55 protein-coding genes, 2 pseudogenes and 1 riboswitch (1 of these 58 only partly in view) are annotated in these 56,127 nt (G+C 74.7%); of the genes and pseudogenes, 25 read left to right on the forward strand and 32 right to left on the reverse strand.

Going from position 1 to position 56,127, the window contains the following annotated elements; genetic code table 11:
• Positions 1–230 (forward strand): annotated as a pseudogene (locus TEK04_RS15325) (hypothetical protein); the annotation flags it as partial.
• A gap of 16 nt (positions 231–246) precedes the next feature.
• On the opposite strand, the gene TEK04_RS15330 reads toward TEK04_RS15325, so the two are convergent.
• The 7 genes and pseudogenes from TEK04_RS15330 to TEK04_RS15360 form a co-directional block, all read right to left on the reverse strand.
• A complete protein-coding gene (locus TEK04_RS15330) occupies positions 247–522 on the reverse strand; it encodes a hypothetical protein (RefSeq protein ID WP_336405312.1) in 276 nt (91 codons plus the stop codon).
• Positions 523–586: 64 nt separating this feature from the next.
• Positions 587–943, reverse strand: a pseudogene (locus TEK04_RS15335) (tetratricopeptide repeat protein); the annotation flags it as partial.
• Between the two features lie 120 nt (positions 944–1,063).
• Positions 1,064–2,308 (reverse strand): guanine deaminase, encoded by a 1,245-nt coding sequence (locus tag TEK04_RS15340; RefSeq protein ID WP_336405222.1) that lies wholly within the window; start codon positions 2,306–2,308, stop codon positions 1,064–1,066.
• The gene (xdhC, locus tag TEK04_RS15345) at positions 2,305–3,102 is read right to left on the reverse strand and encodes a xanthine dehydrogenase accessory protein XdhC (protein ID WP_336405223.1); all 798 of its coding nucleotides are present in this window, start codon (positions 3,100–3,102) and stop codon (positions 2,305–2,307) included. Before xdhC ends, TEK04_RS15340 begins: the two co-directional genes overlap by 4 nt.
• Before the next feature lie 16 nt (positions 3,103–3,118).
• Positions 3,119–5,533, reverse strand: coding sequence for a xanthine dehydrogenase molybdopterin binding subunit (xdhB, locus tag TEK04_RS15350; protein ID WP_336405224.1), 2,415 nt, complete (start codon positions 5,531–5,533; stop codon positions 3,119–3,121).
• Positions 5,530–6,936 (reverse strand): xanthine dehydrogenase small subunit, encoded by a 1,407-nt coding sequence (locus TEK04_RS15355; protein ID WP_336405225.1) that lies wholly within the window; start codon positions 6,934–6,936, stop codon positions 5,530–5,532. Before TEK04_RS15355 ends, xdhB begins: the two co-directional genes overlap by 4 nt.
• Positions 6,937–6,943: 7 nt before the next feature.
• Positions 6,944–7,969 carry a TerC family protein gene (locus tag TEK04_RS15360; RefSeq protein ID WP_336405226.1) on the reverse strand — a complete coding sequence of 342 codons (1,026 nt, stop codon included), beginning with the start codon at positions 7,967–7,969 and terminating at the stop codon, positions 6,944–6,946.
• Positions 7,970–8,234: 265 nt separating this feature from the next.
• On the opposite strand from TEK04_RS15360, the gene TEK04_RS15365 reads away from it, so the two are divergent.
• Positions 8,235–10,586 carry a penicillin-binding protein gene (locus tag TEK04_RS15365; RefSeq protein ID WP_336405227.1) on the forward strand — a complete coding sequence of 784 codons (2,352 nt, stop codon included), beginning with the start codon at positions 8,235–8,237 and terminating at the stop codon, positions 10,584–10,586.
• A gap of 91 nt (positions 10,587–10,677) precedes the next feature.
• Here the strand turns inward: TEK04_RS15365 and TEK04_RS15370 are convergent, their stop codons facing one another.
• Complete coding sequence (locus tag TEK04_RS15370) at positions 10,678–12,492, reverse strand: NAD(P)-binding domain-containing protein (protein ID WP_336405228.1); 1,815 nt, start codon at positions 12,490–12,492, stop codon at positions 10,678–10,680.
• Positions 12,493–12,617: 125 nt separating this feature from the next.
• On the opposite strand from TEK04_RS15370, the gene TEK04_RS15375 reads away from it, so the two are divergent.
• The 3 genes from TEK04_RS15375 to TEK04_RS15385 are packed head-to-tail and all read left to right on the forward strand — an operon-like array spanning position 12,618 to position 16,371.
• Entirely contained in the window at positions 12,618–13,871 is a 1,254-nt protein-coding gene (locus TEK04_RS15375; protein ID WP_336405229.1) for a GAF domain-containing protein, read from the forward strand.
• Positions 13,868–15,583 (forward strand): AMP-binding protein, encoded by a 1,716-nt coding sequence (locus TEK04_RS15380; protein WP_336405230.1) that lies wholly within the window; start codon positions 13,868–13,870, stop codon positions 15,581–15,583. The genes TEK04_RS15375 and TEK04_RS15380 overlap by 4 nt, the downstream gene beginning before the upstream one ends.
• A 5-nt stretch (positions 15,584–15,588) precedes the next feature.
• On the forward strand, positions 15,589–16,371 hold the full coding sequence (locus TEK04_RS15385; RefSeq protein ID WP_336405231.1) for a helix-turn-helix transcriptional regulator: 783 nt from the start codon (positions 15,589–15,591) through the stop codon (positions 16,369–16,371).
• Here the strand turns inward: TEK04_RS15385 and TEK04_RS15390 are convergent.
• The 3 genes from TEK04_RS15390 to TEK04_RS15400 form a co-directional block, all read right to left on the reverse strand.
• Positions 16,354–17,181 carry a YhjD/YihY/BrkB family envelope integrity protein gene (locus TEK04_RS15390; RefSeq protein ID WP_336405232.1) on the reverse strand — a complete coding sequence of 276 codons (828 nt, stop codon included), beginning with the start codon at positions 17,179–17,181 and terminating at the stop codon, positions 16,354–16,356. The genes TEK04_RS15385 and TEK04_RS15390 overlap by 18 nt on opposite strands.
• Positions 17,182–17,443: 262 nt before the next feature.
• Positions 17,444–18,559: an NDMA-dependent alcohol dehydrogenase gene (locus TEK04_RS15395; RefSeq protein ID WP_336405233.1), complete on the reverse strand. Its 1,116-nt coding sequence runs from the start codon at positions 18,557–18,559 to the stop codon at positions 17,444–17,446.
• Between the two features lie 4 nt (positions 18,560–18,563).
• Positions 18,564–20,087 carry a phytoene desaturase family protein gene (locus TEK04_RS15400; RefSeq protein WP_336405234.1) on the reverse strand — a complete coding sequence of 508 codons (1,524 nt, stop codon included), beginning with the start codon at positions 20,085–20,087 and terminating at the stop codon, positions 18,564–18,566.
• Positions 20,088–20,324: 237 nt separating this feature from the next.
• Positions 20,325–20,461, forward strand: a riboswitch (cyclic di-AMP (ydaO/yuaA leader).
• Positions 20,462–20,475: 14 nt separating this feature from the next.
• Between TEK04_RS15400 and TEK04_RS15405 the strand changes: the two genes are divergently transcribed.
• The 3 genes from TEK04_RS15405 (at position 20,476) to TEK04_RS15415 (ending at position 23,395) form a co-directional block, all read left to right on the forward strand.
• Entirely contained in the window at positions 20,476–21,612 is a 1,137-nt protein-coding gene (locus TEK04_RS15405) for a C40 family peptidase (protein ID WP_336405235.1), read from the forward strand.
• A gap of 114 nt (positions 21,613–21,726) precedes the next feature.
• Positions 21,727–22,065: a DUF3817 domain-containing protein gene (locus TEK04_RS15410; RefSeq protein WP_336405236.1), complete on the forward strand. Its 339-nt coding sequence runs from the start codon at positions 21,727–21,729 to the stop codon at positions 22,063–22,065.
• A 10-nt stretch (positions 22,066–22,075) separates the two neighbouring features.
• Positions 22,076–23,395: a serine hydrolase domain-containing protein gene (locus tag TEK04_RS15415; protein WP_336405237.1), complete on the forward strand. Its 1,320-nt coding sequence runs from the start codon at positions 22,076–22,078 to the stop codon at positions 23,393–23,395.
• 18 nt (positions 23,396–23,413) lie between these two features.
• On the opposite strand, the gene TEK04_RS15420 is transcribed toward TEK04_RS15415, so the two are convergent.
• The 3 genes from TEK04_RS15420 to TEK04_RS15430 are packed head-to-tail and all read right to left on the reverse strand — an operon-like array spanning position 23,414 to position 25,967.
• Complete coding sequence (locus tag TEK04_RS15420; protein ID WP_336405238.1) at positions 23,414–23,932, reverse strand: hypothetical protein; 519 nt, start codon at positions 23,930–23,932, stop codon at positions 23,414–23,416.
• Positions 23,933–23,971: 39 nt separating this feature from the next.
• Positions 23,972–25,477 carry an alpha/beta fold hydrolase gene (locus TEK04_RS15425; protein ID WP_336405239.1) on the reverse strand — a complete coding sequence of 502 codons (1,506 nt, stop codon included), beginning with the start codon at positions 25,475–25,477 and terminating at the stop codon, positions 23,972–23,974.
• Between the two features lie 19 nt (positions 25,478–25,496).
• The gene (locus TEK04_RS15430; protein WP_336405240.1) at positions 25,497–25,967 is read right to left on the reverse strand and encodes an Lrp/AsnC family transcriptional regulator; all 471 of its coding nucleotides are present in this window, start codon (positions 25,965–25,967) and stop codon (positions 25,497–25,499) included.
• Between the two features lie 152 nt (positions 25,968–26,119).
• Here TEK04_RS15430 and pdhA point away from each other — a divergent pair, with 152 nt between their 5' ends.
• From pdhA to TEK04_RS15445, 3 genes are read left to right on the forward strand one after another with little or no spacing between them, the layout of a single operon-like run.
• Positions 26,120–27,250, forward strand: a complete 1,131-nt coding sequence (pdhA, locus tag TEK04_RS15435; protein ID WP_336405241.1) for a pyruvate dehydrogenase (acetyl-transferring) E1 component subunit alpha — start codon at positions 26,120–26,122, stop codon at positions 27,248–27,250.
• Positions 27,247–28,221 carry an alpha-ketoacid dehydrogenase subunit beta gene (locus TEK04_RS15440; protein ID WP_336405242.1) on the forward strand — a complete coding sequence of 325 codons (975 nt, stop codon included), beginning with the start codon at positions 27,247–27,249 and terminating at the stop codon, positions 28,219–28,221. Before pdhA ends, TEK04_RS15440 begins: the two co-directional genes overlap by 4 nt.
• Before the next feature lies 1 nt (position 28,222).
• Positions 28,223–29,794, forward strand: coding sequence for a dihydrolipoamide acetyltransferase family protein (locus tag TEK04_RS15445; RefSeq protein ID WP_336405243.1), 1,572 nt, complete (start codon positions 28,223–28,225; stop codon positions 29,792–29,794).
• 81 nt (positions 29,795–29,875) lie between these two features.
• Here the strand turns inward: TEK04_RS15445 and TEK04_RS15450 are convergent, their stop codons facing one another.
• From TEK04_RS15450 to TEK04_RS15465, 4 genes are all read right to left on the reverse strand, one after another.
• On the reverse strand, positions 29,876–30,136 hold the full coding sequence (locus TEK04_RS15450) for an HPr family phosphocarrier protein (RefSeq protein ID WP_253010086.1): 261 nt from the start codon (positions 30,134–30,136) through the stop codon (positions 29,876–29,878).
• Between the two features lie 81 nt (positions 30,137–30,217).
• Complete coding sequence (locus TEK04_RS15455) at positions 30,218–32,335, reverse strand: PTS fructose transporter subunit IIABC (RefSeq protein WP_336405244.1); 2,118 nt, start codon at positions 32,333–32,335, stop codon at positions 30,218–30,220.
• Positions 32,336–32,403: 68 nt separating this feature from the next.
• The gene (locus TEK04_RS15460) at positions 32,404–33,378 is read right to left on the reverse strand and encodes a 1-phosphofructokinase family hexose kinase (protein WP_336405245.1); all 975 of its coding nucleotides are present in this window, start codon (positions 33,376–33,378) and stop codon (positions 32,404–32,406) included.
• Positions 33,375–34,148, reverse strand: a complete 774-nt coding sequence (locus TEK04_RS15465; protein WP_336405246.1) for a DeoR/GlpR family DNA-binding transcription regulator — start codon at positions 34,146–34,148, stop codon at positions 33,375–33,377. The genes TEK04_RS15460 and TEK04_RS15465 overlap by 4 nt, the downstream gene beginning before the upstream one ends.
• A gap of 172 nt (positions 34,149–34,320) precedes the next feature.
• Here TEK04_RS15465 and TEK04_RS15470 point away from each other — a divergent pair, with 172 nt between their 5' ends.
• Positions 34,321–36,033 carry a phosphoenolpyruvate--protein phosphotransferase gene (locus TEK04_RS15470; protein WP_336405247.1) on the forward strand — a complete coding sequence of 571 codons (1,713 nt, stop codon included), beginning with the start codon at positions 34,321–34,323 and terminating at the stop codon, positions 36,031–36,033.
• 218 nt (positions 36,034–36,251) lie between these two features.
• Positions 36,252–36,398, forward strand: coding sequence for a hypothetical protein (locus TEK04_RS15475; RefSeq protein ID WP_336405248.1), 147 nt, complete (start codon positions 36,252–36,254; stop codon positions 36,396–36,398).
• Positions 36,399–36,410: 12 nt separating this feature from the next.
• Here the strand turns inward: TEK04_RS15475 and TEK04_RS15480 are convergent, their stop codons facing one another.
• Positions 36,411–37,235, reverse strand: coding sequence for a tyrosine-protein phosphatase (locus TEK04_RS15480; RefSeq protein ID WP_336405249.1), 825 nt, complete (start codon positions 37,233–37,235; stop codon positions 36,411–36,413).
• A gap of 95 nt (positions 37,236–37,330) precedes the next feature.
• Between TEK04_RS15480 and TEK04_RS15485 the strand changes: the two genes are divergently transcribed.
• The 8 genes from TEK04_RS15485 to TEK04_RS15520 all read left to right on the forward strand — a co-directional run bounded on the left by TEK04_RS15485 (position 37,331) and on the right by TEK04_RS15520 (position 43,557).
• Positions 37,331–37,849: a hypothetical protein gene (locus tag TEK04_RS15485; RefSeq protein WP_336405250.1), complete on the forward strand. Its 519-nt coding sequence runs from the start codon at positions 37,331–37,333 to the stop codon at positions 37,847–37,849.
• 153 nt (positions 37,850–38,002) lie between these two features.
• Positions 38,003–38,956: an ABC transporter ATP-binding protein gene (locus TEK04_RS15490; protein WP_336405251.1), complete on the forward strand. Its 954-nt coding sequence runs from the start codon at positions 38,003–38,005 to the stop codon at positions 38,954–38,956.
• Entirely contained in the window at positions 38,953–39,762 is an 810-nt protein-coding gene (locus tag TEK04_RS15495; RefSeq protein WP_336405252.1) for an ABC transporter permease, read from the forward strand. The genes TEK04_RS15490 and TEK04_RS15495 overlap by 4 nt, the downstream gene beginning before the upstream one ends.
• Before the next feature lie 41 nt (positions 39,763–39,803).
• Positions 39,804–40,985, forward strand: a complete 1,182-nt coding sequence (locus tag TEK04_RS15500) for a sensor histidine kinase (RefSeq protein WP_336405253.1) — start codon at positions 39,804–39,806, stop codon at positions 40,983–40,985.
• Entirely contained in the window at positions 40,982–41,587 is a 606-nt protein-coding gene (locus TEK04_RS15505) for a response regulator (RefSeq protein ID WP_336405254.1), read from the forward strand. The genes TEK04_RS15500 and TEK04_RS15505 overlap by 4 nt, the downstream gene beginning before the upstream one ends.
• Positions 41,588–41,675: 88 nt before the next feature.
• A complete protein-coding gene (locus tag TEK04_RS15510; protein ID WP_336405255.1) occupies positions 41,676–42,185 on the forward strand; it encodes a SigE family RNA polymerase sigma factor in 510 nt (169 codons plus the stop codon).
• Positions 42,185–43,141 carry a hypothetical protein gene (locus TEK04_RS15515; protein ID WP_336405256.1) on the forward strand — a complete coding sequence of 319 codons (957 nt, stop codon included), beginning with the start codon at positions 42,185–42,187 and terminating at the stop codon, positions 43,139–43,141. The genes TEK04_RS15510 and TEK04_RS15515 overlap by 1 nt, the downstream gene beginning before the upstream one ends.
• On the forward strand, positions 43,138–43,557 hold the full coding sequence (locus TEK04_RS15520) for a hypothetical protein (protein WP_336405257.1): 420 nt from the start codon (positions 43,138–43,140) through the stop codon (positions 43,555–43,557). Before TEK04_RS15515 ends, TEK04_RS15520 begins: the two co-directional genes overlap by 4 nt.
• A 99-nt stretch (positions 43,558–43,656) precedes the next feature.
• On the opposite strand, the gene TEK04_RS15525 is transcribed toward TEK04_RS15520, so the two are convergent.
• The 10 genes from TEK04_RS15525 to TEK04_RS15570 form a co-directional block, all read right to left on the reverse strand.
• Positions 43,657–43,821, reverse strand: a complete 165-nt coding sequence (locus TEK04_RS15525) for a hypothetical protein (protein WP_336405258.1) — start codon at positions 43,819–43,821, stop codon at positions 43,657–43,659.
• A 113-nt stretch (positions 43,822–43,934) separates the two neighbouring features.
• Positions 43,935–45,779, reverse strand: a complete 1,845-nt coding sequence (locus tag TEK04_RS15530; RefSeq protein WP_336405259.1) for an acyl-CoA dehydrogenase family protein — start codon at positions 45,777–45,779, stop codon at positions 43,935–43,937.
• Positions 45,780–45,890: 111 nt separating this feature from the next.
• On the reverse strand, positions 45,891–46,175 hold the full coding sequence (locus TEK04_RS15535; RefSeq protein ID WP_336405260.1) for a lipopolysaccharide assembly protein LapA domain-containing protein: 285 nt from the start codon (positions 46,173–46,175) through the stop codon (positions 45,891–45,893).
• Between the two features lie 36 nt (positions 46,176–46,211).
• Positions 46,212–46,646 carry a hypothetical protein gene (locus TEK04_RS15540; RefSeq protein WP_336405261.1) on the reverse strand — a complete coding sequence of 145 codons (435 nt, stop codon included), beginning with the start codon at positions 46,644–46,646 and terminating at the stop codon, positions 46,212–46,214.
• Between the two features lie 43 nt (positions 46,647–46,689).
• Positions 46,690–47,343 (reverse strand): TetR/AcrR family transcriptional regulator, encoded by a 654-nt coding sequence (locus tag TEK04_RS15545; protein WP_336405262.1) that lies wholly within the window; start codon positions 47,341–47,343, stop codon positions 46,690–46,692.
• Positions 47,344–47,512: 169 nt separating this feature from the next.
• Positions 47,513–47,662, reverse strand: a complete 150-nt coding sequence (locus TEK04_RS15550) for a hypothetical protein (protein WP_336405263.1) — start codon at positions 47,660–47,662, stop codon at positions 47,513–47,515.
• Between the two features lie 66 nt (positions 47,663–47,728).
• Positions 47,729–48,613: a metal ABC transporter permease gene (locus tag TEK04_RS15555; RefSeq protein WP_336405264.1), complete on the reverse strand. Its 885-nt coding sequence runs from the start codon at positions 48,611–48,613 to the stop codon at positions 47,729–47,731.
• A gap of 10 nt (positions 48,614–48,623) precedes the next feature.
• The gene (locus TEK04_RS15560) at positions 48,624–49,409 is read right to left on the reverse strand and encodes a metal ABC transporter ATP-binding protein (RefSeq protein ID WP_336405265.1); all 786 of its coding nucleotides are present in this window, start codon (positions 49,407–49,409) and stop codon (positions 48,624–48,626) included.
• Complete coding sequence (locus TEK04_RS15565) at positions 49,406–50,434, reverse strand: metal ABC transporter solute-binding protein, Zn/Mn family (protein WP_336405266.1); 1,029 nt, start codon at positions 50,432–50,434, stop codon at positions 49,406–49,408. Before TEK04_RS15565 ends, TEK04_RS15560 begins: the two co-directional genes overlap by 4 nt.
• Before the next feature lie 79 nt (positions 50,435–50,513).
• The gene (locus TEK04_RS15570) at positions 50,514–51,524 is read right to left on the reverse strand and encodes a TIGR03617 family F420-dependent LLM class oxidoreductase (protein ID WP_336405267.1); all 1,011 of its coding nucleotides are present in this window, start codon (positions 51,522–51,524) and stop codon (positions 50,514–50,516) included.
• A gap of 205 nt (positions 51,525–51,729) precedes the next feature.
• On the opposite strand from TEK04_RS15570, the gene TEK04_RS15575 reads away from it, so the two are divergent.
• Together TEK04_RS15575 and TEK04_RS15580 are read left to right on the forward strand one after the other, a co-directional pair.
• Entirely contained in the window at positions 51,730–52,518 is a 789-nt protein-coding gene (locus tag TEK04_RS15575; RefSeq protein ID WP_336405268.1) for a TIGR03084 family metal-binding protein, read from the forward strand.
• The gene (locus TEK04_RS15580) at positions 52,515–53,672 is read left to right on the forward strand and encodes an acyl-CoA dehydrogenase family protein (RefSeq protein ID WP_336405269.1); all 1,158 of its coding nucleotides are present in this window, start codon (positions 52,515–52,517) and stop codon (positions 53,670–53,672) included. The genes TEK04_RS15575 and TEK04_RS15580 overlap by 4 nt, the downstream gene beginning before the upstream one ends.
• A 38-nt stretch (positions 53,673–53,710) precedes the next feature.
• On the opposite strand, the gene TEK04_RS15585 is transcribed toward TEK04_RS15580, so the two are convergent.
• From TEK04_RS15585 to TEK04_RS15595, 3 genes are all read right to left on the reverse strand, one after another.
• Positions 53,711–53,923, reverse strand: coding sequence for a hypothetical protein (locus TEK04_RS15585; protein WP_336405270.1), 213 nt, complete (start codon positions 53,921–53,923; stop codon positions 53,711–53,713).
• A gap of 172 nt (positions 53,924–54,095) precedes the next feature.
• Positions 54,096–55,019 carry a ribokinase gene (locus tag TEK04_RS15590; protein ID WP_336405271.1) on the reverse strand — a complete coding sequence of 308 codons (924 nt, stop codon included), beginning with the start codon at positions 55,017–55,019 and terminating at the stop codon, positions 54,096–54,098.
• Positions 55,010–55,507 carry a DUF6328 family protein gene (locus tag TEK04_RS15595; RefSeq protein ID WP_336405272.1) on the reverse strand — a complete coding sequence of 166 codons (498 nt, stop codon included), beginning with the start codon at positions 55,505–55,507 and terminating at the stop codon, positions 55,010–55,012. The genes TEK04_RS15590 and TEK04_RS15595 overlap by 10 nt, the downstream gene beginning before the upstream one ends.
• A gap of 48 nt (positions 55,508–55,555) precedes the next feature.
• Here TEK04_RS15595 and TEK04_RS15600 point away from each other — a divergent pair, with 48 nt between their 5' ends.
• Together TEK04_RS15600 and TEK04_RS15605 are read left to right on the forward strand one after the other, a co-directional pair.
• The gene (locus TEK04_RS15600) at positions 55,556–55,897 is read left to right on the forward strand and encodes a DUF3140 domain-containing protein (protein ID WP_336405273.1); all 342 of its coding nucleotides are present in this window, start codon (positions 55,556–55,558) and stop codon (positions 55,895–55,897) included.
• Between the two features lie 10 nt (positions 55,898–55,907).
• Positions 55,908–56,127 carry the 5' portion of a methyltransferase domain-containing protein gene (locus TEK04_RS15605; RefSeq protein ID WP_336405274.1) on the forward strand. Its footprint extends 479 nt past the window's final position, so 220 of the gene's 699 nt are visible here — the first part of the coding sequence; it begins with the start codon at positions 55,908–55,910; its stop codon lies off the right edge, out of view.

Consider the following 56,127-nt stretch of genomic DNA (forward strand, 5'->3'; position numbering starts at 1 on the left):
ACTGGATCGACGGCGGCGCCACCAGCCTCGAGAACACCGCGTTGCTGTGCGAACGCCACCACACCCAGGTCCACCACGGCTACGCACTGCGATGGGACCCCGACGAGAAGCACTGGCGCACGTTCCGGCCCGGCGGCCGGGAGATCATCACCGGCGTCCTCACCGACACCCGCGGCCACCCACTCCCCGACCTGCACACCGCAGACCCACCCCTGTTCGACCGCAGCTGAGCGTCCGTCGGCTCGGTCAGCCTCCCCAGTGCTTGCTGAGCAGCTGGTCCGCCAGCGCGTCGCCGTCGGCGGACGCGCGCCTGAGCTCTACCTCGGCGCCGACGCGGTCGTCGCGTTCCTCGAGGAGGAGCAACCCGAGGTTCGTACGGCAGTTCATGTCACCCGCCGCGACGCCTGCTCGGTAGGCGAGCTCGGCGGCGTCGACGTCGCCGAACGCTTCCCACTGCAGGTTGCCCAGCGGAAGCATGCACACGACCTCGCCGAGTTCGAGGCCGCGCTGCAGCACGTCCAACGCCTCGTCGAGGCGGTTCGTCCGGACGAGCAGGCCGGAGGACCGCTGTCCCGCCTGCGACGTCTCCGAGCTCGACCAGCACGAGGCCCAGGTTCAGCCGTGCGTCGTCCTCCCCGCCCGCCACGGCGCGCTCGTAGGCGTCGACCGCCAGGTGCGGTCGGCCGAGGTCCGGCAACGTGTTGCCCAGATTGAACGCCCCGATCGCTGACCCGAGCTGTTCGGCCTGTGCGAAGCAGGCCGCCGCCTCCTCCGGGAACCCGGCCTCGGCGAGGTCGCAGCCCCGGTCCAGGAGGTCGTCGGCATCCACGATCGAGAGGATCCCAGTTGATCGCACCTCCCGGTGAACCCATCGCGTCGTGTGTGCAGAGAGCAGCAGTGAGGGCGGACGGGGTGGCCGACGAGGGTGCGAGCAAGCAGGCATAGGAGATCGACGACGTCGTCCAGCAGTGGTCGACCGCACCCGCGGGTGCTCGGCGGGCCGCAGTACGGACCTGCTGCTGCGCGTCCTCGTGCCAACCTCGACGCGAACGGCCCCGCCTGATCAGCCGCGGATGCGGTCGCCGTCGACCCAGACGCCGGCCAGGTCGGGCGGGCCGGCCAGGGCGAAGACCTTGGCGAGGGCGGCGTCGGGGTCGGCGGCGGTGCGCAGGGCGACGTCCAGCGTGCAGCCGGGTTCGGGTCGGACCCACACGGCGTCGAAGCGCATGCCGACCGACAGGTGGCCCACCTCGGGCAGCCCCAGGGCATCCGCACCCGCCGCGGTGGCCAGGTGCAGCAGGTCCGCCGGCGTCAGCGGCTCACCGGCGCCGCCGAGCAGCCGCTGGCCGAAGTAGGCCTGCAACCCCTCCTTGAGCAGGCAGAACCCGGTGCCGGCGCCGACGTCCGAGCCCAGCGCAACCCGCACCCCGGCCGCCCGGTGCCGGCGGAGCGGGAACAGGCCGCTGCCCAGCGCCGCGTTCGAGGTCGGGCAGTGCGCCACCGCCGTCCCGCGCGACCCCAGGACGGCGAGCTCCGCGTCGGTCGGGTGCACGTCGTGGGCCAGCACCGACCCAGGTCCGAGCAGGCCGAACCGGTCGTAGCTGTCCACGTAGCCGCCGTGCAGCTCCGCGACCGCGGCCACCTCGGCCAGGTTCTCGTTCACGTGCGAGGTGAAGAGCGCGCCGTCCACCTCGGCGAGCAGCGATGCGCACGACTCGAGCAACGCGGGCGAGCACGACAGCGAGAACCGCGGCGTCACCGCGTACCGGGCCCGGCCGACCCCGTGCCACGTCTCGGCCAGCGCACGTCCCTCGTCGAGCGCCCGGGACGCCGAGGTGAGCAGCTCGTCGGGCAGCAGCAGGTCGCTGACCACCAGGCCCGACGTCACCCGCAGACCGACCCGCGCCGCCTCGGTGAACAGCGCGTCCACCGCTGTGGCGAAGTGCGAGCCGAACACCAACGCGGTCGTCGTCCCGGCACGGGCCAGGCCGTCGACGAACTCCGCCGCGACCGCTGCGGCGTAGTCGGGCGCCGCAAGCTTGCACTCCTCGGGCAGCGCGCACTCGTCGAGCCAGTCCAGCAGCGGCATCCCCAGCCCGCCGATGGCCCGCACCTGCGGGAAGTGGACGTGGGTGTCCACCAGCCCGGGCAGCACGACGCCCCCGCGCAGGTCGACGTCCGCGGCGGGGAAGTCCGCAGCGGGCCCGCGGGCCACGACCACGCCGTCCTCGACCTGCACGACCCCGTCGAGGGTGCGCAGCGACCCGGCGACCGGGGTGTCCAGGAACGTGCCCCGGTACAGCGTCACGGGGCCACGCGGGCGAAGGCCCCCAGCAGCGAAGCGGCGACGCTGACCGCGATCACCGCGGGGTCCTTGCCCGAGAGCTCCGGCAACCCGATCGGGCAGACGATGCGGTCCGGGTCCGGGGCGCCGTCGGCGACCAGCGTGCGGCGGAACCGCGCCCACTTGCCGGCCGACCCGATCAGCCCGATGGAGGCCAACCCGGGCGTGCGCAGGGCGGCGTCGCAGAGCGCCGCGTCCTCGGCGTGGTCGTGCGTCATCACCAGCACGTGCGCCCCGGCCGGCAGCTCGGCCAGCACCAGCTCGGGCAGCACCGGCACCTGGTGCACGTGCACCGCGGCCAGCGCGTCGTCGAGCACCGCCAGCCGCTCGGGGGTCAGCTGCGCGGGCCGGCTGTCGACCATGTGCAGGTCGAGGTCGTGCCGGGCCAGGATCCGGGCCAGCTCCAGGCCCACGTGCCCGACCCCGAACACCGCGACCGCCGGGACGACGGGCAGCGGCTCGAGCAGCAGCCCGACCTCGCCGCCGCAGCACTGCACGCCGTGCTGGTAGGGCGCCTTGTCCGACAGGGCGACCTCCACGACCTGGGTGCCCCCGCCGGAGGTCAGCAGCTCACGGGCCCGTTCGACCGCGATCGCCTCGAGGTTGCCGCCGCCGACGGTCCCGTACTGCGCCGTCGCGGAGACGACCATCTTGGCGCCGGCCTCCCGCGGGGAGTGCCCGCGCACCGTCGCCACGGTCACCAGCACGCCGGCCTCGCGGCGGTCGCGCAGCGCCTGCACGGCGCGGTCCCAGCGCATCAGGGGTTCGCCCGCATCAGAGCTGGCCCAGCACGCGCTCGGACTCCGGGCGGATCGGGGGGCCGTCGGGGGCCGGCGGCGGGACCGAACCGGGGACGACGTGCGCGCCCTCGGCGGTCCGGGCCGCCTCGACCGCCCAGTACACCGCCTCGGGGGTCGCGGGGGAGGCCAGGTCGACGGTGTGCCCGGCCGGTCCGAAGGCGGCGGCGGCCTGCCGCAGCGCCTCGCGCACCGAGAACGCGAGCATCAGCGGGGGCTCCCCGACGGCCTTGGAGCCGTAGACCGCACCGTCCTCGTGCGCGGCGTCCAGCAGCGAGACCCGGAAGTCCTCGGGCATCTCGGAGAAGCTCGGCAGCTTGTACGTCGACGCCGACGAGGTGGTGATCTTGCCTGTGGTGGCGTCCCAGCGGAGGTCCTCCAGGGTCAGCCAGCCCACGCCCTGCACGAACCCGCCCTCGACCTGGCCGAGGTCGACCAGCGGGGACAGCGAGTCGCCGACGTCGTGCACGATGTCCACCCGCCGCACCCGGTAGGCGCCGGTGAACCCGTCGACCTCGACCTCGGCGGCGGCCACCCCGTAGGCGAAGTACTTGAACGGCTCGCCGCGCATCGCCGCGGAGTCCCAGTGCAGGCCCTCGGTGCGGTAGAAGCCGGCCGCCCACAGCTGCACCCGCGAGAAGTAGGCCAGCCGGACGACGTCCTCCCAGGCCACCGAGGGCCCCTCGGCGTCCAGCCCGCGCACCCGGCCCCCGACGAACCGGACGTCGGCGGCCGGCACGTGCAGCTGCTCGGCCGCGACCTGCGCCAGCCGGGCCAGGATCTGCTCGCAGGCGTTCTTCACCGCGCCGCCGTTGAGGTCGGCACCCGAGCTCGCCGCGGTGGCCGAGGTGTTGGGCACCTTGTCGGTGCGGGTGGGCGCCAGCCGCACCCGGGACAGCGGGACGCCGAGGGCGGTGGCCGCGACCTGCAGCATCTTCGTGTGCAGGCCCTGGCCCATCTCGGTGCCGCCGTGGGTGATGAGCACCGACCCGTCCTTGTAGACGTGCACCAGTGCCCCGCCCTGGTTGAAGGCGGTGAAGTTGAACGAGATGCCGAACTTGACCGGGGTGATCGCCAGACCCCGTTTCACGTGGATCGACCCGGCGTTGAACTGCTCGACCTCGGCGGTCCGGTCGTGGAAGCCCGAGGAGTCCAGCACCTGCTGCCAGGCCTTCTGCAGCCGGTCGGCGTGCCGCACGGGCTGGCCGTAGGGCGTCTCCTGGCCGGGTGCGTAGAAGTTCCGGCGGCGCAGCTCCTCGGCGGTGAACCCCAGCGTCGGGGCGCAGCGGCCCAGCACGTCCTCGATGACCAGCATGCCCTGCGGCCCGCCGAACCCGCGGAACGCCGTCTGCGAGGTCTTGTTGGTCTTCGCGATCCGGCCGTTCACCCGGACGGCGGGGATCCAGTACGCGTTGTCGACGTGGCACAGTGCCCGGGCGAGCACCGGCTCGGAGAGGTCCAGGCTCCAGCCGCCGTCCGAGGTGAGCGTGGCGTCCAGCGCGGTGAGCCGGCCGTCGTCGTCGAACCCGACCCGCCACTGGGCCAGGAACCCGTGCCGCTTGCCGGTCATCGTGATGTCCTGCGCGCGGTTGAGCCGCAGCCGCACCGGTCGGCCGGTCAACCGCGCGCCCAGGGCGGCGATCGCGGCCAGGCCGTGCGGCTGCATCTCCTTGCCGCCGAACCCGCCGCCCATGCGCAGGCACTGGACGGTGACCTCGCTGCTGGCCAGGCCCAGCACGTGGGCGACGATCTCCTGCGTCTCGGTGGGGTGCTGGGTGCTGGACTGCACGAACACCTGGCCGTTCTCGTCGACCTGGGCCAGCGCGCAGTGCGTCTCCAGGTAGAAGTGCTCCTGGCCGGCGAACTCGAACTCGCCGCTGAACACGTGCGCCGACCCGGCCAGCGCCTCCTCGACGTCCGGGCCCCGCAGCAGGGTGGGCTGCCCACCCTGGAAGGACCCCGCGGCCACCGCGTCGCGCACCGTGACCACGGCGGGCAGCTCCTCGACGTCCACCTCGACGGCGACCGCGCCGAGCCGGGCGGCCTCCAGCGTCTCGCCGAGCACCCAGGCCACCGCGTGGCCGTAGAACATCACCTCGTCGGGGAACAGCGGCTCGTCGTGCTTCACGCCCGCGTCGTTCACCCCCGGGACGTCGGCCGCGGTGAGCACCCGGACGACCCCGGGGACGGCGAGCGCGGCCTGCGTGCGGACGTCGGTGACCCGCGCGTGCGCGGCGAGCACCTGCACCGGCCAGGCGTGCAGCACGCCCTCCGTGCGGCCGACCAGGTCGTCGGTGTACAGCGCCCGGCCGGTGACGTGCAGGGCGGCGGCCTCGTGCGGGACGGCGGCGCCGACGACGGCGCCGAGGGGACGTTCGGACAACGCGCTCATGCCGGCACCTCCGACGCAGCGATCTTGAGCAGGGACTGCCGGAGCATCGCCCGGCGGTAGGCGGCGCTGGCCCGGTGGTCGTCCAGCGGGGTGCCCTCGGTGGCGAGCATGTCGGCGGCCGCGGCGACGTCGGGCCAGGCGGCCCCGACCAGGGCCTCCTCGGTGGCGCGGGCGCGGATCGGGGTGGCGGCCACCCCGCCCAGCCCGATCCGGGCCGCCGTGACGACCCCGTCGACCACGTCGAGGCCGACGGCGACCGCGACGCTGGAGATGTCGTCGAACCGGCGCTTGGCGATCTTGGTGAACCCGACGAGGGTGGGCTGCGGCTGCGGGATGCGGACGGCGCGGATCAGCTCGCCCGCCGTCCGCACGCTGCGCCGGTAGCCGGTGAAGTAGTCGGCGAGCGGCACCACGCGCTCACCGGCCGCCGAGACCAGCACCAGGGAGGCGTCGAGGGCCAGCAGGCCGGGGGCGGTGTCGCCGATGGGGGAGCCGGTGCCCAGGTTGCCGCCGAGCGTGGCGCCGTTGCGGATCAGCACCGAGGCGAACTGGGGCAGCAGCAGGTCCAGCAGCGGGACGGCGCCGTCGAGCCGGGTGGCCACCTCGGACAGGGTCACGGCGGCGCCGATCTCGACGACGTCGTCGGTCACCGAGACCCCGCGCAGCTCCGGCAGCCGGTCGATCGCCACCACGTGCGGGGCGCGCAGCCCGCGCAGGTTGACCTCCACGCCGTGGTCGGTGGACCCGGCGACGACGACGGCGTCGGGGTGCTCGGCGAGCACCTGCAGCGCCTCGGCCAGGTCCGCCGGGCGGGTGAACCCGGGGACGTCGGTGGTGGCGGGCGCGGGGGCGGGACGGTCCTGCCGGCCGGCCAGCGCGTCGTCGGCGTTCGGGGAGGCCAGGGCGTAGGCGGCGTCGCGGATCGGCCGGTACCCGGTGCAGCGGCACAGGTTGCCGGAGAGGGCGTGCAGGTCGAAGCCGTTCGCGCCGTGCTCGGCGGTGGGCTCGCCGGGCGCGCGACCGGGCCGGTAGAACTCCGCGGCCATCGAGCAGACGAAGCCCGGGGTGCAGTAGCCGCACTGCGAGCCGCCGCGCACCGCCATCTCCTGCTGCACGGGGTGCAGGTCGTCGGGGGTGCCCAGGCCCTCGGCGGTCACCACCTCCTGGCCGTCGAGCGCCAGCACCGGCACCAGGCAGGCGTTGAGCGCCGTCCAGCGGGTGGGTGTCGTCGTCCCGGGCCGGGCGACCAGCACCGAGCAGGCGCCGCACTCGCCCTCGGCGCAGCCCTCCTTGGCGCCCACCAGGCCGGCTTCGCGCAGCCAGTCCAGGGCGGTCGTGTGCGCGGGGACGGCATGCGGGGTGCTCCTCGGGGTCGGTGCGGGTCTCCAGGGTGCACCCCGCACGTTGCGGTCAGGTCTCGACGTGCCTGCCGGCCCGGCGGAACACCGGCTGCACCGAGGCCAGCTCCTCCTCGGTGGCCCGGCGGAACGGCGGGTCCGCCGGTGCCTCCACGGCGCGGCGACCCTGGCCGCGGGTGGCCCGCAGGCTCGCCCAGACCGAGACGCCCAGGATGGTGGCGATGACCGCCAGGCTGACCGTGGTGGGCACGTAGTAGACGTCGATCTTGAGCGCCATCTTGATGCCGACCCACACCAGCACCAGCGCCAGGCCGGTCTTGAGGTAGACGAAGCGGTGGATGAGGTCGGCGAGCAGGAAGTACATCGCCCGCAGGCCCAGGATCGCGAACGCGTTGGCGGTGAACACCAGGAACGGCTCGTCGGTGACGGCGAAGATGGCCGGGATCGAGTCGACGGCGAACACGACGTCGGTGACCTCGACGAGCACCAGGACCGCCAGCAGCGGCGTGGCGAGCACGGCGCCGCCGCGCCGGACCAGGAACCGCTGGCCGTGGTAGGCGTCGGTCATCGGGACCAGCCGCCGGAACAGCCGCAGGGTGCGGGAGGTCGAGGGGTCGACGTGCTCGTCGCGCTGGCGGAGCATGCGGTACCCGGTGACCAGCAGGAACGCCGCGAACAGGTACAGCACCCAGCCGAAGTTGGCGATCAGCGCCGCACCGCCGGCGATGAACGCGCCGCGCAGCACCAGCGCCCCCAGGACGCCGTAGAACAGCACCCGGTGCTGGTACTCCCGGGGCACCGCGAAGAAGGTGAAGATGATCGCCCAGACGAAGACGTTGTCGACGGCCAGGGACTTCTCGATCAGGTAGCCGGCGTAGTACTGCTGGCCGAGCTCGGCGCCGTAGGTGACCCAGACCCAGGCGCCGAAGCCGACGCCGAGCAGCACCCAGACCGCCGACCAGACCGCGGCCTCGCGCACGCCGATGACGTGCGCCCGCCGGTGGGCGAACAGGTCGACCGCGAGCATGGCGACGATGACGCCGAGCACGGCGATCCACAGCCAGAGGGGGACGTCCACGAGCAGCCTCCAGTCGGTGTGACCAACCGGAGGTCTCCCCCGACCCGGTGCCGGGTCCGCTGCGCCGGGCCCCGACCGCGGGGCCGTACTGACGACAGGAGCGCGCTGGGGGTACTCCCCTCCCGGTCACCAGTGAACTACGGCGCACGGCCGGGCGCCACCCGGTGCGTCGTCCCCGGGGCGGGCTGCGCCCGATCGGGCGGTTGTGGAACGTCGGCGTGCTCTGGTTCTGTGGGTGCCCGGTGACCTGCGAGAAGGGTGCGAGATGAGCGCCGCCCGGCGGATCGGCACGCTCGCCCAGCTGCTGGGCGCCGTCGTGCTGGCTGGGGTCCTGGTGGCCGCCGTCCTCTTCCCGGTGGTCGGCGGCCTGGGGGTGACCGCGCGCAACTCGGCGTCCCTGCTGGACACGCTGCCGGTCGAGCTGACCGACCGCACCCCGGCGGGCAACACCGTCCTGCTGGCGGCCGACGGCGAGCCCATCACGGGGTTCTACGACGAGAACCGCGCCCCGGTCGCCGCCGACCGCATCGCCGACGTCATGAAGCAGGCGATGGTCGCCATCGAGGACGCGAGGTTCTACAGCCACAACGGGCTCGACGTGCAGGGCACGCTGCGCGCCGCGGTCACCAACCTGGTGGCCGGCGACGTGCGGGAGGGCGGCTCGACGCTGACCCAGCAGCTGGTCAAGCAGACGCTGCTGCAGACCGCCGATACGCCCGAGGAGGCCGCAGCCGCCACCGAGCAGACGATCGACCGCAAGCTGCGCGAGGCCCGGTTGGCCCTGGCGCTGGAGGAGACCTACTCCAAGGACGAGATCCTCACCCGGTACCTCAACATCGTGTACTTCGGGCAGAACGCCTACGGCGTGCAGGCCGCCGCGCGCATCTACTTCTCCGTCGACGCGGTCGACCTCTCGCTGCCGCAGGCCGCGATGCTCGCCGGGCTGGCCCAGAGCCCCACCAACGACGACCCCACGGTGAACCCCGAGGCGGCGACCACCCGGCGCAACCAGGTGCTCGACCGCATGGCCGAGCTGGGCATGGTGCCGGCCGACCAGGTGGCCGCCGCGCAGGCCGAGCCCATCGTGCTGACCCTGGGCGCCCCTCCGCCGCGGGGGTGCGTGCAGGCCTCGGTCGGGCCCTTCGTCTGCGACTTCGTGCAGCGCTACCTCACCCAGACCCTCGGCCTGACCCAGGAGCAGCTCGAGCACGACGGCCTGACCGTGCAGACCACGCTGGACCCCGAGCTGCAGCGCGCCGGGGACGCCGCGGTGCTCGAGACCCTGCCCATGGGCGACTCGCTGGCCGGGATGTTCACCGCCGTGGAGCCGGGCACCGGGCACCTGCTGGCGATGAGCGTCAACCGCGTCTTCGGCTACGACGTCACCGACCCGGCGCAGGAGTCCTACAACCTCAACGTCGCCGCCAGCCAGGGGTCGGGGTCGACCTACAAGGTGTTCACCGCCGCGGCCGCGCTGGCCAGGCAGTACTCGCAGTACTACACGCTGACGACGTCGGACCCCTACGTCTCCCGGGTCTACCGCGACGGACCCGAGCCCTACGACGTCGAGAACGCGGGCCGGTACGCGGCCACCCTCGACCTGTCCACGGCGCTCTACCAGTCCTCCAACACCTACTTCCTCGCGCTGGAGGACGCCCTCGGCAGCGTCGAGGAGCCGGTGCGTATGGCCGAGGCGGCCGGGCTGTTCCAGTTCAGCCGCCCGGGCCTGGCGCAGCAGATCATCGACGAGAACCGCGGTTCGTTCACCTTCGGCGCCGAGGAGACCAGCCCGCTCGCGCTGGCCAGCGCCTACTCGACCTTCGCGGCCAGCGGCACCCGCTGCCTGGTCACCCCGGTCACCGCGGTGCTCGACCGGTTCGGCCAGCCGCTGCTGGGCGCCGACGGCCAGCCCGTCGTGCGCGGTGACCAGTGCACGCCCGAGGCCATCCCACCGGGGGTGGCCACCACCGTGAACCAGATCCTGCGCCGCGACGTCGAGCCCGGGAACCCGGGCCAGACCGGGTCGCGGGCCTACGTCCCCGGCCACCAGATCGCCGGCAAGACCGGGACCTCCCAGGACAACTTCTCGGCCGCCTTCGTCGGCTACACGCCCGAGATCGCGGCCAGCGTCATGGTGCTCAACCCCAAGCAGAACCAGGACGTCGGCGGCTTCGGCGGCAACAAACCGGCCACCATCTGGCGCGCGGCGATGGCGCCGGTGCTCGACGCCCGCGGCAGCGGTGAGTTCCCGCCGGCCGACCCCGCCGTCGTCAACGGCAACACCCGACCGGTGCCCGGCTGCCAGTCGGTGTCGGCGTGCCGCAGCGTCCTCGCCGGGGCCGGTTTCGTGCCGCGGACGGTGACCGTGGACGGCGACCGCCCGGCCGGCGCCCTGCTGGGCACCAGCCCGCCGGCCGGCGGTCGCGCGGTGGTCGGCCAGGTCGTCACCATCCGGGTCAGCAACGGCTCGGCCTACACCCCGCCCGCCCCGCGGCCGCAGCCTCAGCCGCCGCCGGCGCCCGAACCCGCCCCGGCCCCGGCCCCGGCTCCAGGCCCTGCGCCACCTGCCCCGCCGGGCGCTGGCCCGCCGTCCGTCCCGGGGCAACCCGTCGCCTGAGCCGCCCCGGGCAGGCATGGGAGCCCAGGCACCCGGTCACCGGCGTCGTCACCGGGTGCATGGGCTCCCATGCCGCCGTGGGGCGCGCCCCTCAGCTCGTGTGGTGGACGGCGGCCGGCTCGCTCACCGGCGTGGGGATGCCCTCGTACCGGGCCTTGAGCTGCAGGGCCAGGTACAGGGAGTAGTGCCGGGACTGGTGCAGGTTGCCGCCGTGCATCCACAGCTGCGGGACGGCGGTGGGCTTCCACATGTTGCGCTGCTCGCCCTCCCACGGGCCCGGGTCCTTGGTCGTGTCCGACCCGAGGCCCCAGACCTTGCCCAGCCGGTCGGCGGTCTGCTGGTCGACCAGGTCGGCGACCCAGCCGTTCATCGAGTCGTAGCCGGTGGCGTAGACGACCAGGTCGGCGGGCAGCTCGGTGCCGTCATCGGTCACGACGGCGTCCTCGGTCAGCTCGCGCACCTGACCGCCGACGAGCGTCACCGACCCGTCCGCGATGAGCTCGGAGGCCCCCACGTCGATGTAGTAGCCCGAGCCCCGGCGCAGGTACTTCAGGAACAGCCCCGAGTCGTCGTCGCCGAAGTCGAGCTGGAAACCGGCCTTCTCCAGCCGGGCGTAGAACTCGGCGTCGTCGATGCGGATCTGGTCGTAGAGCGGCTTCTGGAACTCGCCCATGATCCGGTAGGGCAGGGAAGCGAAGGTCAGGTCGGCCTTGTGCGTGGTCATCCCGTTCGCCACGGCGCTCTCGGAGTACAGGCCCTCCATCGTGCCCAGCAGCGAGGCGCTGGTGACGATGTGCGTCGAGCTGCGCTGCACCATCGTGACGTCGGCGCCGTGCTCCCACAGCGCGGCGCAGATGTCGTGCGCCGAGTTGTTCGACCCGACGACCACCACCTTCTTCCCCCGGTAGGCCTCCGGGCCCGGGTGCTGGGACGAGTGCTGCTGCTCGCCGCGGAACCGGTCCATCCCGGGGAAGCTCGGCATGCGGGCCTTGCCGCTCATGCCGGTGGCGAACACCAGCTGGGTGGGGTGCAGCGTCAGCCGCTCGCCGTCCCGCACGACCTCGACGCTCCAGGTCCCGGCCGCCTCGTCGAACGACGCCGACTCGACCGTGGTGGAGCTCCAGTAGTTCAGCTCCATGACCTTCACGTACATCTCCAGCCAGTCGCCGATCTTGTCCTTCGGCGCGAACACCGGCCAGTTCTCCGGGAACGGCAGGTAGGGCAGGTGGTCGTACCAGACCGGGTCGTGCAGGCAGAGGGACTTGTAGCGGCTGCGCCACTGGTCGCCGGGCCGGGCGTGCTTGTCGACCACGATCGTGGGGACGTCGAGCTGCCGCAGCCGGGCGCCGAGGGCGATGCCCCCCTGACCCCCGCCGATGACCAGCACGTACGGCTGCTGCGTGTACCCCAGCTCGGCGGCCTCCGCGTCCCGGCGCTCCAGCCAGGTCTGCCGGTCCTTGTTCGCCCCGTGCTCGGCGCCCATCGGCCGGTCGCGGCCCGCCTTCTCCTCGTGGCCGGTCAGCTCGTACAGGGTGGTGAGCAACGTCCAGGCCTTGCCGTCCTGGAGCCGCAGATGGCCGCGCCCGCGCCCGACGGCGGTCTCGAAGTGGAGCCACGCCTCGTCGACGCCGTCCGCGCCGGTGGGCTCCTCGCCCTCGGTCACCCGGAAGCCGGTGGGGTCGACGCGGTCGAGCACCTCGGTCAACCGCTCGCGGACGGCGTCGCGGCCCTCGGCGGTGGTGATGTTCCAGGTGAACGCGACCAGGTCCCGCCAGAAGCAGGTCGGGGCGAACAGCTCGACCGCGGCGTCCACGTCGCGGGCGGTGAGCGCGGCCTGGAAGGCCTGCAGCCACGCCTCGACCCGGCCGGCCGGGGTGTCGGTGGGGCGTTCGAGGGTCTGGGTCATGCGGGTGCCTCCTCGCTCGGGGCGGCCTCGTCGCCGTCCCCGGGTCCATGCGACACCCGTGCACGACGCTGCGGCAGGGTTGCAGAGGGTTGCGCAGATCGTGGTCCACGTCACAGGCTGGGGTCGTGGCCCGGCCCCTGATCGACGCGTCGTGGCGGCGGGTGGCCGCCGCCGGGGTCGACCCGGGCGGGGGTCCGGCACCCGCGGTGCTGCCCGACGCCGAGGTGGCCCGCCGGGTGGGCGCGGGCCCGCTGGCGCCGATGATCCCGGTGCTGCGCGAGCGGCTCGAACCGGTGGCCCGGGCCTGCGGCCAGCTGGTCGTGGTGACCGGCGTCGACGGCCGGGTGCTCTGGCAGGGCGGGGCCCCCGAGGTGCGCCGCCGCGCCGACGGGCTGGGCTTCGTGACCGGCGCGGCGTGGGACGAGCCCGCCGTCGGCACCAACGCGATCGGCACCTGCCTGGTGCTGGGCACCCCCGTGGGTGTGCACGGCGGCGAGCACTACGTCGACGGCCACCAGCAGTGGACCTGTGCCGCCGCCCCGCTGCGCGACCCGGTGGGCGGCGGCCTGCTGGGCGTCGTCGACCTCTTCGGCCCGGCGCGCACCGCGCACCCCGGCGCGCTGGCCCTGGTCTCGGCCGTGGCGGCGCTGGCCGAGCACGAGGTGCGGGCCGCGCACGACCGCACGCTGGAGCAGCTGCGCCGGGTGGCCGGCCCGCTGCTGGCCCGGCTCGACGGCCGGGCCCTGGTGCTGGCCCCCGACGGCACCACGGCCGCGGCCACCGGGTTCGCCGGGCCGGCGCGGGTGGTGCTCCCGGCGGACCTGGACGGCGGCCGGCCGGTGCTGCCCGGCCTGGGCCCGTGCCGCGTCGAGCCGGTGCCCGGAGGGTGGCTCGTGCGGGTGGACGACGAGGACGCCGCCGGGGTGGCCACGCACGCCGTCCTGGACCTGTCCGGCGACCGCCCGCGGTTGCGGGTGACCGCCGGGTCGGGGTCCTGGACCGACGTCCTGGGCCTGCGGCACGCCGAGATCCTGCTGGCGGTCGCCGGTGCGCCCGGCGGGCGGACGGCGGCCGAGCTGGCCGAGGACCTGTTCGCCGACCCCTCCCGCACGGTCACCGTGCGCGCGGAGGTGTCCCGGCTGCGCCGCGCGGTCGGCCCGCTGCTGGCGACCCGGCCCTACCGGCTGGCCGAGGGCGTCACCGTCGACGTGCTGCCGCCGGTCGGCCCGCTGCTGCCGGGGTCGGTGGCGCCGGTGGTGCAGCGGGCGCGGGCCGCGCTACCCGCGCACGGGGGTGCCGGGGGTGCCGACGGGCGGGCGATCATGCAGCCCCGCGGGCGCACCGGCGCGCCCGGCGAGCGCGACAGGGGTGCGTTATGACCGCGAGCACGGAGACCGCGACCGATGCCTACCGGGCGGCCCGGGACCAGCTGCTGGCGCTGCGGGGGGACCACGAGCGGGCGCGGGCCGAGTTCGCCTGGCCGCAGCTGGGCGAGCGGTTCAACTGGGCGGTCGACTGGTTCGACGTCGTCGCCCGCGAGGTCGACCGCACGGCGCTGCTGGTCCTGGCCGCCGACGGCACCGCCACCGAGCGCAGCTACGCCGAGCTCTCGCGCAGCTCCGACCAGCTGGCCGGCTGGCTGGCCGAGCGCGGGGTGCGCCGCGGCGACCCGGTCGTGGTCATGCTCGGCAACCAGGTCGAGCTCTGGGAGTCGATGCTCGCGGTGATGAAGCTCGGTGCGGTGATCATGCCGACCACCACCGCGGTCGGGCCGGCCGACCTCGGCGACCGGATCAGCCGCACCGGTGCCCGGCACGTCATCTGCAACGCCGCCGACGTCGCGAAGTTCGCCGACGTCCCCGGCGAGTGCACGCGGATCTCCGTGGGCGCGGCCGAGGGCTGGGCCGACCTGCACGAGGCCGCCGACCGCCCGCACGCCCCGGTCGAGCACCCGGGCACCGCGCCCGGTGACCCGCTGCTGCTGTACTTCACCTCGGGCACCACCTCGCGGCCCAAGCTGGTCGAGCACACCCAGGTCAGCTACCCGGTGGGTCACCTCTCGACCACGTACTGGCTGGGCCTGCAGCCCGGCGACGTGCACCTGAACATCTCCTCGCCGGGGTGGGCCAAGCACGCCTGGTCGTGCTTCTTCGCCCCGTGGATCGCCGAGGGCACCGTCGTCGTCCTCGACTACTCGAAGTTCGACGCCGCGTCGCTGCTCGAGCGGTTGCGCGAGCACCGGGTCACCACCTTCTGCGCCCCGCCCACGGTCTGGCGAATGCTCATCAACGCCGACCTCTCCGGCGGTCCGGGCGAGCTGCGCGAGCTCATCGGCGCCGGCGAGCCGCTGAACCCCGAGGTCATCGAGCAGGTGCGCCGCGCGTGGGGGCTGACGATCCGGGACGGCTACGGGCAGACCGAGACCACCGCACAGGTGGGCAACACACCCGGGTCGGAGGTGCGGCCGGGCTCGATGGGGCGCCCGCTGCCCGGCGTCCCCGTCGTCCTGGTCGACCCGGTCAGCGGGGAGCGGCTGACCGGCCCGGGGGAGGGCGAGATCTGCCTGGACCTGGCGGCCGCCCCGCTGCCGCTGATGACCGGCTACCAGGGCGACCCGGCGAAGAACGCCGAGGCCATGGCCGGCGGGTACTACCACACCGGGGACGTCGCGAGCGTCGACGAGGACGGCTACATCACGTTCATCGGGCGCACCGACGACGTGTTCAAGGCCAGCGACTACAAGATCAGCCCGTTCGAGCTCGAGTCGGTGCTCATCGAGCACCCGGCCGTCGCCGAGGCGGCCGTCGTGCCGGCGCCCGACGCCGTCCGGCTGGCCGTGCCCAAGGCCTACGTGGCGCTCGCGCCCGGGTACGAGCCCACCGAGGAGACGGCGCTGTCGATCCTGCGGTACGCCCGCAAGCACCTGAACCCCTACCAGCGGGTGCGCCGCATCGAGTTCTTCGACCTGCCCAAGACCATCTCGGGCAAGATCCGCCGCGTGGAGCTGCGCGACCGCGAGGTCGAGATCGCCGGGACCGGCAGCGAGCGCGAGTTCCGGGACGACCAGCTGCGGTCGGCGGACCGGACCTGAGCGCGGTGGACGACGTCCTCGACCGGCTGCTCCCGGGGTCCCTGCGCCGGCTGCGGTCGGGGACCGGGCTGCCGGTGGCGTTCGCGGGCGTCGTCCCCCCGGGCGGGGCGCGGTTGCTGCTCACCCGGCTGGCCGGCACCCGGGGCCGCGAGCTGGCCGGGCTCTCGGTGCCCACCGGGCGGGGGCTGGGTGGTCGGGTGCTGGCGCAGGCCGCGCCGCAGCGGGTCGCCGACTACGCGGGCACACCGACCATCACGCACGAGTTCGACCGGGTGGTGGTCGACGCCGAGCGGCTGGCGTCGGTCGCGGCGGTGCCGGTGCTGGCCGACGGTCGGGTGCGGGCGGTGCTCTACGCCGCCGACCGCGAGGCCCGGCCGGTGGGCGACCGCGCGCTGCGGACGATGGCGGCGGTGGCCGACCAGCTCGCCGACGACCTCGCCGGGCCGGGCACCGCCCCCGACCCGGCGTCCGCGGCGCTGGCCGACCTGGCCCGGCTGGTGGAGGAGACCGGTGACCCGGTGCTGCGGGCCCGGTTGCGGGCCATCCACGGCGGGTTGACCGCGCCCGCACCGTCGGGTCCGGCCGTCGCGCTGGCCCCGCGCGAGGTGCAGGTGCTGGCCCTGGTCGAGCTCGGGGCCGGCAACGCCGAGATCGCCGGCCGGCTGGGCCTGGCCCCCGAGACGGTCAAGGCCTACCTGCGCTCGGCCATGAGGAGGCTCGACGTCGGCAACCGCACCGCCGCCGTGCACGCCGCCCGCCGGGCGGGGCTGCTACCGCCGGCCCGCTGAGAACCGCTCGGCCAGTGCCTGCGTGAGCAGCCAGCCGGCGATGACCACGAGGTGCAGCAGGAACAGCCACAGCCCCAGCGCCACCACCCCGCCGACGACGTCGAGCCCGCCGAACGGCGCCCCGATCGACAGCGGGAGCCGCAGGAACAGCACGAAGCCCTGCAGGAAGCCGGCCAGCGAGGCTGCGGTGAAGAACGCGCCGACGCCGATCGCCCGCCAACCCAGCTCCCCGGCCGCGACGACGCGGAACCCCCACACCAGGGGCCCGACCAGGGCGAACAGCACCGAGTAGAAGCCGACCGCGATCAACGCCACCGTGCCCCAGAACCCCCCGGTGGCCTGCAGGTCGGCCAGCACCGGCACCACCATGAGCGCCGCGAGCAGCAGGAACGGGGCGACCACCAGCAGCGGGACGACGGCCAGCCGGCCCCGCCACCCGGTGTAGGTGTCCTCGCGCGGGGTGAAGCGCAGCAGGGCCCGGCGCAGCCCCTCGCCCCAGAACGTCATGGGCAGCAGGGCCAGCAGCCCGCCGAGCAGCGTCATCGTCGTGCCGGCGTCGGCGAGGGCGGCCAGGGCGTCGGGGGCGCCGAGCTCGCCGGGCAGCACCTCGCCGAGCTGGTCGAGGTACCCGCGCACCGTGCCCGGTGAGGTGATGACCGAGGCCAGCGCCAGGGCGAGCAGCAGCAGGGGGACGACGGAGATGCCTGCGTAGAACGTGAGCCCGGCGGCGATGAGCGACAGGTCGCGACCGCGCATCCCGCGCCGCACCGACCCCACGAGGAACATCGCCTCGGCGCGCCAGCGGGTCACCGGGCCCACTCCACCACCCCGCGGGCGCCGCCGCCGTCCGAACCCGTGCCGCGGGCTGACCGGGTCGGTGGGTCGCCGGGCTGACCGGGTCGGTGGGTCGCCGGGCTGACCGGGCCGCCGGGTGCGCGCAGGTGCGGCCCGCGCGTCCTCGGGAGCAGCCTGGGCGCGCACCCACGACGTGCTGCGCTCCCACGGGGCCTGTTCGGCGTCGCGACCCGCGCGGCGGCGCACCCGGGCGGTGGGTGCGCTGCGGCGCGGGGAGTCAGCCCCCGTGGACCAGGAGGCCGCGGATGGTCTCGCCGGCGGCCTGGTCGGCGAAGCCCTGGTGCAGCTGGTCCAGGGAGTACCGCCGGGTGACCAGGCGGTCGAGCTCGAGCTTCCCCTCCTCGGCCAGCCGCAGCAGCATCGGGACGTCGCGGTGGGCGTTGCAGCTGCCGAACAGCGCGCCCTGGATACGGTGCTCGTAGGCGGTCACCCCGTTGCCCTGCAGCGACAGCGTGACGTCGGAGGCGACGTCGGCCAGCGCGGTGAGCACGAGGGTGCCGCCCTTGCCCAGGCAGCGGGCGGCCAGCCGGGTGCTCTCGGCGTCGGTCGACCCGAGTGCGAGGACGACGACGTCGGCGCCGTTGCCCCAGGTCAGCTCGCGGGCCAGCGCCGCGGCCTCCTTCGACGTCCCCACCGCGTGGGTCGCCCCGACGGTCAGCGCGAACTCGCGCCGGAAGGCCACCGGGTCGACGGCGACGACGTGCGAGGCGCCGGCGTGCACCGCGCCCTGCACCGCGTTGGCCCCCACCCCGCCGCAGCCGACCACGACCACGGTGTCGCCGGGCCGCGTGCCGCCGGCGTACACCGCCGAGCCCCAGCCGGTGGGCACGCTGCACGCCATGAGGGCCGCGGTGTCCAGCGGCAGCCACGGGTGGATCCTGATCACCGACGCCTCGTGCAGCAGCGAGTGCCGGGCGAACGCGCCGACCATGCAGAACGCGCCCAGCTCCTCGCCGTCCAGCCGGAACGGCCAGGTGCCGGTGGGCAGCTGGCCCGTGCCGATGGTGGCGCCCAGGTTGCACAGGTTGGACCGGCCCGAGGCGCACCACCGGCAGGTGCCGCAGGCGGGCAGGAAGCTGGCCACGACGTGGTCTCCGGGGGCCACCCGGGTCACCCCCGCCCCGACCGCCAGCACGACCCCGGACCCCTCGTGGCCGCCGACGATCGGGTAGCGGCCACCGGCGTTGGAGTGCCGCAGGTGCTCGTCGGAGTGGCACAGGCCGGCGTAGGCCATCTCCACCAGCACCTCGCCGGGGCCCGGGTCGCCGACCTGCAGCGTCACGAGCTCGTACTGGTCACCCTCGCCGCGCAGCACTGCGCCGGTCGTCTCCACGGGCTCATCCCAGCAGATGCCGGGCCGCGGCGTAGCCGCCGAGGCCGCTGACCGCCCCGCCGCGCACCGTGCCGCCCGAGGACGCCGACACCACGCGCGGGTGGGCGGTCGCCGCACCCCAGGTGCCCGCCGGGTGCGCCTCGCTCGCCACCGGCCAGCTGAGGTCGCCGTGGAAGATGTGCCCGCCCGGCATGGCCAGCGACGCCTCGACGTCCAGCGGGGACGCCGCCTGCAGGCACGGGCGGCCGTCGGCGTCGGTCGCCAGGCAGTCGGCCAGCGGCTCCTCGAGCTGGGCGTCGAGCTGGGCCACCACCCGGCGCACCGCCTCCTCGCGGGCGCCCACCGGGTCGGCGGTGAACAGCGTCGCCGGGGTGTGCAGCCCGAACAGCGTGAGCGTGTGCAGCCCGGTGCCGCCGGTGATCGACGGGTCGGTGAGGGAGTGGCAGTAGACCTCGAACGGGATGGTGCCCGGCAGCCGTCCGGCCGCGGCGTCGGCGTAGGCGGCGTCGATCTGCGACGCGGCCTCGTCGACGTGGCAGGTGCCGCCGAAGGCCACCGCCGGGTCCAGGCCCGAGCGCGGCCGGGGCAGCCGGGTCAGCACCATGTTGACCTTCAGCTGGGCGCCCACCGGTCGGGGCGCGGGCGCGGCGCCGGTCAGTTCGTCCAGCACAGCGGGGGCGCAGCCGGCCACCACGTGGGCGGCGTCCGCGGCGTGCGCCGTCCCCTCGTCGTCGGTCCAGTGCACCGTGACGCCGTCGGCCCGGGTCTCGACGGCGGTGACCGCCGTCCGGGTGCGCAGGTCGGCCCCGGCCCGGCGGGCGGCGTCGGCCATCGCGCCGCTCACCGCGCCCATGCCGCCCACCGGGACCCGCCACAGGCCCGTGCCGTTGCCGACCAGGTGGTACAGGAAGCAGCGGCCGGCCAGCCCGTCGGCGGCGTGCACGTCGGCGAACGTGCCGATCAGGCCGTCGGTCAGCGCCACCCCGCGGGCGACGTCGGCGTCGAGGTGGTCGGCGACGACCTCGGCCAGCGGGCGCTCGACCAGGTCGCGGTACAGCTGCCGGTCGCGCAGCCGGCCCTCGAGCTCGGCGGTGGAGGGCAACGGCTGCACCAGGGTGGGGGAGAGGTCCTCGGCCAGGGTGGCGAGCCGGCCGTAGAAGCGCTGCCAGCCGGCCCACTCGGCGTCCGAGCCGGTGAGCGCCCGGAAGGAGGCCGCGGTGGCCGGCCCGGGGTCGCGCTCGACCAGCAGCGCCCGGTCGCCCAGCAGGGTCGCCGAGCTGACCGCCCGGTCGGCCAGCTCGACGCCCAGGTCGAGGTCGGCGACGACCCGGTCGGGCAGCAGGCTGACCAGGTAGGAGTAGGCCGAGAGCCGGACGTCGACCCCCGGGAAGACCGCCTCGCTGACCGCCGCCCCGCCGAGCGCCGCCCTGCGCTCGAGGAGGAGCACCGACCGGCCGGCCCGGGCCAGGTACGCCGCCGCCACGAGTCCGTTGTGCCCGCCGCCGACCACCACCACGTCGTAGCTCATCCCGGCATCCTGGCCCACCGGTCCGGACGCAACCGTCCGGTAACCGGTTGTGAGCGTGCTCAGGGCGTGTCCCGGTGACGAACGTGCGGAACTCCACAATCGGCACGGGCTCACTTGTCACGAAACGGTCACACACCTACCGTCGTGCCGTCCGGACGGATCGTTCCGCCACCCGCCCTGGGTGACAGCCGACCGGACGCCGCCGAACCACGGCCGCCCCAGCACCACCACCAGCACCACCGGGGCGCGCCAGGACCGGGGACCCACCGAAGCACTGGGGTGAAGCACCGACGGCCCGCGAGGGCCCGACGTGCCGGGCGACCTTCCCGCCCGAATCCGTCAGCTAACCCGGTAGGCGGCCGTTGGGAGAAAGGACCACCCGCCGCACATGGCGAGTTCCAGCACGCCTGCGCGCCGTCCAGCCCTCCGGGGCCGTCGCGCCGCCATCACCCTCCTCGCCGCCGCCGGTGTCGCCGCGGGCACCCTCGTGACCGCCGCCCCGGCCCAGGCCGCCCCCGAACCCACCACCTCCGCCGAGGCCGCCCAGCTCGTGGCCGAGCGCGGGCACCAGCTCGAGGTCCTCACCGAGCAGTTCAACGACGCGCGCGTGGCGCTGGAGGCCGACCAGGCCGCCCAGGCCCAGGCCGTCGCCGCGGCCCAGACCGCGCAGTCGGACTTCGAGGCCGCCCGCGGCTCGGTGACCAGCGTGGCGCGCACCGCCTACCAGGGCGGCGGCCAGCTCGCCGGCCTGCAGACCCTCCTGACCGCCAGCTCGGCGGGCGAGTTCGTCGAGCAGTCGGCCACCCTGGACCTCCTGTCCGAGCACAGCACCGAGGTGCTCACCCAGGCGCAGCAGGCCAACGACGCCGCGGCCACGGCCCAGCAGACCGCCGAGCAGGCCACCGCCGAGGCGCAGGCCCAGGTCGACGCGGTCACCGCGCAGCAGGCCGAGCTCAACGCCGAGATCGCGGAGTACCAGGCCCAGTACGAACGGCTCTCGGCCGCCGAGCGCGCTGCGGCCGAGGCCGCCGCGGCCGAGGTCGCCGCACGCACCACGGCCACCAGCCGAGCCGACCGCGACGACAGCTCGAGCAGCTCGAACTCGAGCAGCTCGGGCGGGTCCAGCGCCTCGGCCGCCCCGGCGGGCAGCAGCGTGGTCGCCAACTCCGCCGCCGCCCAGGTCGCCGTCGACACGGCGATGTCCAAGCGGGGCGCCCCGTACGTGTGGGCCGCGTCCGGTCCCAACAGCTTCGACTGCTCGGGTCTGGTGCAGTACGCCTACGCCGCGGCCGGCATCTCGCTGCCGCACTCGAGCCGTTCCCAGGCCTCGATGGGCCAGTCGGTGTCCCGCAGCCAGCTGCAGCCCGGTGACCTGGTGGCCTTCTACTCGCCGGTCAGCCACATCGGCATCTACATCGGCAACGGCCAGATGGTGCACGCCCCGACGTCCGGCGACGTCGTCAAGGTGGCCAGCATCGACGCCATGGGCTCCGCGCCCACGGCCTACCGCCGCATCGCGGGCTGACCCCCGCACCGCACCACCGGAGCCCCGGTCACCGTTCGGTGACCGGGGCTCCGTGCTGTGCGGGGTCGGTCACACCCGGGGACGGCGGCGGCCACGTGTCCGTTGGTGCTGGTCGTGGCCGCACTCCCCGCACCCCCCACCGTCGCCCGCGCCTTCCGCGTCGTCGCGTTCGCCGAGGCGGTCAGCTGGGCGCTGCTGCTGGCCGGCATGTTCGTCAAGTGGGTGCTGCGCACCTCCGAGCTGGGGGTGCAGATCGCCGGCCCGGTGCACGGCGCGGTGTTCGTGGTCTACGTCGTGCTGGCCCTGGTCTGCTGGCGGGTGCTGCGCTGGGACCTGCGCACCGCCGCCCTGGCCCTGGTGGCCTCGGTGCCGCCGTTCGCGACCGTCTGGTTCGAGCGGTGGGCCGCCCGCACCGGCCGTCTGCCCGTCGGGGACCCGGCCGCCACCCCCTAGCCTGCAGGGCATGCCCAGCGTCGAGCCGACCACCGCCCGCGCCCTGCTCGCCCGCACCGCGCGCGTGCAGGCCACCGGCCGGGCGCCCGGCCTGGTGGCCGGGGTGGTCCGCGACGGTGCCCTGGCCTGGTCGGCCGGCCGGGGCGACGTCCCCGGCCCGCACACCGACGTCCAGTACCGGCTCGGGTCGATCAGCAAGACGGTGACCGCGGTGGCCGTCATGCGGCTGCGCGACGAGGGCCGCCTGCACCTGGACGACCCGCTGGAGGAGCACGTCCCCGGCACGCCGCTGGGCGCGCGCACGGTGGGTCAGCTGCTCTCCCACCTGGCCGGTGCGTCCAGCGAGAGCCCCGGCGGCTGGTGGGAGCGGGTGCCCGGCGGGTCGCTGGCGGACCTGCAGCTGGGACCCGAGCACGTCGTGCTCGGCGCCGCCCGCCGGTTCCACTACTCCAACCTGGGCTTCGGCCTGCTCGGCGAACTGGTGGCCCGGCACCGCGGGCAACCGTGGGTCGACGTCGTCACCCGCGAGGTGCTGGCGCCGCTGGGCATGGTCCGCACGACCGCGCGCCCGTCCGGCATGGCCGCCCGGGGCACCGCGGTGCACCCGTGGGCCGACGTCGTCCTGCCCGAGCCCGAGCACGACGCCGGGGTGATGGACGCCGCCGGCCAGCTCTGGGCGACCCTGGCCGACCTCGGCCGGTTCGCCGCGTTCCTGCTGGGCGACACCGGCGACGTGCTGGCCCCCGCCACCCTGGCCGAGATGGTCGTGCCCGCCGGCGTCGACGGCTCCGCCGCCGGGTGGTCGGCCTACGGGCTGGGCGTCCAGGTGCTGCGCGTCGACGGGACCACCCTGGTCGGGCACGGGGGATCGATGCCCGGCTTCCTCGCCGGGGTGTTCGTCGACCGCACCGAGCTCACCGGCGCGGTCATGCTGGCCAACACCACCAGCGGGCTGGACCCGCTGGTGCCCGGCCTGCTGGCCGACCTGAAGGCGGCCGAACCGCGGGTGGTGCCCGCCTGGACGCCAGCACCCCCGCCGGTCCCGCTCGACGTCCTCGGCGTCTGGTTCTGGGGCCCGGCGCCGCACGTGCTGCGCGCGCAGGGGGACGGGGCGCTGCACCTGGGCCCGCTACCCGGCCGTGCCGGGCGGGCCAGCCGGTTCGTCCGGCGGTCGGACGGCAGCTGGGTCGGCCTCGACGGCTACTACGCCGGGGAGACCCTGCGCATCGCCGACGACCACCTCGACCTGGCGACGTTCGTGTTCACCCGGCAGCCCTACGACCCCGCCGCCCCGGTGCCCGGCGGCGTCGACCCCGTCGGCTGGCGCTGAGCCCCGGCCCGGGGGGCCTCAGGCGCGGTCGAGCGCAGCCAGGGTCGAGTGCGTGGCGATGCCGTAGGCCAGGTGCGGCACGACGTCGGCGGCCCAGTCGGTGGCCGACCAGGTGCGCGGGTCGCTGATGCCCAGCACCGCCATCGGGCCGTTGGCGCCCACCAGGGCACCGACGGTGGCCACCAGCCCGCCCACCAGCGGGTGGGGCCGGAACCCGGCGGCGCGGGCCAGACCGGCCAGCACCCCGACGCCCACCCCGGCCGCGACACCGGTCAGCGGCCCCAGACCGGCGACCCGGTTGTCGCGCGTGTCGCCCGACCCCGGAATGTCGACGCCCGCCTTGTCGGCCAGCGCCTCGACGGTCTGCTCGGGGGTGTCGCTGGTGCCGCGCCCGCGCAGCACCATGTCCAGGTAGGTGACGGTGTTGAGCACCGTCGTACCGGCGGCGCCGGCCGCCGCCCCGCGCAGCGCCCACCCGCCCGCGGAGATGCCGCGCCTGCCCTTGCCGATCGCACCCAGTGGGGTCTTCTTCGCCATGCAGTGCCCGCTACCCGCAGCCGCGCACCCCGGAAACGGTCACCACCGGCAGACGGTGACCCGTCGGTCGGGCACCTGGCCCGTGGCCACGAAGGTGTTCACCGGGTCGTCGACGCACGGGTCGCCGCGGCCGTAGACCACGTGCGGGCCGTCGAGCTGGATCACCGCGGCGTCGGCGGGGCCGGCGCCCGGGGTCAGGTCGCGGAAGACGTCCTCCGCGCCGACGAACGGCGTGTTCGGGTCGGTGTCGGCGTTCAGCACCATGACCGGGTAGGGCGGGTCGGTGACGGGCGCGGGGCGCTCGACGTCCGGCGTGGTCGTCGACCCCGGCCAGAACAGGCAGTCGAGGTCGCCGTAGAACGAGCCCCCCAGGCGCAGCTGGTCGATGCCCCGCTGCGCCGACACGTCGAGCCAGGCGTCGAGCTCGGCCCGGGGGTCGCCGTCCTGGGGGACGACGTCGTAGTCCTGGCACTCGACGGCGTAGAACAGCCCGTCGGAGAAGGAGGGGTCCGGGGCGTAGGGACCGTTGCCGAGCTCGTCGAGGGCCGCGACGTCGCCGAGCAGCGCGTCGACGAGTGCGTCGGTGAACACCTCCCGCGAGTACGGGTCGCTCATCGACGACGCGGCCGCTGCCCGCAGGGTCAGGTCGTCCACCGGCTGGCCGCCCGGCGGCGTCACCGGGTCGGCGGCCAACCGGTCGAGCAGGGCGTCGTAGCCCGCCGCCGTGCCGCCCGGGGCGGCGTCGGCGCAGACCGGGTCGGCGTCGCAGCGCGCGAAGGTCGCCGTGAGCACGCCGTCGGCGGCCTCCGCCTGCTGCACGGCGAACCCGGGCTGGTCGGTGGTCAGGTCGACCACCCCGTCCAGGACCAGCCCGGCCACCCGGTCGGGGTGGGCCGCGGCGTAGGTCTGCACGTACTGCGTGCCGTAGCTCTCGCCGTACAGGGTCAGCTGCGGCGCGGCCAGCCACTCCCGGAAGTCCTCGAGGTCCTCGACGGCCTGCGCGGTCGCGTAGCGCGGCGCGGTGGACGGGTCGACCCCCGCCTCGGCGAAGCAGTCCTGGCCGAACTGCGTGCTGGCCGCGGCGAACTCGTCGCGGTCGGCGGAGGACGACGAGGCCTGGATCGGCACGTAGTAGTCGTCGTAGGCGTCGTCGCAGCGGAACTCCTGGGACAGACCGATGCCGCGCTGGTCGAAGAACACCACGTCGAAGCCCTGCCGCACCTCGTCGGGGAAGGACGAGCTGTACGCGTCCGCGGCGGCCAGCCCGCTCGAGCCCGGCCCGCCGGTGGCGGTGACGAACACGCCCCTCCGCTCGCCCTCGGCGCGCAGCAGGCCGAACACGACGTCCCAGTGCTCACCGGCGGGGCGGGCGTGGTCCACCGGCACGCTGAGGGTCACGCAGGAGAAGTCCCCGGCGCCGGTCGAGGCGGCGCAGGGCTGCTCGGAGACGAATGCCCAGCCCTCCGGGGCAGGCGTGGCGGTGCCGTCGATGCGGCAGCCGGCCAGCAGCAGGACGACGAGCGCGAGCAGGGGCCGGATCCGCACGGCGCACCCTAACCGGGGTTCAGCGGCCGGCGGCGCGTTCGAGCAGCGGGGTCATCCGGTGGTCGACGAAGCGGCGGAGCGCCAGGTTGGTGTCGGTGCGCTGCACGCCGGGGATGGCCAGCACCTGCTCGCTGATCCGCCACAGGTCGTCGGCGTCGACCGCGACGACCTGCACCAGCAGGTCGGCGGCCCCCGACAGGCCGATCACCTCGAGCACCTCGGGGATGTCGGCCAGGCCGGCGCTCACCTCAGCCAGCGAGGTCTGGACGACGGTCGCGGTGATGTAGGCCCCCAGCCGGTAGCCCAACGCCTCGGGCCGCACCCGGCGCTCGAAGGGGTCCAGCACGCCGCCGGACTCCAGGCGGGCCAGCCGCGCCTGCACGGTGTTGCGGGCCAGCCCGAGGGTCTGCGACAGGGCCATGACCGTGGCCCGGGGGTCCGCGGACAGGGCCAGCAGTAGGCGGGCGTCGGTGGCGTCGATGCCGGGCACGGTGCTCAGTGTGCCACGCCACACCCGGCATCCACCGACCATCGTGCTCAATTCCCCCGGGTCGCCTTGCGCATCTCGTCCCGGGAGTGATGTGCTGCACACGGCGTCCCGGCCTGCCCGGGGCGCGCCGTCGCACAGCGAGGAGGACATCGGTGACCGCAGTGCCGGAAGCGCAGGAGATGGTGGACCCGGTCCCCGGGGCTCACGCGCCGCACCTGCCCGCCCAGCCCGAGCTGGTCCAGCTGCTGACCCCCGAGGGCGAGCGCGTCGAGCACCCCGAGTACTCCCTCGACGTCGGCGACGACGAGCTGCGCGCCCTCTACCGCGACCTCGTCCTGGTCCGCCGGTGGGACGTCGAGGCCACCGCCCTCCAGCGCCAGGGCGAGCTGGGCATCTGGGCCTCGCTGCAGGGGCAGGAGGCAGCGCAGATCGGTGCCGGCCGCGCGCTCGGCGAGGGTGACATGGCCTTCCCCACCTACCGCGAGCACGGCGTGGCCTGGACCCGTGGGGTCGACCCCCTCGACGTCATCAGCCTGTTCCGGGGCAACGACCTCGGCGGCTGGGACCCGGTGCAGACCGGCTTCAACCTCTACACCGTGGTCATCGGTGCGCAGTGCCTGCACGCCACCGGCTACGCGATGGGCATCCAGCGCGATGACGCGGAGGCTGCCGCCATCGCCTTCCTCGGCGACGGCGCGACCAGCCAGGGCGAGGTCAACGAGGCGATGATCTGGGCGGCCACGTTCGACGCCCCCGTCGTCTTCTTCTGCCAGAACAACCAGTACGCCATCTCGGTGCCGATCGAGCGGCAGTCCAAGGTGCCGCTGTTCCGGCGCGCGGCGGGCTTCGGGTTCCCCGGGGTGCGGGTCGACGGCAACGACGTCCTCGCCGTCCTGGCCGTCACCCGCGCGGCGCTGGCCCGGGCGCGCGAGGGCTCCGGCCCCACCTTCATCGAGGCCTTCACCTACCGGATGGGTGCGCACACCACCTCCGACGACCCCACCCGCTACCGGCTCGCCGACGAGCTGGAGGAGTGGAAGCTGCGCGACCCGGTGGCCCGGGTGAAGGCCTACCTCTCCCGGTCGGGCAAGGCCGGGTCCGAGTTCTTCGCCGGCGTCGAGGCCGAGTCCGACGAGCTCGCCGCCCGCATCCGGAAAGGCACGCTGGAGATGCCCGACCCGGCCGGCACCGAGATGTTCGACCACGTCTACGCCGAGCAGACCGAGGAGATCGCCGCCCAGCGCGCCGCGTTCCTCGCCTACCAGGAGGGGTTCCAGCAGTGACCACCCTGACGTTGGGCAAGGCGCTCAACAGCGGCCTGCGCACGGCCATGGAGGACGACCCGAAGGTCGTGCTCATGGGCGAGGACATCGGCAAGCTCGGCGGGGTCTTCCGGATCACCGACGGCCTGCAGAAGGACTTCGGCGAGGCCCGGGTGGTGGACACCCCGCTGGCCGAGGCCGGCATCGTCGGCACCGCGGTCGGGTTGGCCATGCGCGGCTACAAGCCCGTCGTGGAGATCCAGTTCGACGGGTTCGTCTTCCCCGCCTACAACCAGATCGTCACCCAGGTGGCCAAGATCCACGCCCGCTCGCGCGGCAAGCTGCCGATGCCGATCACCATCCGCATCCCCTTCGGCGGCGGCATCGGCGCGGTCGAGCACCACAGCGAGAGCCCCGAGGCCTACTTCGCGCACACCACCGGGCTCAAGGTCGTCGCGGTGTCCAACCCGGCCGACGCCTACTGGATGCTGCAGCAGTCCATCGCCCACCCCGACCCGGTGGTGTTCTTCGAGCCCAAGCGCCGGTACTGGGACAAGGCCGAGGTCGACCTCGACGCCCCGCCGCCGCCGCTGTTCAGCTCGCGGGTGGTGCGCGCCGGCGACGACGTCACGCTGCTGGCCTACGGGCCGATGGTGAAGACGGCGCTGCAGGCGGCGCAGGCCGCCGAGCCCGAGGGCCGCTCGCTGGAGGTCATCGACCTGCGCACGCTGTCGCCGCTGGACCTGGGGCCGGTGGAGGAGTCGGTGCGGCGCACCGGCCGGTGCGTGGTGGTGCACGAGGCCCAGACCACGCTCGGCATGGGCGCGGAGATCGCCGCTCGCGTCTCCGAGAGCTGCTTCCACTCGCTGGAGGCCCCGGTGCTGCGGGTCGGTGGCTACGACGTCACCTACCCGCCGTCCAAGCTGGAGGAGGAGTACCTGCCCGACCTGGACCGGGTGCTCGAGGCCGTCGACCGCTCGCTGGAGTACTGACATGGCCGACCTGCGCCAGTTCACGCTGCCCGACGTCGGTGAGGGCCTCACCGAGGGCGAGATCCTGCAGTGGCTGGTCGCCGTGGGCGACACGGTGGTCACCAACCAGCCGCTGTGCGAGGTGGAGACGGCCAAGGCGGCCGTCGAGCTGCCCAGCCCGTACGCCGGCACGGTGGTCGAGCTGCTGCACGAGCCGGGGACGACGGTCGACGTCGGCGCGCCGATCATCACCATCGACCTCGGCGGGGACGGCCCGACCGCGGCAGCCGCCCCGGCCGGTGACGCCGCCGAGGACACCCCGGCCGCCGGGCTGATCGGTGGGCCCGCCCCGGGTGGCCGCACCTCGGTGCTGGTCGGCTACGGCCCGCGGACCACCGAGGCGGTGCGTCGGCCACGCCGCTCGGGTGCCGCCGTGGCCGAGCGCGCGACCGCCCCGGCCGCCGCTGGGGCCCCTTCCGGCCCGTCCGCCGTCCCCGCGCCCACCGCCCGGGCCGGCGCGTCCGTGCAGCCCGAGGCCGACTACGGCTCGGGGACCGACCGCCCGCCGCTGCTGGCCACCGCGCCCGACGCCACGTCCAAGCCGGTGCGCCACGGCGGTCTGGAGATCGGCCGGGCCGCCGAGCAGCACGCCGGCGACACCGAGGCCGCCTCCGCGGACGCCGTCGCCCCCGGCCGCCGGGCCCCCCGGCCGCTGGCCAAGCCGCCCGTGCGCAAGTACGCCAAGGACCTCGGCGTCGACCTCACCACGGTGACCGGCACCGGCCCCGGCGGGGTCATCACCCGCGCCGACGTCGACGCCGCCCGCACCGCACCGGTGGCCGACGAACCGGCGGACCCCGTCGTCCGGTTCCCGGTGGGCGACGGCGGCACCGTTGGGCGCGAGCAGCGGATCCCGATCAAGGGCGTGCGCAAGCACACCGCCGCGGCCATGGTGTCCAGCGCGTTCACCGCCCCGCACGTCACGGAGTTCCTCACCGTCGACGTCACCCGGACGATGGCGCTGCGCGGTCGCCTGGCCGCGCGGCCCGAGCTCGCCGGGCTCAAGGTGAGCCCCCTGCTGTTCGTGGCCAAGGCGCTGCTGCTCGCCGCGCGGAAGCACCCGATGGTGAACAGCTCGTGGGACGAGGCCGCGCAGGAGATCGTGGTCAAGGACTACGTGAACCTCGGCATCGCGGCCGCCACGCCGCGGGGTCTCGTCGTCCCGAACATCAAGGACGCGCAGGCGCTGTCGCTGGCCGAGCTGGCCGGGGCGCTGGCCGACCTGACCGCCACGGCGCGGGCGGGCAAGACCCCGCCGGCCGACATGTCCGGCGGCACCATCACCATCACCAACGTGGGCGTGTTCGGGGTGGACACCGGCACGCCGATCCTCAACCCCGGCGAGTCGGCGATCCTGGCCTTCGGCGCCGTGCGGGAGATGCCCTGGGTGCACAAGGGGCGGATCAGGATCCGTCAGGTGACGCAGCTGGCGCTGTCCTTCGACCACCGGATCATCGACGGCGAGTTGGGCAGCCGCTTCCTCGCCGACGTCGGCGCCGTCCTGCACGACCCGGGCGTGGCCCTCGCCCTCTGACCCGTCGTCGACGCCACGGCCCAGGGACGACGACGGCCCCCTCCCGCAGCGGGCGGGAGGGGGCCGTCCGGGCGGTGCTGATTACTCGGCGTCGAGGTCGCGCTCGACCATGCCGGCGATCTCGTCGAGGACGGCCTCGTCCTCGCTGCTGACCTCCACCTCGGCGCCCTTCTTGGCGCCCAGGGTCATGATCATGAGGGGCGAGCCGGCATCGACCGGGTTGCCGCCGGGGGTGGCGAGGGTGACCGGCTTGCCGGACTTGCTCACCGCCTCGGCGATGAGGGCGGCCGGGCGGGCGTGCAGACCGACGGCGGAACCGACGGTCACGGTCTTGCTGGGCATGAAGGTGCTCTCCTCTGCGTCGAGTGAGTGCGGGGCGCGGGCGGGATCACCGCCCGCGCCCCGGTGTCGGGGTCGATCCTGTCAGCTCTTGCTGAGCACGGCACCCGAGGTGCTGGCCGAGCCGGCCATGGCCGCCTCGGTGGCCTCGGCGGGGGCACCCTCGGGGGTCCGCCCGACGCTCTTGGCCAGCGTGACGGCGATGCCGCCGACGACCGCGCCGATGATGACCGCGACCAGGAAGAGGAAGAACTTCGTCATCGCGAAGAACACGAAGACGCCACCGTGGGGGGCGCGGAGCTCGACGTCGAACGCCGCGATCAGGGCGCCGGCGGTGGCCCCGCCCAGCATCATCGAGGGGATGACCCGCAGCGGGTCGGCCGCGGCGAACGGGATGGCGCCCTCGGAGATGAAGGACGCGCCCAGCAGCCAGGCCGCCTTGCCGTTCTCGCGCTCGGCCTGGGTGTAGAGCCGCTTGCGGATCGTGGTGGAGATCGCCATGGCGATCGGGGGGACCATCCCGGCGCCCATCACGATCGCCATGATCCGCAGCGCCGCCGGGCTGGGGTCGGCGACGCCGATGCCCGTGGTGGCGAAGACGTAGGCGGCCTTGTTGACCGGGCCGCCGAGGTCGAAGCACATCATCAGGCCGAGGATGACCCCGAGGACGATCGCCGAGGACCCGGAGAGCCCGGTGAGGAAGTCGCCCAGGCCCTCGAGGGCGATGGCCAGCGGACGGCCCAGGACCAGGGCCATGATGCCGCTGGAGATGACGGTGGCCAGCAGCGGGATGATCACGACCGGCTGCAGGCCCCGGACGCCGGCGGGCAGCTTCCAGCCGGCGATCCACTTGGCCGCGAACCCGGCGATCACACCGCCGACCAGGCCGCCGAGGAAGCCGGCACCGACGGTGAGGGAGACCGCGCCGACGACGAAGCCGGGCACGATGCCGGGGCGGTCGGCGATGGCGAAGGCGATGTAGCCGGCCAGCGCGGGGACCAGGAACCCGAAGGCGGCCTGGCCCAGCACGACGAACAGGGCGCCGAGGTAGCCGAGGAGGCCGTCGTTGAGGCCCTCGATGCCCGGGGCGACGGGCAGGTCGAACAGGTTGTTGTTCAGCAGCCAGCTCAGGCCGTAGCTCTGGCCCTCGACGTCGGGGTTGCCGTTGACGATCTGGTAGCCACCGAACAGGAAGCCCAGGGCGATCAGCAGACCGCCCGCGGCGACGAACGGGATCATGTAGCTGACCCCGGTGAGCAGCCAGCGGCGGATCTCCGAGCCTGCCCCCTGGCCGCCGGAGGACGCGGTCGACGCCTCGGCGCCCGAGCCACCGGGCACCCGGCGGGCGTTGGGGTCCTGGGCGGCGGCGAGCGCCTCCCGGATCATGGCCTCGGGCTCCTGGATGGCCCGCTTGGTGCCCGACTGGACGACCGGCTTGCCGGCGAACCGCTCGCGGTCGCGGACGCCGACGTCGACGGCGAAGACGACCGCGGCGGCCTTGCTGATCACCGAGGGGTCCAGCGGCGTGGAGCCGGAGGAGCCCTGGGTCTCCACGTGCAGCTCGACGCCCATCTCGCGGGCGGCGGCGGCCAGCTTGTCGGCGGCCATGTAGGTGTGCGCGATGCCGGTCGGGCAGGCGCTGATCGCGACCAGGGTCGGGGCGTCGGCGGCCGGGGCGGCGTGCGCACCCGCACCCGCACCGGTGGCGGCGGTGGGGGCGGCGGCGGTGGCGGGGGCCTCGGCGGCGGGGGCGGGGGAGACGACGTCCTGCACCAGGGCGACCACCTCGTCGGCGGTGGTCGCGGCGCGCAGCGAGGCGACGAACTCCGGGCGCACCAGCGCGCGGGCCAGCGACGACAGCAGGGTCAGGTGGTCGGCGTCGCCGGCCTCGGGGGCGGCGATGAGGAAGACCAGGTCGGCCGGGCCGTCGGGGGCGCCGAAGTCGGCCCCGGGGCGCAGTCGGGCGAAGGCCAGCGAGGCCTCGGTGACCGCGGCGGACCGGCAGTGCGGGATCGCGATGCCGCCGGGCAGGCCGGTGGCGACCTTGGCCTCGCGGTCCATCGCGTCGGAGTACAGGCCCTCGGCCGAGGTGGCCCGGCCGCTGCCGGCGACCAGCTCGGACAGCTGGCGGATGACGGCGGTCTTGTCGGCGCCTGGGCTGACGTCGAGCGCCACCAGGTCGGGGGTGATGAGTGCGGGCACGGACGGGCTCCTGGTCGTGGAGGTCTGGACGGCGGGAGGGGTCGCGGGGAGGGGTGGCGGGGAGGGGTTCAGTGCGACAGGGACGGTGCGGTGGCCGGGGGACCGGCGGTGACCCGGACGGCGGCGCCGTCCACCTGGGCCGGGGTGGGGACGGCGGACCCGGGGAGCGAGGCCGAGGCCGCTCCGTAGGCGACGGCGTTGCGCAGCCGGTCGGCGGGTGCGGCGCCGGCGAGGTCGGCCAGCAGGTAGCCGGCGAGGCTGCAGTCGCCGGCGCCGACGGTGCTGCGAACGGTGATCTCGGGCGGGAGCGCCGAGAACAGATCGCCGTCCGCGGTCGAGAGCAGCGCTCCGTCGGCGCCCAGGGTGAGCAGCACCTCGCGCACGCCCCGCTCGTGGAGCGTGGCGACGGCGGCCAGTGCGGCGCCGGGGTCGGCGAGGACCTCGTCCTCGCTCACCCCCGCCAGCTGGGCCAGCTCCTCGGTGTTGGGCTTGAGCAGGTCGGGCGCTGCGTCGGGGCCGGCGGCGAGCAGGGCCAGCAGGGGGGCCTCGGAGGTGTCGACGGCGATGCGTGCACCGGTGGGGCGGACCGCGCGGACGAGCTCGGCGTACCAGTCCTGCGGGGCACCCGGGGGCAGCGAACCGCACAGGGCCACCCAGCCGGCGCCGACGGCGTGCTCGGCCACCGCCGCGGCCAGCGCGGCCCGGGTGGGCTCGTCGAGGGAGGCGCCGGGCTCGTTGAGCTTGGTGGTGGTGCCGTCGGGCTCGGTGAGGGTGTAGTTGGTGCGCACCGGGGTGGCGATGGGCGTGGTGGCCAGCCGCAGGCCGAGGGCCCGCAGGGCGCGCACGATCGGGTCGTCGTCGGGGGCCGGCAGCACGGTCATCACGTCGGCGCCGGCGGCGGCGACCGCCCGCGAGACGTTGACCCCCTTGCCGCCGGGCTCGGTGCTGCTGGGCGCCAGCCGGGCCACGCTGCCCCGCTCGAGCGGCCCGGGCAGGACCAGCGTGCGGTCGAGGCTGGGGTTCGCCGTGAGGGTGACGATCATGCGGTGAGGACCTCGATCCCGTGCGATTCGATCTCGGAGACGACGTCCGGGTCGGCCTCGTCGTCGGTGATGAGGACGTCGACGTCGGCGACGCCGGCGAAGCGGACCAGGTGCTCGCGGCCGAGCTTGCTGCTGTCGGCGAGCACGACCACCCGCTGCGCGGCCTGCACCATCGCTCGCTTGGAGGCGGCCTCGGTCTCGTCGGGGGTGGTGAACCCGTGGGCCCCGGTGACGCCGTTGGCGCCGAGGAACACCACGTCGGCGCGCAGGTCGGCCAGGGCCGCCACGGTGGTCTCGCCGACGGCGGTCTGCGTGATGCCGCGGACCCGACCGCCCAGCACGTGCAGGCTGATGCCGGGGGTGGCGCACAACCGGTGGGAGATGGGCACCGAGTTGGTGACCGCCAGCAGCCGGCGACCGGGCGGCAGCACCTCGGCGAGGGCGGCCGTGGTGCTGCCGCCGTCGAGGATGAGGCTGCCGTCGGCCTCCGGCACGTAGGCGACGGCGGCCGCGGCGATGCGGCGCTTCTGCTCGGTGCGGGTGCTGCGGCGCTCGCCGAGGGCGGGCTCGAGCACGGCGAGCGCACCGGTGGGGACGGCGCCGCCGTGCACGCGGCGCAGCATGCCCGAGCGCTCGAGCAGCGCGAGGTCGCGGCGCACCGTCTCGGTGGTCACCCCGAAGCGCTCGGCGACCGCGGTGACGGCGATGCGACCGCGCTGGGCGACGAGCCCCGCGATGGCCTGCTGACGTTCTTCGGCGTACACGAGCACCCCCTCAGGAATGTAACCCACACCACGTCCGATGCCCGAACATGTTGTTTCGAGCTTGTGTTGGTGTTGTTCTACGTTGGTTGCGTTGACAAGTCAAGGGTTCGCGGTGACTCTGGTCACCAGCTCACGCGTCACCGCCGCCGCGCCGTCCTGGTCCCCGAGAAAGGTCCCGATGTCGACCACCCACCCCGACCTCACCTCCACCGACGCCGCCGGTCCCACCGTGCTCACCGGCACCCCGGTCGTCCCGGGGGTGGCGCTGGGCCCGGTGATCCGCCCGCACGGGGCGGTCCAGCTGCCCACCGAGGACGCCGAGCCCGTGGCCGAGGCCGACCGCGCCGCCGAGAAGGAACGGTTCACCACGGCCGCGGAGGTCGTGGCCGGCCGGTTGACCGACCGGGCCGCGGCCGCCAGCGGCGTCAGCGCCGCGGTGCTGCAGACCACGGCCGGGCTGGCGAAGGACCGCGGCCTGCTGTCGACGGTGGAGCAGCGCATCGACGCCGGTGCGTCGGCGCCGGTGGCCACGGTCGGCGCGGCCCAGCAGTTCGCCGAGCTGTTCACCAGCCTGGGCGGGCTCATGGCCGAGCGGGTGACCGACGTCAACGACGTCCGCGACCGCATCGTGGCCGAGCTGACCGGCCAGAGCGAGCCGGGTGTGACCAACCCCGACACCCCGTCGGTGCTGCTGGCCGACGACCTCGCCCCGGCCGACACCGCCGGGCTCGACCCCACGAAGGTGGTCGCGCTCGCCACCCGGCTGGGCGGCTCCACCAGCCACACCGCGATCATCGCCCGCCAGCTCGGGCTGCCCTGCGTCGTCGCCGTCGGCGGCCTCGACGACGTCCTCGAGGGTGCGGTGGTCCTCGTCGACGGCGAGCAAGGCACGGTCACGGTCGACCCCGACCCGGCCGACGCGCAGGTGCGGGTCGAGGCCGCCCGCGTCGCGGCCGAGGCGCTGGCCGGCTACGAGGGCCCGGCGGTGACGGCCGACGGCCACGCCGTCCAGGTGCTGGCCAACGTGCAGGACGGCGCCGGGGCGCAGGCCGCCGCGGCCGCCCACGCCGAGGGCGTGGGGCTGCTGCGCACCGAGCTGGCCTTCCTCGGGCACAGCGAGGAGCCCTCGGTCGACGAGCAGGCCAAGGGCTACGCCGCGGTCTTCGAGGCCTTCGCCGGCCGCAAGGTCGTGCTGCGCACCCTCGACGCGGGCTCGGACAAGCCGCTGGCCTTCGCCACCCCGGCCGACGAGGCGAACCCCGCCCTGGGGGTCCGCGGCCTGCGCACGACCCGGCTGAACCCGGGCATCCTGACCCGCCAGCTCGACGCCGTGGCCCAGGCCGCCCGGGCCACCGGCAGCACGCCGTGGGTGATGGCGCCGATGGTCTCCACGGTGACCGAGGCCGCCGAGTTCGCCGCGATGGTGCGCGAGCGCGGGTTGGTGCCCGGCGTGATGGTCGAGGTGCCGTCGGTGGCGCTGCTGGCCGACCGGTTCCTCGAGCACCTGGACTTCCTGTCCATCGGCACCAACGACCTGTCCCAGTACGCACTGGCCGCCGACCGGCTCTCCGGCGACCTGGCCGACCTCACCGACCCCTGGCAGCCGGCGCTGCTGCGCCTGGTGCAGCTCACCGCCGAGGCCGGGCAGCGCGCGGGCAAGCCGGTCGGGGTGTGCGGCGAGGCCGCGGCCGACCCGCTGCTGGCCTGCGTGCTGGTCGGGCTGGGCATCACGTCGCTGTCGTGTGCGGCGTCCTCGATCGCCGGGGTCGGGGCCAAGCTCGGCACGGTCACGCTGGCCACCTGTCAGCGGGCCGCCGAGGTCGCGCTGGCTGCTGACGACCCGCAGGCCGCCCGCGCCGCCGTCCGCGAGGTGCTCGACGCCGCCGCGTAGCCACCCGTCGCCACCACGGGCCCCGTCGACCACCAGGTCGGCGGGGCCCGTGTGCTGTCCGGCACATGTCCTCAGGTACATGCCGCCTTCGGGTGAACATTCGTAGATCGATGGCCGACATCACCTGTGTTCCGTTGGAACAATCCAGGCTGCGCCTGCTTTAGTACAGGTGCACCACCCACCGACCAGCACGGAGAGAAGGAACCACCATGAGCAGCGTGACCAGCACCTGGCGTCAGCGTCGTGCCGCGGCGCGGACCCGTCGGGCACTGGACAAGGCGCTCGCCCGGTCGAGCAGCCCCGCGATGCGCGACGACCTGCTGACCCTGGCCAACAGCAGCCAGTTCACCAGCGTCCTGCGCTGAGTCCCGGCCCCGTCAGGGGCGGGTGAGCTTGTCCCGCAGGGTCGTCTGCTCGTCGGGGCCGAAGCCGTGCGCGGTCAGCCAGCCGGCCGCGCCGCCGTACCGCTCGTCGAGCAGCTCGAGCACCCGGCGCATGGTCTCGGCGCGCGGGGTGTGGCTGGCGACGTCCCGGCGGGCCATGTCCTCGGCGTAGGTGGGCCGGGCGGCGAGCTTGGCCACCACGCCCTCGATGCGCTCGGCGGTCAGCGCGTAGTCGGCCACGACGTCGGAGGCCGCGACCCCGGCCACCGACAGCGCCAGGGCGCACACCACGCCCGTGCGGTCCTTGCCCGCCGCGCAGTGCACCACCGCGGCGCCGGAGGCCTCGGTGACCGCTCGCAGCGCGCCCACCACGTTGTCCGCGCCGTCGGAGAGGTAGCCCAGGTAGGCCTTGACCGACGGGCTCTCGCCCTCGTCGCCGGGGGCGGCGGTGCGGGGCAGCAGCGTCTCGACCCAGTCCTCGGGCACGTCGACGTCCGCGGCGTCGGCGTCCTCGGCGAAGACGTCGGTGTACTCGCCGACCTCGGGGATGAGCGTGAAGTGCCGGTGGTCGACGGCGGCGACCTCGCGCAGCGGGCCGCGGCCCTCCATCCGCACCTCGGCACTGGTGCGCAGGTCGACGACGGCGCTGAGCCCCAGCCGGTCGACCAGCGCCGCCACGTCGTCGGGGGTCAGCTCCTGCAGGTCGTCGCTGCGCAGCACCCGGCCGGGCACCGTCCTCCCGCCGCCGACCAAGGGCAGGCCGCCCAGGTCGCGGGTGTTGGCGGTGCCGGCGAGCGGGATCCAGCGGGCGTCGACCATGTGCCCGATCCAACCAGCCCGCCGGCCGCCGGCGTGGCCGAGGTCGGTGGCACGGGGTTACGGTTCCGGCCACTGCACGGTCCACGGGGGTCCCCATGCGTCGTACCGCTCTGCTCTGCCTGCCCGCCGCCGTGCTGCTCGCGGCCTGCAGCACGACCGTCGCCGGCCAGGCCAGCCCGGCGCAGCCGGCCGCTCCGACCAGCGACGGGCCCTCCGACGCCGACCGCGAGGCGGTGGGTGACCTCTTCGACGGCCTGTCGGCATCGACCCAGGACGGTCTCGAGGCCCACGCCGAGTACATGGCCGAGCACAACCACCCGGAGTTCTCCTACACCGCCGAGGAGTGCCTCGACGCGTTCCGGTCGGCGGGGCTGACCGACGACTACACGGCCGAGTACGAGGCCGACACCGACGCGATGGCCCCCGACGACGGGTGGACCCTCGCCGCCGACGCCGGGCGCTACGCGGGTCTGCAGCCCAGCGGCCAGGTCTTCGTGCTGCCCGTGGACGTCACCCAGTCCTTCGGCGGCACAACCGACAGCTACGCCGCCGACCTGCACGCCGCGGTCCTCGACGGGACCTTCTACCTGTTCTTCGCCTGCGACGCAGCCTGACCCCCGCAGGCGCGGGGTGACGGCGCACCCCTGACGGACCTCACGGGTCACCCGTGCGCGGGGCCTGGGAGGTCGTGAGGGATGGCACCTGCCCGGGGGCCGGGGCGCGGGCAACGTCAGGGGTGACCGAGATCGAGCCCCTGGAGGACGACGATGCAGCCCGCCACCGCCCCACCGCCCACCCGCACCGCACCGGCCGTCGAGGTGACCGACCTGCGCCGCAGCTACGGCGACTTCGAGGCCGTCCGCGGCATCTCCTTCGAGGTCCGCCCCGGCGAGGTGCTGGCCCTGCTCGGCGTCAACGGCGCCGGCAAGACCTCCGCCCTCGAGGTGCTGGAGGGCCTGGCCCCGGCCGCCGGGGGAACCGTTCGGGTGCTCGGCATGGACCCGGTGCGGGAGAGGGGCCGGGTGCGCCGTGAGCTCGGCGTGCTGCTGCAGACCAGCGGCCTGCCCGGCGACCTCACGGTCGCGGAGACCCTGCGTGCCTGGGCCGGCACGCTGTCGGACCCCCGGTCGGTCGACGAGGCGCTGGCGCAGGTCTCGCTGACCGGCCGGGCCGACGTCCGGGTGCGGGCGCTGTCCGGCGGGGAGCGGCGCCGGCTCGACCTGGCGCTGGCCCTGCTCGGGCGGCCCAGCGTGGTCGTGCTGGACGAGCCCACCACCGGCCTGGACCCCGAGTCCCGCCGGCAGGTGTGGGAGCTGGTGCAGGGCCTGGTCGCCGACGGCGCCGCCGTCCTGCTCACCACCCACCACCTGGAGGAGGCCGAGGAGCTGGCCGACCGGGTCCTCGTCATGCGGGCCGGCCAGGTCGTGCTCTCGGGCACCCAGGCCGAGATCGCCGAGACCCAGCCGGCCACCGTCCGCTTCACCCTCGACACCGGCGACCCCCGACCGCCGGTGCCCGCCGACGTGCAGGTCGTCGAGGACGGCCGCCGCGTCGAGTGGCGGACCCGTGCGCTGCAGCCGGTCCTGGCGCAGCTGCTGGCCTGGGCCGCCGAGCACGGCGTCGTGCTGCGCACCCTCGCCGCCCGGGCCGGCTCGCTGGAGCAGGCCTTCCTCGCCGTCGCCGACGGCACCCACCCGAACCTGACGGAGGAGAACCGATGACCAGCACCACCCTGTCCCGGCCCACCGGCCCCTCGCGGATCGCCCGGGTGTGGTCGCTGGCGTCGGCGGAGACCCGGTTGTTCCTCCGCAACCGGACGGCGCTGGTCAACTCCGTCGTGGTGCCGGTGCTGTTCGTGCTCGCCGTGCCCGCCCTCGGCATCGGCGGGGGCGACCTGCCCTTCGGTGGCCGGCTGCTGGTCATCGCCGTCGGCATCAGCCTGGTCATGCTGACGTACTACAACCTGGTCACCACCTACGTCGCCCGGCGCGAGGAGCTGGTGCTGCAGCGGATGCGCACCGGTGAGCTCACCGGCACCGAGGTGCAGATCGCCACCGCGGTCCCGACCGTGCTGGTCACCCTGGGCCAGATCGCGCTCATCGCCGCCGGGGTCGTCGCGATCGGCGAGTGGTCGGCACCGGTGGACGTGGTCCTGCCGCTCCTGGCCCTGGCCGGGGGCATCGTCCTGATGGTCCTGCTGGCCGCGGCGACCACCGGGTTCACCCGCACCGCGGAGTCCGCGCAGATCACCGGCCTGCCGTTCATCATCGTCTCGACCGGTCTGTCCGGGCTGTTCTACCCGCTGTCGGTGCTGCCCGAGACCCTCGGCGAGGTCGCCCGCTTCCTGCCGCTGACCCCGGTGGTGGAGCTGCTGCAGCTGGGCCTGGCGGGTCAGACCTGGCAGGGTGACGCCGTCGACGGCTCGGTCTGGGCCGCCGCCGGTGCGCCGCTGGCGATCCTGGCCGGCTGGCTGGTGCTGGGCTCCCTCGCCGCCCGGCGCGGGTTCGCCTGGGCGCCCCGCCGGTGACGGCTCGCACGATCGGACCCCGGCACGGCAGCATGGCTGCCGTGCCGGGTCTGTCGCGCTGGTGGGGCAGCCGCTCCGACACCGACCGCATCGAGATCTACACGCGCTGGTCGTTCTACGTCGCGCTGGCGGGCCTGCCGTTCCTGGTGGTCACGGTGGTCGCCTCGGAGCACCGGTCGCGGGGCGTGGGTTGGGACGTGGCCCTGGCCGCCGTGACCCTGTCCACCACGGCGGCCTGCGTCGTGCTCACCCGGGCCGGCTTCCGGCGAGGTGCCGTGCCGCGTGGTCCGCTGGCCGTCGCCGTCGTGGCGGGCGCAGCCACCGTCGCGGTCGGGCTGTTCCTCACCGTCGGCCGGGACGCGGCTGGGGACCCCTACCCGGCCGGTCCGTGGCTGGTCGGCGCCGTCGGGACGGCGGTGCTGGTCGCGCTCTCGGTCACCACCCCGTACCGGCCGCTGCTCTGGCTGTCGCTGGCCGTCGGGGTCGTCGCCGGCGGGCTGGCCGCGGTCCGGCCCGGGATGCCCGTGGTCGGGGCGGTGGTCGTCGGGATGTCCATCGCCGTGGCGGTCGGCTTCTTCCTGGGCGCCTTCCGGTTCAGCGTCTGGCTGCTGGACGTCGTCCGCGAGCAGGAGCGGGCCCGGGGCGTGCAGGCCCAGCTCGCCGTCGCCGAGGAGCGGCTGCGCTTCGCCCGCGACCTGCACGACGTCATGGGCCGCAACCTCTCGGCGATGGCGGTGAAGTCCCAGCTCGCCGAGCAGCTGGTGCGCCGGGGCAGGCCCGAGGCCGCCGACGAGGTCGCCGCGATCGGGGCGCTGGCGGGGGAGTCGTTGGCGGAGGTGCGGGAGGTGGTGCGCGGCTACCGCGCGGTCGACCTGCGCTCCGAGCTCGCTGGTGCCCGCTCGGTGCTGCGTGCCGCGGGCATCGACTGCACGGTCACCGGGGAGGACCTCGAGCTGCCCGAGGAGGCGCAGGTGGTGCTCGGCTGGGTGGTGCGCGAGGCGGTGACCAACGTGCTGCGGCACGGCAGCGGCACGTGCACCATCGCCGTGACCAGGGATCCTGCGGAGGTGGCGTTGACGGTGACCAACGACGTGCGCGGGGACGTCGGCGCGTGGGGTTCGGGGCTGACCGGCCTGGGCGAGCGGCTCGCCGCGGCCGGGGGTCGGCTCGCCGCCGTGCGGCAGGACGGCACGTTCGTGCTGGTGGGCACGGTGCCGGCGTGATCCGGCTGCTGCTGGCCGACGACGAGAACCTCATCCGGACGGCGCTGGCCACGCTGCTGGGCCTGGAGGACGACCTCGAGGTGGTCGCCCAGGCGGCCTCCGGCGACGAGGCGCTGGCGATGGCCCGGGCGCACCGGCCCGACGTCGCGGTGCTGGACCTGCAGATGCCCGACCGCGACGGCATCTCGGTGGCCGGGGACCTGGCCGACGCGTTGCCCGGCTGCGGGGTGGTGATCGTGACCGGGCACGGCCGCGCGGGGCACCTCAAGCGTGCGCTGTCGGCCGGCGTGCGCGGGTTCCTGCCCAAGACCGTGCACGCCACGGTGCTGGCCGACGTCGTCCGCACGGTGCACGGCGGCGGGCGCTACGTGGACCCCGAGCTGGCCGCCGAGGCGATCAGCGCCGGGGACTCACCGCTCACCCCGCGGGAGGCCGACGTCCTCGAGCTGGCCGCCGGGGGCGCGCCGGTCGAGGAGATCGCCGCCCGGGCGCACCTGTCGGTCGGCACGGTCCGCAACCACCTGTCCTCGGCCGCGGGCAAGCTGGGCGCCCCCAACCGGCACGCCGCCGTCGATGCCGCACGCCGCCACGGCTGGATCTGACCCTCGGGTCACGATCTGGTCACGGACGTGGAGGTGGGAGAGGGGCCGCCGCGTCTCCCTGGCTGACGGAGCGACGACGGGGGGACGGGTGCGCAGCGAGCTGGAGGAGCGGTTCGGCGCCTTCGTCCGGGAGCACGCCGACGGGTTGCTGCGCGTCGCGTACCTGATCACCGGGGACCACGGGCACGCGGAGGACGTCGTCCAGACGGCGCTGCTCAGGACGCACGACCGGTGGCGGCGGCTCGGCGAACCCGACCACGCGCTCGCCTACGCGCGACGGGTCGTGGTCACCACCGCGGCCGGTCGGGGACGCAAGCGGTCCAACCAGGAGCTCGTCGACCTGCCCGCCCGCGCCGACCAGGGTGCCGACGACGGCACCGAGCGGTTGGTCGAGCGCGAGGTCATGGCCTCTGCCCTGCGATCGCTGCCCCGCGGCATGCGGGCGGTGCTGGTGCTCCGCTACTTCGCCGACCTCTCCGAGGCCGACACGGCGGCCACCCTGGGCTGCTCGGTCGGCAACGTCCGCGCCCAGGCGGCCCGTGGCCTCGCCCGGCTTCGCGACCACGTCACCACCCTGAGCCCGACCGGGAGGTCCTGATGGACGTCGAGACCCTGCTGCGCGACAGCCTCTCCCACCAGGCGGAGGACGCCCCCCGGGCCGGCGACGACTTCTTCGACCGGGCGGTGCAGGCGCGGTCGGCTCGGCGGCGGCACCTGGCCGGCTCCGTCGGGGTGGCCGTGGTGGTGTCGGCACTGGTGGTGGGCCTGACGGTGGTCTCCCGGCAGCAGGGCACGGATGCCGCGATGTCGGCTTCGGACGCGGACGCCCGCCCGATCGGTGGGACCGCAACAGCTCCCGTCGAGGTGATGCCCGCCCCGCCGGTCGCGCAGCAGCAGGCCCAGCTGGCCCGGGACCTGGGCATCTCCGACCCGCCGGCGGTCGACGTCGTGCGGCTCGTCACGCCGATCCAGCGGGAACGGCTGGTCGCTGACTGCATGACCGCGCGTGGCTGGGACGAGGGCTTCGCGCAGGAGACCACCACGGTAGACGTGACGACCGGGTTCCTGTCGACCAGGGGGATCGTCAACGGCCCCGGTTACCCCGCGGACGAGCAGGAGCGGCACGACCGGGACACCTACACCTGCATGGCGAGCTACCCGATCGACCCGGCCTACGTCGAGGACAGCGGGGACCCCTACGTCGACAGCCCCGTCGTCGAGGCCGCCGGGCCCGGGCAGCAGCTGGCGGGGTACGACGAGCGCGCGGTCCTGCTCGACGAGGACGGGCGCGTGCGGGCGGCCTGGGTCGGCAACGACTTCCTCGCCCTGACCACCTGGGGGAGCGGTTCGTGCCCGGAGGTCCCGGTGAGCTGGACCGTCGAGGACGGGGCGCTGACGGTGACGACCGGCCCGCTGCGTCCGGACGCCGAGGTCTGCACCGAGGACTACGGCCCCTTCACCGTCGTGCTCGAGGTGCCGCGGGGCATCGACCCCGGACGGGACCTGGCCCTGACCGTCGACGGTCGGGCGCTCTCCCTGCCGGCCGCGCGGTGAGGGGCGTCCTGGTCCTGCTGCTCGTGCTGCTCGCCGGGTGCGCGGGGGAGCCGGCGGCGGTCGCGTCGTTCGTCGCCGAGGGCGCGGACGCGGACTCCTACACCTTCGAGCCGTCCACCCGAGCCGACGGGCCCGCCTTCGACCCGGCACCGGCCGTTGCCTGGGTCGACGGCGGCCGGTACCTGGGGGTCGTCACCATGGGCAGCAGTTCGTGCCCCGCGGTGCCCACCGCCGTCGAGTGGGACGGCGAGGTGCTGCGGGTCGAGCTGGGCGAGCGGTACCCGGACGCCGAGGTGTGCACGGCAGACCTGGGGCCCTACGGCGTGGTGCTCGAGGTGCCCGCCGGCCTCGACCCGGCCACGGAGACGGCGGTCGAGATCGCCGGGTCGGACGGGGTGCTGCCGGCAGCGACGTGAGCGCCCTCCCGAACCTTGACCTTGCGGATCCGCAACGCCGACGCGCCGCGCGACCGGGTGTCGGCGTTGCGGTCGTGCAAGGTCGAGGTCGAGGACGGGTCAGTGGTTGTCGGGCTCCACGACGTCGCCCGAGCGCTGGGCCTGCTCGTCGGTGGTCAGCTCGGTGTCGTCGGCACCGCGGTCGGGGGCGGTGTCCCCGGGGCGGCCGTCCACCAGGTTGGCGTCGGAGGGGGAGTCGGCCGGGTCGGTGATCGGGTCGGTCATGGGCCCGCTCCTGCCCGGCGGTCGGGTGGGTCAACCCCCGCCGCCGCCCCTTCCTCCGTGTCGTGGCGTGGAGGAAGGGGCGGCGAGGTGGGTCCACCCGGGCGGCAGCGGCCTCAGAACGCGGCTTCGGCGACGTCCATGAGGCTGTTGTCCGTGGCGTCGACGATGGCCCGCTCGGCGGTGAGCTTCGGCAGCACCTGGGTGCAGAAGAAGCGGGTGGCGGCGAGCTTGCCCTCGTAGAAGTGCCGGTCACGCTCGCTGACCTCGCCGGCCAGCGCGGCCAGGGCGACCTCGGACTGCCGGACCAGCAGCCACGCGGTGACCAGGTCGCCGGCGGCCAGCAGGAACCGCGAGGTGTTCTGCCCGACCAGGTAGGCGTTGCGCATGTCCTGCGCGGCCTGGCCCAGGTGGCCGAACATCGTGGTGAGCATGCCCTGGACGTCGGCCAGCGCGGTGGCCAGCAGCGCCCGCTCCTCCTTGAGCCGGCCGTTGCCGGCCTCGGCGTCCAGGGTCTGCTGGATCTGCGACGCCAGCCAGCCGATGGCCACCCCGCCGTCCTTGACGATCTTCCGGAAGAAGAAGTCCTGGCCCTGGATGGCGGTGGTGCCCTCGTAGAGGGTGTCGATCTTGGCGTCGCGCACGTACTGCTCGATGGGGTAGTCCTGCAGGAAGCCCGACCCGCCCAGGGTCTGCAGCGACTCGGCGGCCAGCAGCTGCGAGGCCCGCTCGGAGCCGTAGCCCTTCACGATCGGCAGCAGGAGGTCGTTGACCTTGGCGGCCAGCTGCGCCTCCTCGCTGTCCGCGGTGCCGGCGGCCTCGGCCTCCATCACCTGGTCGCGGAAGGTCGCGGTGTACAGGTACAGCGCCCGCATGCCCTCGACGTGCGCCTTCTGCAGCATCAGCGACCGGCGCACGTCGGGGTGGTGGGTGATGGTGACCCGCGGTGCGTCCTTCGACGTCGCGGTCATGTCCGCGCCCTGGACGCGGGACTTCGCGTAGTCCAGCGCCACCCGGTAGCCGGCCGAGAGCGTGCCGATGGCCTTGGTGCCCACGAACATGCGTGCGTGCTCGATGATCCGGAACATCTGGGCGATGCCCTCGTGCACCTCGCCGACCAGCGTGCCCACGGCCGGCACCGAACCGTCGCCGAAGGTCAGCTCGCAGGTGGTGGAGACCTTGAGACCCATCTTCTTCTCGACGCCGGTGACGTAGGCGCCGTTGCGCTCGCCCAGCTCGCCGGTCTCGAGGTCGACGTGGAACTTGGGGACGACGAACAACGACAGGCCCTTGGTGCCCGGGCCGTGGCCCTCGGGGCGGGCCAGCACCAGGTGGACGATGTTCTCGCTCATGTCGTGCTCGGCGGAGGTGATGAACCGCTTCACCCCGTGGATGTGCCACGTGCCGTCGGCCTGCTGCACCGCGCGGGTGCGGCCGGAGCCGACGTCGGAGCCGGCGTCGGGCTCGGTGAGCACCATCGTGGCGCCCCAGCCCTTCTCGATCATCAGCTCGGCCAGCCGCTTCTGGTCCGGCGTGCCGAGCTCGTGCAGCACGGTGGCGAAGGAGGGACCCGAGCCGTACATGAACACGGCCGGGTTGGCGCCCAGGATCATCTCGTAGGCGGCCCACCGCATGCTCGGGGGAGCACCGAACCCGCCCAGCTCCTCGGGCAGGTCGAGGCGGAACCACTCGCCGTCGTTGATCGCCTTGATCGACTTCTTGAACGACTCGGGCATGGTCACCGAGTGGGTGGCCGGGTCGAAGACCGGCGGGTTGCGGTCGGCGTCGACGAAGCTCTCGGCCAGCGGCCCCTCGGCCAGCCGGCGGACCTCGTCGAGCACCCCGCGGGCGGTCTCGGCGTCCATCTGGGCGAACGGCCCGGCGCCGAACCGGTCCTTGGTGGACTGGAACTCCAAGAGGTTGAACTCGAGGTCCCGCAGGTCGGCGGTGTAGTGGCCCATGTGCGTGCTCCCGCTGCGTGTGTCGTCGCGGGCGGGAGCCGGTGCTACCCGCCGGTAACAAACCCTATTACTGGCGGGTAACAAGCGGCAAGGGTGACTCGCCCAGGCGGGTCAGCGCCCCCGGCGACGGGCCCGGATCGACAGCAGCGCCACGATCAGCGCGCCGAGCACGGCGGCGGCCAGCAGCGCCACGACGAGCGGCAGGTCGACCACGCCGAACACCAGCGAGACCCGCACGGTCTGGGTGTTGAACACGACGAACAGCACCAGCACGACGGTGACGACGACGAGCAGGACGCCGTTCAGCGTGCGGCCGACGCTGCTCCCGCGCCGCTTCGTCCCCGGCGGCGCCGCGGGCGGGGGAGTGGGGTCGCCGACGGGGTGCGAGGAGGTCATCCCGGAACGGTAGGGCGCACGGGGTCCGCCCGCAGGTCAGGACGGCGGCTGCTCGTCCAGGGCCGGGCCGGCGTCCTGGCGGGGGGCGCCGGGCGTGCGCTCGCGCTGCTTCATGCGGGCCTCGAGCACGTGCCGGTCACCGCCGGCGAGCTCCTCGCGGGCCCGGGCGTCGAAGGCGCGGAACGTCGTCCAGTAGCCGGCGTCGTAGTCCTCGACGACCTGGAAGGTCCAGCGGTCGGCGACCACGTTGCGGCCCACCAGGTCGCGCTCGAGGTCGTCGGCCAGCGCGGTGGCCCCGGCGTCGCGGAATGTCTGCACCGCCTCGCCGAGCAGGATGTCTGCCTTGCCGGAGAGCTGGTGGAAGGCGTAGAGGAAGCCGCGGGCCTGCTCGACGGTCTCCAGTGCCTCGGAGAGCGTGCCGAGTGCCTCGACGGTGGTGTCGTCGAGGTCGGGGCGGGATCGGTCGGTCACGGACCCCCGGTGCCCGGCCCGGACGGCTCCGAACCGTCCGGATCTACGCGCCGCCGACCGCGGCGTCGACCAGCCGCTCGGCGAGCCGCCGGCCGTGGCTGGCCGGGCCGTCGGGGCCCAGCAGGCCACCCGAGAGCTGCATGCCGTCGATGATGAGGTGCAGCTGGGCGGCCAGGTCGTCGCCGCGACCGGGCACGAGCTCGTCGGCCAGGTGCACCAGCCGCATGTGCAGCTCGTACTTGTAGTCCGCGGCTGCCGAGCGGGCCGGGTGCTGGGGGTCGTCGTACTCGCTGCTGACGTTGGTGAAGGGGCAACCGCGGAAGCCGGTGCGGGTGACGTCCCTCTCGACCACGTCGACGACGGTGAGCAGGGCGCCGCGCGGGTCGCCGGCGAACCGGCCCAGCTCGGCGTCGATGAAGCCCAGCAGGGTGGCGGCCTTGCGCGAGAGGTAGGCGCCGACCAGGTCGTCCTTGCTCTTGAACAGCCGGTAGACCGTCATCTTGCCCAGGCCGGTCTCGCGCACCAGCTCGTCCATGCCGACGCTGCGCGAGCTGCGCCCGGAGAACAACCGCTCAGCGGTGTCCAGCACGATGGCCTGGCGCTCGGCGCGGCTGCGGCGCACCGGCAGGGGGGCGGCCAGCGGGTCGACCGACCCGAGGTCGTCGGTGGCGTCGGAGTAGGAGATGGCGGCGGTCACGTCAGCGATGGTGCACGTCGCCGTGACGGAGCGGTTCGCGGCACGCCGGTGTGTCGGGGCGACAACTCAGCGTCATACGTACTGGTGAGCCGCCCGTGTTCGGGGTGGCGACTGGGACCGGTGTGACTGGCCGGTCACGGTCGGCGGGTCGCCTGCCGACGGTTCGGGGTCAGGTGCGGCGGACCCGCCGCGGGTTGGCGAGCAGTCGTACGACGGGGGCGGCGGGGGTGTCGTCGGGCTCACCGGGGGCCTCGGCGTGCGCCTCGACGTGGCCGGCGGGGGTGCTGCCGCTGCACTGCGGCTCGGTGCGGTCGCTCATCAGCGAAGGATGCACCCGGTGACCGCCCGCTGACCAGTGGAGGCGGCTCGGAGCCGTCCGCCGGGGTCAGCGCGTGTGCTCGGGCACCGCGGGCACGCGGTCGTGCCCCCCGTGGGTCGGGGTGGGCAGGCGACGGCCACGGTCGCGGGTGGCCAGCAGGACGACGACCCAGACGAGCACGGCCACGCTGGTCACGAAGAAGCTGGGCGGCAGGTTGACCATCGCCGAGAGCACCAAGCCGACCCACACGGAGGACATCGCGAAGGCGACGGCCAACGCCGCCACGGCGCCCGGGCGGGCGGTCAGGCGCAGGGCGGCCGCAGCCGGGGTGACCACGAGCGCGAACAGCAGCAGGGTGCCCACGACCTGCACCGCCATGGTGACGGTGAGGGCCAGCAGCACGATGAAGGCGACGCCCAGGGCGCGCACCGGCACACCGCGGGCCTCGGCCACGGCCGGGTCGACGGAGGCGAACACCAGCGGGCGGGCGATGACCGCGAGCGCGGCGACGACGAGCAGGGTGAACCCGCCGAACAGCCAGAGCTGGTCGACGCTGATGGCCAGCAGGTTGCCGAAGAGCACGTTGGTCGTGGTCGAGGCGTTCGCGGTGGCCAGCGACGCGAAGAGCACGCCGAGCCCGGTGCTGAACGCCAGGATGCTGCCGGTGGCGATCTCGCGCTCGGCCACCCGCTTGCCGAACAGGCCGATGAGCAGGCCGCCGCCGACGCAGAACACGGCCAGGCCGAGGGTCACCGGGGCGCCCACCAGGATGGCGCCGGTGGCCCCGGGGAAGCCGATGTGGGCCAGGGCGTGCGCGGCGAAGGCGTTCTGCCGGGTGATGACGAAGTAGCCCATCAGCCCCGCGGTGACCGCCACCAGGCTGCCGCCGACGAGGGCGTGCTGCATGAAGGTGGTCTGCAGGATCTGGAACCAGTTGTCCTGGAAGCGCATCGGGGGCCTCTCAGCCGCTGCGGGTGAACAGGTCACCCTGCGCCGTGCGGACGACGCGGACGCGGGTGCCGTAGAGGTGGGTGAGCAGCTCCTCGGTCACGACCTCGCCGATGACGTCGTGGTGGGGGTGCCCGTCGAGCAGGTAGACGGCATCGGTGAGCACCGGGAGCAGCGGGTTGAGGTCGTGCGCCACGACCATGATGGTCACCGCCCGCTCGCGGCGGAGCTCGCCGAGCAGGCTGACGACCTCGTGGGAGTTGCGCAGGTCGAGGTTGGCCAGCGGCTCGTCGAGCAGCAGCAGGTCGGCGTCGTCCACGATGGCTTGGGCGATGGCGACCCGCTGCTGCTGCCCGCCGGACAGCTGGCTCATCCGCCGGTCGGCGTAGTCGGCGGCACCGACCCGGCGGAGGGCGTCGTCGACCCGGGCGCGCTCGTCGGGTCCGGGTCGACGGGTGCCGAAGCGGTGGCCGGTCAGCCCGAGCATCACCAGGTCGCGGGCCCGCACGGCCTCGCCCAGGGCCGCGGTGTAGTTCTGCGGCACGTAGCCGATGCGCCGGTTGCCGCGCCGAGGCGGGGCGCCGAGCACCTCGATGCGCCCGGTGGCCGCCGGCAGCAGGCCGAGCGCGAGCTGGAACAGCGTGGTCTTGCCGGCCCCGTTGGGGCCGATGACGCCGACGACGGCGCCGGCGGGGACGGTGAGCGTGCCCTCGTCCCAGACGGTGCGTCCCCCGCGGACGACGGAGACCCCGTCCAGCGCGAGGGCCGGCGGGGTCTCCTGGTGGTGGGGTGCGGTCACTGCCCCCCACCGAGGGCGTCGGCGAGGGACTGCAGCTGCGTCAGCTGCCAGTCGACGAAGGAGTCCTCACCGTCGGGGACGGACTCGGTGACGTCGACCACGGGCACGCCCGCGGATTCTGCCGCAGCCCGCAGCTGCTCGGGGACGCTGCCCTCGGTCTGGGTGTTGTAGACCAGCACGTCGATGCTGCCGTCGGCCAACGCGGCCTCGAAGGCGGCGATGTCGGACGGCGCCGGGTCGCTCTCGTTGCTGGCCGCGTCGCGGTAGCCCTCGGGGGTGGCGTCGGTGAGCCCGATGGCCGCGGCGGTGTAGTCGAAGACGGTCTCGGTCGCCGCGTACGTCCTGCCCGCGGCCAGGCCCTCGAGGGTCGTGAGCTCGTCGTCGTAGGGCTGCACGGCCTCGGTGAAGGCCTGGGCCCGCTCGTCGAAGTAGTCGGCCGCGTCGGGCGAGAGCGTCGAGAGCTCGGCGGTGATGGCCTGGGCGGTCTCCTGGACGTACTCGGGGGAGTACCACAGGTGCGGGTTGACCCCGCCGTGGGAGTGCCCCTCGTGGTCGTGGTCCTCGTCGGCGTGCTCGTCCTCGGCGTGCTCCTCGTCGGCGTGCTCCTCGCCCTCGGCGTGCTCCTCGGTCTCGACCCCGGCCACCTCGGCGGCGTCGACCACGGCGGGCTCGGGGTCGAGGTTGGCCACGGCGTCGGAGGCCCAGTGGTCGTAGTCGGCCCCGTTGACGACCACGAGGTCGGCGCCCTCGAAGGACGCGATGTCACCGGTGGTGGGCTCGTAGTCGTGCGGGTCGAGGGCGGTGGAGTTGATGATCGTGGTGACGTTCGCGCAGTCGCCCGCGAGCTGCTGCACGATGTCGCCCCACTGGTTGACCGAGACGACGACGTCGAGCACGTCGCCGGGGCAGTTGGCGCTGTCGGCCTCGCTGGTGGCGGTCTGGTTGGCGGCGTCGCCGCCACCGCAGGCGGCCAGGGCGAGGGACGAGGCGGCCAGCACGGCCAGGAGGGTGGGACGGCGGGACACAGCGGCACTCCAACGACTCGATGACAATGGTTGTCGGAACCAATGTCACCACAGGGCCCGCGCCGCCGTCCAGCCGGGGTCAGGTGAGCGCTGCCACCGTCGGGTCCAGGACGTCGAGCGGCACCCCGGTGCCCGGGTAGACGCTGAACCGGTCGACCAGGCCGTCGAAGCGGCTCAGCAGCGCCGGGCCGACCCCGGCGGGTTCGGCGACGACGGCGAACGTGCCCAGCACCTCGTCGTCCACGAGGTCGGCCATCGCCTGCCACTTGTCCTCGCGGCGCGAGGTGGACAGCGCGTGCAGCTCGTCGCCCAGGGCCCCCCAGCCGTGCAGCTCCAGCACCGGCCGGTAGGCCGGGGTCGAGCCGTAGAAGGCGATCTGCCCCCGGACGGCGGCGGCGGCCCGCGCGCGCTCGGCGTCGTCGCGCCCGGTCACGACGAAACCGGGCAGGCTGACCTGCACCTGGGCCCGGGTGCGGCCGGCGGTGGCGAGCCCCTCCTGGAGGGCCGGCAGGGTGCGCTCGCGCAGGTAGCGCTCGGTGGTGAACGAGTGCGCCAGCAGCCCGTCGGCCACCTCGCCGGCCAGCCGGGTCATCAGCGGGCCGACCGCGGCCAGGTGCACCGGGGGTGGGCCCCACTCGTGCCGGGCCGGGGTGAACATCGGCGTCATGAGGGTGTGCCGGTAGTGCTCGCCGCGGAAGCGCAGCGGGACGCCGTCGGTCCAGCTCGCCCAGATGGCCCGCAGGGCGCCGACGTACTCCCGCATGCGGGCGGCCGGCGCCGACCACGGCATGGAGAACCGGCGCTCGACGTGCGCCTGGATCTGGGTGCCCAGGCCGAGCACGAACCGGCCGCGGCTGTACCGCTGCAGGTCGTAGCCGGTGTAGGCCAGCGTCATCGGCGAGCGGGCGAAGGCGACCGCGATGGCCGAGCCCACCGACACTCGCGAGGTGCCCAGCGCAGCGGCGTGCAGCACGAGGAACGGGTCCTGGGCGACCTCCGAGGCCCAGACGCCGGCGTAGCCGCGCTCCTCGAGCTCGCGGGCGGTCGTCGCCGGGTCGTCGGTGCCGGTGAGCGAGGCGTCCAGCAGCATCAGGGGTGGCTCGTCGCGCCGTCGGCGGTGCTGCGTGGGCGCACGGTGGGTTCCTCCGATGCGTGGCGGTGGTCGGCACCGGGATCCTCGGCGGCCGCCCGGTCCGGGGTCAACCCGGACCGCGCGGGCACCTTGACGGCGCCGCGGCCGCACCGCAGGCTGGCCCCGCGGTCAGCGCTGACCGGTCCGGTGCCGAGGGGGTCGCGTGTCGTTGCTGGACGGTCTGCTGACCGATCTCGGGGCCGAGGCGGCCGCCCTCGACGACGTCGTCAGCGGGCTGGACGCCGCCGGGTGGGCGGCCCCCACGCCCGCGACCGGGTGGTCGATCGCGCACCAGGTCGCCCACCTGGCCTGGACCGACGAGGTCGCCGTGCTGGCCGCCACCGACCCGGTCGCCTTCCGTGCGGTGCCCGACACCGACGGGGTGGTCGACGAGGCAGCCGCCGCCGGGGCCGCCGTCCCGCCCGCGGAGCTGCTCGAGCGCTGGCGGGCCGCGCGCGCCGCCCTGACCGCCGCCCTGGCCGGGGTCGCGCCGGGGGAGAAGCTGCCCTGGTACGGCCCGCCGATGAGCGCGGCGTCCATGGCCACGGCCCGGCTGATGGAGACCTGGGCGCACGGCGTCGACGTCACCGACGCCCTCGGCCTGCCGCCCAGCGCCACCGACCGGCTGCGCGCGGTCGCCCACCTCGGCGTCGTGACCCGCGGGTTCGCCTTCGGCCAGCACGGGCTGCCGGCGCCGGCCGACGACGTCCGGGTGGAGCTGACCGCGCCCTCCGGCGACGTCTGGACCTGGGGTGGCCCCGACGCCGCCGACCGGGTCACCGGGCCGGCCCTGGACTTCTGCCTGCGCGCCACCCAGCGCCGTCCGCGCGCCGCCCTGGACCTGCGGGCCCGGGGGCCGGTGGCCGAGCGGTGGCTGGCGGTCGCCCAGGCCTTCGCCGGTCCGCCCGGGCCCGGCAGCGAGGGCGCCGCCCCGCAGGAGGGGACCAGATGACGTTGGACTTCGACGAGGGCGACGAGCTGCGCGACCTGCGGGCTGCGGTGGCCCGGCTCGGGCAGAAGTACGGACAGGAGTACTTCCTGCGGCTGGCCCGCAGCGACGGCCGGCCCGACGACCTGTGGGCCGAGGCAGGCCGGGCCGGGTTCCTCGGCGTCAACCTGCCCGAGGAGTTCGGCGGTGGCGGCGGGGGACTGGTCGAGCTGACGATCGTGCTGGAGGAGCTGGGGGCGGCGGGCTGCCCGCTGCTGCTGATGGTGGTCAGCCCGGCCATCTGCGGCACCATCATCGCCCGGTTCGGCACGGCCGACCAGAAGCAGCGCTGGCTGCCGGGCATCGCCGACGGCACCACGACCATGGCCTTCGCCATCACCGAACCCGACGCCGGTTTCAACAGCCACGAGATCACCACCACCGCCCGCCGGGACGGCGACGGGTGGGTGCTGTCGGGCCGCAAGGTGTGGATCAGCGGGGTCGACCAGGCCGACGCGCTCCTGGTGGTGGGCAAGCTGGCCGACACCGGCAGGGGCACGCTGCGGCCGGCGCTGTTCGTCGTCCCCGCCGACGCGCCCGGGCTCGAGGCGCACCCGATCCCGATGGACATCGTCTCGCCGGAGCGGCAGTTCTCCCTGTTCCTGGACGACGTGCGGCTACCCGGCGATGCCCTGGTCGGGCACCCCGACCAGGGCATCGCGCAGCTGTTCGCCGGCCTGAACCCGGAGCGGGTGATGGCGGCGTCCTACTCCAACGGCGTGGCGCGGCTGGCGATGGCCAAGGCGACCGCCTACGCCCGGGAGCGGCAGGTGTGGGGCCAGCCGATCGGGGCCCACCAGGGCCTGGCCCACCCGCTGGCGGCCTGCCAGATCGAGATCGAGGTGGCCCGGCTGATGACGCAGAAGGCGGCCTGGCTGATCGACCACGGCCACGACGCCGGGACGGCGGCCAACAGCGCCAAGTACGCCGCGGCGGAGGCCGCCGTGCACGCGGTGGACCAGGCCATCCAGACCCACGGCGGCAACGGCCTCTCGCAGGAGTACGGGGTGGCGGCCCTGCTGGCCATGAGCCGGGTCTCGCGGATCGCGCCGGTCAGCCGGGAGATGATCCTGAGCTTCGTGGCCCAGCACGACCTGCAGCTGCCGCGCTCCTACTAGGTGCCGGCCTGCGCGTTCCCGGCCTGCGCGTTCCCGGCCTACGCGCCGGTGACACGGTTCTCGGGGTCGAGACCGGCCTCGGCGTCGGCTTCGACCTCGTCGGCGACGTGGTCGTCGCCGTCGTCGGCGCTGCCCGCGGTCCCGCCCTCGGCGGGCTGCTGGGGGTGGGGGGTGCGCCCGGCGGTGTCGGTGGACCCGGTGTCGGCGCCCTCGGCGGGGTCCTCGGCGTGGGTCGGGTTCGTCTCGGTCATGGGTCGTGCCGTGCCCGCCGGATGCGCCGGCCAACCATGGCCGGGCCGCGGTCCCACGCCGTCCCCCTGCGCGGAAGTCCGTCCTCCTCGGCCATGTCTGGTGGAGGGGGAAGGAGTTGGATCAGGGGCCCTGATCAGCGCTGGGCAAGGGCGAGGGCGGGGGCGGAGTGGGTCAGGGTTCGCGGGCGGCCGGCAGGTCGGGGAGGGCGGCCTGGACGGCGGCGTCGTCGGGCAGGCCGCCGCGCGCACCCTGGCCGGTGGTGGAGAGTGCGGCGGCGACCGCGGCGTACCGCACCGCCTCGACCAGCGACGCGCCCCGGGCCAGCGCGGTGCACAGCGCCCCGGCGAAGCAGTCGCCGGCCCCGGTGGTGTCCACCGGCTGCACGGCCAGCGGCGGCTGCAGCAGGGCGGGGCCGTCCGCCGGGACCACGAGCACCCCGGCGCCGCCGAGCGTCACGACCACCGAGCCGCCCACGCCGCGGGCCAGCTCGGCCAGCTCGGCGGGCGCGCGGTCGGCGGCGGGTGCCCCGGCGAGGTCGACCAGCTCGTGCTCGTTGGGCACCAGCACGTCGACCGCGGCCACGAGCTCGGCGGGCAGCGGCTGGGCCGGCGCCGGGTTGAGCACGACGGTGCCGGTGCAGGCGCGGGCGGCGGCCAGCACGGTGCGCACCGGGGTCTCCAGCTGCAGCAGCAGCACGTCGGCGTCGCGCACCGCGGGCACCTCGACGTCGGCGGGCTCCAGCGCACCGTTGGCGCCGGGGACGACGACGATCAAGTTCTCCCCGCCCTCGGCCTCGACCGGGATGGTGGCGCTGCCGGTCGGGACACCCGCCGTCCGGTGCACCAGGTCGACGTCGACCCCGGCCTCGCGGAGGGCGGCCAGCTGACGGGCGCCGGCGTCGTCGTCCCCGACCCGGCCGACCATCGCGACGCCGACGCCCCCGCCGAGCCGGCCGGCCGCGGCGGCCTGGTTGGCGCCCTTGCCGCCGGGCAGCACCTCGACACCGGTGCCGATGACGGTCTCGCCGCGGCCGGGCAACCGGCGCACGGTCACCACCACGTCCTCGTTCAGGCTGCCGACCACCGTCACGTCCACGGGCGGGAGCCTAGGGCCCGCGAGGGCAGCAGGTACCAGGTCGACAGCCCCGTCACGGCGACGACGGCGCCGCCGGCCACCGCCGGCCACCGGCCCAGCACGACGTCGAGCACCAGCAGGACGGCGCTGACCACCGCGACGAGCAGCAACGCCAGCCCGACGACCAGCAACCGGTTGCCCTGCTGCACCAGTGCCGCTCGCGCGCGCCGCCGGAACACCTGCCGGTGGAACGACACGGGCGCGATCAGCGCGATCGCCGACAGCGCGGTGGCCATGAGCGTGACGGTGTAGAGGGTCGTGCCGAAGGTCGACAGCTCACCGAACCGGGAGCTGAACGGCAGCGTCAGCAAGAAGCCGAACAGCACCTGGACGCCGGTGATGGTCACCCGCAGCTCCTGCAGCAGCTCGCCGGTGTTGCGGTCGAGCACCTCGTCGGCGTCCTGCCCCCGCAGCCGAGCCGTGCGCGCGATCCCCGGTTTCCCCTCCACGGCGACGCGGTACCCCGCTGGCCACGCTCAACCACAGGAGGCGCCCACGTGGCCGAGGACCAGAAGCAGATCCGCGACGACTTCCACGAGGCGGTGAACATGACCGCCAAGGAGCTGGAGAAGTTCCTGGAGACCGACGAGTCCCAGGAGGTCGGGCAGAAGTCCGGTGGGTCGGGGGAGTCCACCGGCCACGAGTCGGGCCGGCGCATCGTCGAACTGCTGGGCACCAAGGTCGCCGACCTCACCGACGACGACCACGAGCACATGAAGAAGGTCACCGGCTACGTGAAGCGGCACCTGGCCCAGGGGCCGTCGAAGAACGACGTCGAGGACTCGAAGTGGCGCTACTCCCTGATGAACTGGGGCCACGACCCGCTGAAGGACGAGTAGCGTCCGGCGCGTGTCGCTGGCCCGCAACGACCCCGCCCAGTACGACCAGCTCGCCGACCAGTGGTGGGTGCCGGCCGGCGGGTTCGCCATGCTGCACTGGCTCGCGGGGTCCCGCGCCGAGCACATCCCGCCGGCGCCGTCGTCGGACGCCGTGCTGGTCGACCTGGCCTGCGGCGGCGGGTTGATGGCGCCGCACGTGCAGCGCCTGGGCTACCGGCACGTCGGCGTCG

Origin of the sequence: Klenkia sesuvii (genome assembly GCF_037083825.1) — a bacterium.
Lineage (GTDB): Bacteria > Actinomycetota > Actinomycetes > Mycobacteriales > Geodermatophilaceae > Klenkia > Klenkia sesuvii.

Excerpts from the sequence above, each read along its gene's own strand:
- xdhC (WP_336405223.1), bottom strand. The coding sequence starts at position 3,102 with ATGCGCTGGGACCGCGCCGTGCAGGCGCTGCGCGACCGCCGCGAGGCC.
- xdhB (WP_336405224.1), bottom strand. The coding sequence starts at position 5,533 with ATGAGCGCGTTGTCCGAACGTCCCCTCGGCGCCGTCGTCGGCGCCGCC.
- TEK04_RS15365 (WP_336405227.1), top strand. The coding sequence starts at position 8,235 with ATGAGCGCCGCCCGGCGGATCGGCACGCTCGCCCAGCTGCTGGGCGCC.
- TEK04_RS15370 (WP_336405228.1), bottom strand. The coding sequence starts at position 12,492 with ATGACCCAGACCCTCGAACGCCCCACCGACACCCCGGCCGGCCGGGTC.
- TEK04_RS15380 (WP_336405230.1), top strand. The coding sequence starts at position 13,868 with ATGACCGCGAGCACGGAGACCGCGACCGATGCCTACCGGGCGGCCCGG.
- TEK04_RS15400 (WP_336405234.1), bottom strand. The coding sequence starts at position 20,087 with ATGAGCTACGACGTGGTGGTGGTCGGCGGCGGGCACAACGGACTCGTG.
- TEK04_RS15405 (WP_336405235.1), top strand. The coding sequence starts at position 20,476 with ATGGCGAGTTCCAGCACGCCTGCGCGCCGTCCAGCCCTCCGGGGCCGT.
- TEK04_RS15415 (WP_336405237.1), top strand. The coding sequence starts at position 22,076 with ATGCCCAGCGTCGAGCCGACCACCGCCCGCGCCCTGCTCGCCCGCACC.
- TEK04_RS15420 (WP_336405238.1), bottom strand. The coding sequence starts at position 23,932 with ATGGCGAAGAAGACCCCACTGGGTGCGATCGGCAAGGGCAGGCGCGGC.
- TEK04_RS15445 (WP_336405243.1), top strand. The coding sequence starts at position 28,223 with ATGGCCGACCTGCGCCAGTTCACGCTGCCCGACGTCGGTGAGGGCCTC.
- TEK04_RS15450 (WP_253010086.1), bottom strand. The coding sequence starts at position 30,136 with ATGCCCAGCAAGACCGTGACCGTCGGTTCCGCCGTCGGTCTGCACGCC.
- TEK04_RS15460 (WP_336405245.1), bottom strand. The coding sequence starts at position 33,378 with ATGATCGTCACCCTCACGGCGAACCCCAGCCTCGACCGCACGCTGGTC.
- TEK04_RS15470 (WP_336405247.1), top strand. The coding sequence starts at position 34,321 with ATGTCGACCACCCACCCCGACCTCACCTCCACCGACGCCGCCGGTCCC.
- TEK04_RS15480 (WP_336405249.1), bottom strand. The coding sequence starts at position 37,235 with ATGGTCGACGCCCGCTGGATCCCGCTCGCCGGCACCGCCAACACCCGC.
- TEK04_RS15485 (WP_336405250.1), top strand. The coding sequence starts at position 37,331 with ATGCGTCGTACCGCTCTGCTCTGCCTGCCCGCCGCCGTGCTGCTCGCG.
- TEK04_RS15490 (WP_336405251.1), top strand. The coding sequence starts at position 38,003 with ATGCAGCCCGCCACCGCCCCACCGCCCACCCGCACCGCACCGGCCGTC.
- TEK04_RS15495 (WP_336405252.1), top strand. The coding sequence starts at position 38,953 with ATGACCAGCACCACCCTGTCCCGGCCCACCGGCCCCTCGCGGATCGCC.
- TEK04_RS15515 (WP_336405256.1), top strand. The coding sequence starts at position 42,185 with ATGGACGTCGAGACCCTGCTGCGCGACAGCCTCTCCCACCAGGCGGAG.
- TEK04_RS15525 (WP_336405258.1), bottom strand. The coding sequence starts at position 43,821 with ATGACCGACCCGATCACCGACCCGGCCGACTCCCCCTCCGACGCCAAC.
- TEK04_RS15530 (WP_336405259.1), bottom strand. The coding sequence starts at position 45,779 with ATGGGCCACTACACCGCCGACCTGCGGGACCTCGAGTTCAACCTCTTG.
- TEK04_RS15535 (WP_336405260.1), bottom strand. The coding sequence starts at position 46,175 with ATGACCTCCTCGCACCCCGTCGGCGACCCCACTCCCCCGCCCGCGGCG.
- TEK04_RS15550 (WP_336405263.1), bottom strand. The coding sequence starts at position 47,662 with ATGAGCGACCGCACCGAGCCGCAGTGCAGCGGCAGCACCCCCGCCGGC.
- TEK04_RS15555 (WP_336405264.1), bottom strand. The coding sequence starts at position 48,613 with ATGCGCTTCCAGGACAACTGGTTCCAGATCCTGCAGACCACCTTCATG.
- TEK04_RS15570 (WP_336405267.1), bottom strand. The coding sequence starts at position 51,524 with ATGCTGCTGGACGCCTCGCTCACCGGCACCGACGACCCGGCGACGACC.
- TEK04_RS15580 (WP_336405269.1), top strand. The coding sequence starts at position 52,515 with ATGACGTTGGACTTCGACGAGGGCGACGAGCTGCGCGACCTGCGGGCT.
- TEK04_RS15585 (WP_336405270.1), bottom strand. The coding sequence starts at position 53,923 with ATGACCGAGACGAACCCGACCCACGCCGAGGACCCCGCCGAGGGCGCC.